Origin of the sequence: Niveispirillum lacus (assembly GCF_002251795.1) — a bacterium.
GTDB classification, from domain to species: Bacteria; Pseudomonadota; Alphaproteobacteria; order Azospirillales; family Azospirillaceae; genus Niveispirillum; species Niveispirillum lacus.
Genome location: NZ_NOXU01000029.1, coordinates 113,011 through 170,681 on the forward strand (window position 1 = coordinate 113,011; position 57,671 = coordinate 170,681).

45 protein-coding genes (2 of these 45 only partly in view) are annotated in these 57,671 nt (G+C 62.1%); 29 read left to right on the top strand and 16 right to left on the bottom strand.

The window, feature by feature from the left end; genetic code table 11:
* The 5 genes from CHU95_RS12050 to CHU95_RS12070 form a co-directional block, all read left to right on the top strand.
* Nucleotides 1–940 carry the 3' portion of a proton-conducting transporter transmembrane domain-containing protein gene (locus CHU95_RS12050; protein ID WP_094456593.1) on the top strand. The gene continues 617 nt to the left of window position 1, outside the view, so only the last 940 of its 1,557 coding nucleotides appear in the window; its start codon lies off the left edge, out of view; its stop codon occupies nucleotides 938–940.
* Nucleotides 937–1,410, top strand: coding sequence for a Na+/H+ antiporter subunit E (locus tag CHU95_RS12055; RefSeq protein ID WP_094456594.1), 474 nt, complete (start codon nucleotides 937–939; stop codon nucleotides 1,408–1,410). Before CHU95_RS12050 ends, CHU95_RS12055 begins: the two co-directional genes overlap by 4 nt.
* The gene (locus CHU95_RS12060) at nucleotides 1,407–1,706 is read left to right on the top strand and encodes an MrpF/PhaF family protein (RefSeq protein ID WP_094456595.1); all 300 of its coding nucleotides are present in this window, start codon (nucleotides 1,407–1,409) and stop codon (nucleotides 1,704–1,706) included. Before CHU95_RS12055 ends, CHU95_RS12060 begins: the two co-directional genes overlap by 4 nt.
* Complete coding sequence (mnhG, locus tag CHU95_RS12065) at nucleotides 1,699–2,058, top strand: monovalent cation/H(+) antiporter subunit G (RefSeq protein ID WP_094456596.1); 360 nt, start codon at nucleotides 1,699–1,701, stop codon at nucleotides 2,056–2,058. Before CHU95_RS12060 ends, mnhG begins: the two co-directional genes overlap by 8 nt.
* A 159-nt stretch (nucleotides 2,059–2,217) precedes the next feature.
* The gene (locus tag CHU95_RS12070) at nucleotides 2,218–3,924 is read left to right on the top strand and encodes a long-chain-fatty-acid--CoA ligase (RefSeq protein WP_094456597.1); all 1,707 of its coding nucleotides are present in this window, start codon (nucleotides 2,218–2,220) and stop codon (nucleotides 3,922–3,924) included.
* Between the two features lie 165 nt (nucleotides 3,925–4,089).
* On the opposite strand, the gene recQ is transcribed toward CHU95_RS12070, so the two are convergent.
* The 3 genes from recQ to CHU95_RS12080 form a co-directional block, all read right to left on the bottom strand.
* A complete protein-coding gene (recQ, locus tag CHU95_RS12075) occupies nucleotides 4,090–5,958 on the bottom strand; it encodes a DNA helicase RecQ (protein ID WP_094456598.1) in 1,869 nt (622 codons plus the stop codon).
* A 397-nt stretch (nucleotides 5,959–6,355) separates the two neighbouring features.
* The gene (locus tag CHU95_RS23055; RefSeq protein ID WP_281255163.1) at nucleotides 6,356–6,487 is read right to left on the bottom strand and encodes a hypothetical protein; all 132 of its coding nucleotides are present in this window, start codon (nucleotides 6,485–6,487) and stop codon (nucleotides 6,356–6,358) included.
* Between the two features lie 76 nt (nucleotides 6,488–6,563).
* Nucleotides 6,564–7,643 (bottom strand): 3-oxoacyl-ACP synthase III family protein, encoded by a 1,080-nt coding sequence (locus tag CHU95_RS12080; protein ID WP_094456599.1) that lies wholly within the window; start codon nucleotides 7,641–7,643, stop codon nucleotides 6,564–6,566.
* A 132-nt stretch (nucleotides 7,644–7,775) separates the two neighbouring features.
* On the opposite strand from CHU95_RS12080, the gene pseG reads away from it, so the two are divergent.
* Nucleotides 7,776–8,819, top strand: coding sequence for a UDP-2,4-diacetamido-2,4,6-trideoxy-beta-L-altropyranose hydrolase (pseG, locus tag CHU95_RS12085; RefSeq protein WP_094456600.1), 1,044 nt, complete (start codon nucleotides 7,776–7,778; stop codon nucleotides 8,817–8,819).
* 58 nt (nucleotides 8,820–8,877) lie between these two features.
* Here the strand turns inward: pseG and CHU95_RS12090 are convergent, their stop codons facing one another.
* Nucleotides 8,878–9,120: an Lrp/AsnC ligand binding domain-containing protein gene (locus CHU95_RS12090; protein WP_094456601.1), complete on the bottom strand. Its 243-nt coding sequence runs from the start codon at nucleotides 9,118–9,120 to the stop codon at nucleotides 8,878–8,880.
* 4 nt (nucleotides 9,121–9,124) lie between these two features.
* Complete coding sequence (locus CHU95_RS12095) at nucleotides 9,125–10,726, bottom strand: DEAD/DEAH box helicase (protein WP_094456602.1); 1,602 nt, start codon at nucleotides 10,724–10,726, stop codon at nucleotides 9,125–9,127.
* A 174-nt stretch (nucleotides 10,727–10,900) separates the two neighbouring features.
* On the opposite strand from CHU95_RS12095, the gene CHU95_RS12100 reads away from it, so the two are divergent.
* Nucleotides 10,901–11,620, top strand: a complete 720-nt coding sequence (locus tag CHU95_RS12100) for an alpha/beta fold hydrolase (RefSeq protein WP_094456603.1) — start codon at nucleotides 10,901–10,903, stop codon at nucleotides 11,618–11,620.
* A 35-nt stretch (nucleotides 11,621–11,655) separates the two neighbouring features.
* Here the strand turns inward: CHU95_RS12100 and CHU95_RS12105 are convergent, their stop codons facing one another.
* The gene (locus CHU95_RS12105) at nucleotides 11,656–13,074 is read right to left on the bottom strand and encodes a M20/M25/M40 family metallo-hydrolase (RefSeq protein WP_094456604.1); all 1,419 of its coding nucleotides are present in this window, start codon (nucleotides 13,072–13,074) and stop codon (nucleotides 11,656–11,658) included.
* A 594-nt stretch (nucleotides 13,075–13,668) separates the two neighbouring features.
* Between CHU95_RS12105 and CHU95_RS12110 the strand changes: the two genes are divergently transcribed.
* Together CHU95_RS12110 and CHU95_RS12115 are read left to right on the top strand one after the other, a co-directional pair.
* Nucleotides 13,669–14,451 carry an SDR family NAD(P)-dependent oxidoreductase gene (locus tag CHU95_RS12110; protein WP_094456605.1) on the top strand — a complete coding sequence of 261 codons (783 nt, stop codon included), beginning with the start codon at nucleotides 13,669–13,671 and terminating at the stop codon, nucleotides 14,449–14,451.
* 56 nt (nucleotides 14,452–14,507) lie between these two features.
* Nucleotides 14,508–15,140, top strand: a complete 633-nt coding sequence (locus CHU95_RS12115) for a LysE family translocator (protein WP_094456606.1) — start codon at nucleotides 14,508–14,510, stop codon at nucleotides 15,138–15,140.
* Nucleotides 15,141–15,178: 38 nt separating this feature from the next.
* On the opposite strand, the gene tssC is transcribed toward CHU95_RS12115, so the two are convergent.
* Nucleotides 15,179–16,453, bottom strand: coding sequence for a type VI secretion system contractile sheath large subunit (tssC, locus tag CHU95_RS12120; protein WP_094456607.1), 1,275 nt, complete (start codon nucleotides 16,451–16,453; stop codon nucleotides 15,179–15,181).
* Between the two features lie 2 nt (nucleotides 16,454–16,455).
* On the opposite strand from tssC, the gene CHU95_RS12125 reads away from it, so the two are divergent.
* Entirely contained in the window at nucleotides 16,456–17,493 is a 1,038-nt protein-coding gene (locus CHU95_RS12125; RefSeq protein ID WP_094456608.1) for a type VI secretion system baseplate subunit TssF, read from the top strand.
* Nucleotides 17,457–18,443, top strand: coding sequence for a type VI secretion system baseplate subunit TssG (gene tssG, locus CHU95_RS12130; RefSeq protein ID WP_094456609.1), 987 nt, complete (start codon nucleotides 17,457–17,459; stop codon nucleotides 18,441–18,443). Before CHU95_RS12125 ends, tssG begins: the two co-directional genes overlap by 37 nt.
* 6 nt (nucleotides 18,444–18,449) lie before the next feature.
* Here tssG and CHU95_RS12135 read toward each other — a convergent pair whose 3' ends face one another.
* On the bottom strand, nucleotides 18,450–19,256 hold the full coding sequence (locus tag CHU95_RS12135) for a hypothetical protein (RefSeq protein ID WP_207762474.1): 807 nt from the start codon (nucleotides 19,254–19,256) through the stop codon (nucleotides 18,450–18,452).
* A 212-nt stretch (nucleotides 19,257–19,468) separates the two neighbouring features.
* Between CHU95_RS12135 and CHU95_RS12140 the strand changes: the two genes are divergently transcribed.
* A complete protein-coding gene (locus CHU95_RS12140) occupies nucleotides 19,469–20,812 on the top strand; it encodes a glutamine synthetase family protein (protein ID WP_094456610.1) in 1,344 nt (447 codons plus the stop codon).
* A 93-nt stretch (nucleotides 20,813–20,905) separates the two neighbouring features.
* On the opposite strand, the gene CHU95_RS12145 is transcribed toward CHU95_RS12140, so the two are convergent.
* The 3 genes from CHU95_RS12145 to CHU95_RS12155 form a co-directional block, all read right to left on the bottom strand.
* Nucleotides 20,906–21,982, bottom strand: coding sequence for a PA0069 family radical SAM protein (locus CHU95_RS12145; protein ID WP_094456611.1), 1,077 nt, complete (start codon nucleotides 21,980–21,982; stop codon nucleotides 20,906–20,908).
* A 140-nt stretch (nucleotides 21,983–22,122) separates the two neighbouring features.
* Nucleotides 22,123–22,440 (bottom strand): flagellar motor switch protein FliN, encoded by a 318-nt coding sequence (gene fliN / locus CHU95_RS12150; protein WP_094456752.1) that lies wholly within the window; start codon nucleotides 22,438–22,440, stop codon nucleotides 22,123–22,125.
* Nucleotides 22,441–22,459: 19 nt separating this feature from the next.
* Complete coding sequence (locus CHU95_RS12155; protein ID WP_245838185.1) at nucleotides 22,460–22,999, bottom strand: mismatch-specific DNA-glycosylase; 540 nt, start codon at nucleotides 22,997–22,999, stop codon at nucleotides 22,460–22,462.
* Between the two features lie 127 nt (nucleotides 23,000–23,126).
* Between CHU95_RS12155 and flgF the strand changes: the two genes are divergently transcribed.
* The 4 genes from flgF to flgH all read left to right on the top strand — a co-directional run bounded on the left by flgF (nucleotide 23,127) and on the right by flgH (nucleotide 26,524).
* Nucleotides 23,127–23,849: a flagellar basal-body rod protein FlgF gene (flgF, locus tag CHU95_RS12160; protein ID WP_094456612.1), complete on the top strand. Its 723-nt coding sequence runs from the start codon at nucleotides 23,127–23,129 to the stop codon at nucleotides 23,847–23,849.
* A 26-nt stretch (nucleotides 23,850–23,875) separates the two neighbouring features.
* On the top strand, nucleotides 23,876–24,661 hold the full coding sequence (flgG, locus tag CHU95_RS12165) for a flagellar basal-body rod protein FlgG (protein ID WP_094456613.1): 786 nt from the start codon (nucleotides 23,876–23,878) through the stop codon (nucleotides 24,659–24,661).
* A 91-nt stretch (nucleotides 24,662–24,752) separates the two neighbouring features.
* Nucleotides 24,753–25,736 (top strand): flagellar basal body P-ring formation chaperone FlgA, encoded by a 984-nt coding sequence (gene flgA, locus CHU95_RS12170; RefSeq protein ID WP_094456614.1) that lies wholly within the window; start codon nucleotides 24,753–24,755, stop codon nucleotides 25,734–25,736.
* A gap of 11 nt (nucleotides 25,737–25,747) precedes the next feature.
* Nucleotides 25,748–26,524 carry a flagellar basal body L-ring protein FlgH gene (flgH, locus tag CHU95_RS12175; RefSeq protein ID WP_094456615.1) on the top strand — a complete coding sequence of 259 codons (777 nt, stop codon included), beginning with the start codon at nucleotides 25,748–25,750 and terminating at the stop codon, nucleotides 26,522–26,524.
* A 120-nt stretch (nucleotides 26,525–26,644) separates the two neighbouring features.
* Here the strand turns inward: flgH and CHU95_RS12180 are convergent, their stop codons facing one another.
* Nucleotides 26,645–27,196, bottom strand: a complete 552-nt coding sequence (locus CHU95_RS12180; protein WP_094456616.1) for an isochorismatase family protein — start codon at nucleotides 27,194–27,196, stop codon at nucleotides 26,645–26,647.
* Between the two features lie 118 nt (nucleotides 27,197–27,314).
* On the opposite strand from CHU95_RS12180, the gene CHU95_RS12185 reads away from it, so the two are divergent.
* From CHU95_RS12185 to CHU95_RS12220, 8 genes are all read left to right on the top strand, one after another.
* Entirely contained in the window at nucleotides 27,315–27,554 is a 240-nt protein-coding gene (locus CHU95_RS12185) for a hypothetical protein (RefSeq protein WP_133065515.1), read from the top strand.
* A 63-nt stretch (nucleotides 27,555–27,617) separates the two neighbouring features.
* The gene (locus tag CHU95_RS12190) at nucleotides 27,618–28,196 is read left to right on the top strand and encodes a glutathione peroxidase (protein ID WP_425435976.1); all 579 of its coding nucleotides are present in this window, start codon (nucleotides 27,618–27,620) and stop codon (nucleotides 28,194–28,196) included.
* 106 nt (nucleotides 28,197–28,302) lie between these two features.
* On the top strand, nucleotides 28,303–29,028 hold the full coding sequence (locus tag CHU95_RS12195; RefSeq protein WP_094456618.1) for a hypothetical protein: 726 nt from the start codon (nucleotides 28,303–28,305) through the stop codon (nucleotides 29,026–29,028).
* Nucleotides 29,029–29,307: 279 nt separating this feature from the next.
* Nucleotides 29,308–30,528 carry a hypothetical protein gene (locus CHU95_RS12200; protein WP_094456619.1) on the top strand — a complete coding sequence of 407 codons (1,221 nt, stop codon included), beginning with the start codon at nucleotides 29,308–29,310 and terminating at the stop codon, nucleotides 30,526–30,528.
* Between the two features lie 71 nt (nucleotides 30,529–30,599).
* Entirely contained in the window at nucleotides 30,600–32,567 is a 1,968-nt protein-coding gene (locus CHU95_RS12205) for a methyl-accepting chemotaxis protein (RefSeq protein WP_094456620.1), read from the top strand.
* A 469-nt stretch (nucleotides 32,568–33,036) separates the two neighbouring features.
* The gene (locus CHU95_RS12210; protein WP_094456621.1) at nucleotides 33,037–34,347 is read left to right on the top strand and encodes a CmpA/NrtA family ABC transporter substrate-binding protein; all 1,311 of its coding nucleotides are present in this window, start codon (nucleotides 33,037–33,039) and stop codon (nucleotides 34,345–34,347) included.
* Between the two features lie 19 nt (nucleotides 34,348–34,366).
* Nucleotides 34,367–35,239 (top strand): nitrate ABC transporter permease, encoded by an 873-nt coding sequence (ntrB, locus tag CHU95_RS12215; RefSeq protein WP_094456622.1) that lies wholly within the window; start codon nucleotides 34,367–34,369, stop codon nucleotides 35,237–35,239.
* 12 nt (nucleotides 35,240–35,251) lie between these two features.
* Nucleotides 35,252–36,049: an ABC transporter ATP-binding protein gene (locus CHU95_RS12220; RefSeq protein WP_094456623.1), complete on the top strand. Its 798-nt coding sequence runs from the start codon at nucleotides 35,252–35,254 to the stop codon at nucleotides 36,047–36,049.
* 99 nt (nucleotides 36,050–36,148) lie between these two features.
* On the opposite strand, the gene CHU95_RS12225 is transcribed toward CHU95_RS12220, so the two are convergent.
* Entirely contained in the window at nucleotides 36,149–37,156 is a 1,008-nt protein-coding gene (locus CHU95_RS12225; protein ID WP_094456624.1) for a CmpA/NrtA family ABC transporter substrate-binding protein, read from the bottom strand.
* Between the two features lie 2 nt (nucleotides 37,157–37,158).
* Nucleotides 37,159–37,746, bottom strand: a complete 588-nt coding sequence (locus CHU95_RS12230) for an ANTAR domain-containing response regulator (protein WP_094456625.1) — start codon at nucleotides 37,744–37,746, stop codon at nucleotides 37,159–37,161.
* 601 nt (nucleotides 37,747–38,347) lie between these two features.
* On the opposite strand from CHU95_RS12230, the gene nirB reads away from it, so the two are divergent.
* The 4 genes from nirB (at nucleotide 38,348) to cysG (ending at nucleotide 45,402) form a co-directional block, all read left to right on the top strand.
* Nucleotides 38,348–40,825, top strand: a complete 2,478-nt coding sequence (gene nirB, locus CHU95_RS12235) for a nitrite reductase large subunit NirB (protein ID WP_094456755.1) — start codon at nucleotides 38,348–38,350, stop codon at nucleotides 40,823–40,825.
* 4 nt (nucleotides 40,826–40,829) lie between these two features.
* The gene (gene nirD / locus CHU95_RS12240; protein WP_094456626.1) at nucleotides 40,830–41,153 is read left to right on the top strand and encodes a nitrite reductase small subunit NirD; all 324 of its coding nucleotides are present in this window, start codon (nucleotides 40,830–40,832) and stop codon (nucleotides 41,151–41,153) included.
* Nucleotides 41,154–41,330: 177 nt separating this feature from the next.
* Nucleotides 41,331–43,976: a nitrate reductase gene (locus CHU95_RS12245; protein ID WP_094456627.1), complete on the top strand. Its 2,646-nt coding sequence runs from the start codon at nucleotides 41,331–41,333 to the stop codon at nucleotides 43,974–43,976.
* A complete protein-coding gene (gene cysG, locus CHU95_RS12250; RefSeq protein ID WP_094456628.1) occupies nucleotides 43,951–45,402 on the top strand; it encodes a siroheme synthase CysG in 1,452 nt (483 codons plus the stop codon). Before CHU95_RS12245 ends, cysG begins: the two co-directional genes overlap by 26 nt.
* Here the strand turns inward: cysG and CHU95_RS12255 are convergent.
* On the bottom strand, nucleotides 45,399–47,789 hold the full coding sequence (locus CHU95_RS12255; protein ID WP_207762475.1) for a glycoside hydrolase family 2 TIM barrel-domain containing protein: 2,391 nt from the start codon (nucleotides 47,787–47,789) through the stop codon (nucleotides 45,399–45,401). The two genes, cysG and CHU95_RS12255, sit on opposite strands and share 4 nt — an antisense overlap.
* A gap of 736 nt (nucleotides 47,790–48,525) precedes the next feature.
* Here CHU95_RS12255 and CHU95_RS12260 point away from each other — a divergent pair.
* Nucleotides 48,526–51,480 carry a TonB-dependent receptor gene (locus CHU95_RS12260; protein ID WP_094456629.1) on the top strand — a complete coding sequence of 985 codons (2,955 nt, stop codon included), beginning with the start codon at nucleotides 48,526–48,528 and terminating at the stop codon, nucleotides 51,478–51,480.
* Between the two features lie 58 nt (nucleotides 51,481–51,538).
* On the opposite strand, the gene CHU95_RS12265 is transcribed toward CHU95_RS12260, so the two are convergent.
* Nucleotides 51,539–57,671, bottom strand: partial view of a tetratricopeptide repeat protein gene (locus tag CHU95_RS12265; protein ID WP_165772137.1) — the 3' portion only. The gene runs 455 nt beyond the window's last position; the window shows 6,133 of its 6,588 coding nt (coding positions 456–6,588); its start codon lies off the right edge, out of view; its stop codon occupies nucleotides 51,539–51,541.

The window sequence follows — 57,671 nt, forward strand, 5'->3', positions numbered from 1 at the left end:
CAGCGCGATTGCCGTGCTGTTCATCATCGCCTTTGGCATGAAGGCGGCATTGTTTCCCTTTTTCTTCTGGTTGCCTGCCACCTATCACACGCCTTCCGTCGCGGTGCAGGCGATCTTTGCTGGTTTGCTGACCAAGGTCGGCGTCTACGCCCTGATGCGTGTCTTCACCTTGATCTTTACTGGCGACAGTGGCTGGACCCACGGCATCCTGATGGTCATGGCCGGTATAACCATGATTGTCGGTGTGCTGGGATCACTGGCGGCGCGCGATTTGAACCGGGCTTGGTCCTGGCAGGTTGTCGCCCATATCGGCAGCATGGTGATGGGCTTGGCCATTGCAACACCGCTGGCCCTGGCAGCAGCGGCCTTCTACATGGTGCATGACATCATCGTGAAGACAAACCTGTTCCTCGGCGCCGGCCTGGTTCGGCGTCTGGCGGGGGGCAGCACCGACTACGCACGTCTGGGCGGCCTGTTCAAGACAGCACCCTGGCTCTGCCTGCTGCTGTTTGTTCCGTTGGGATCCCTGGCCGGTTTCCCGCCGCTTTCAGGGTTCTGGGGCAAGCTGCTGCTGGTTCGGGCGGGGCTGGAGACAGAGCATTATGTCATGGTTGGCCTGCTGCTGGTGACCGGACTATTGACCATCTGGCTGGTCGGTCGTGTCTGGGCGGAAATGGTGTGGAAGGCGCCGGCCGAACCACCGGCAATGGCAATCTCCACCCTGTCCTTCGGCCGCACCTATCTGCTGATCCTGCCCTTGCTGCTGCTGTCGCTGATCACAGTGTCGATTGGTCTGCAACCGGAACGGCTATTGAACCTCGCCGGTCAGGTAGGGCACAGCCTGACGGATACCAGCGCCTATGTGCAGGCCGTGTTGGGCACCACCCCCTCACCCCAGCCCACACTGCTAGGGGCGCTGGAAACGGAGGCCATGCCATGAACCTGCTGGTCGTCAATCTTCTGTTGGCGCTCGCCTGGATGGCGGTCAATGCCTCTTTCAATCTGATGGGCTTTATTGCCGGGTTCATTCTTGGCCACCTGATCTTGTGGCTCGCCCGCCCCTTGTTCCCTGGTGAACGCTATTTCCGCCGGACATGGGGCGGTTGCGCCTACATGCTCTGGCTGGTTAAGGAAATTTTCGTGTCAGCATGGGCCGTTGCCAAAAGTGTTATCGGTGTCGGGGATGCCGTAAAGCCAGCAGTGATCGCCATCCCGTTGGATGCGAAAACTGATTTTGAAATCACCCTGCTTGCCTGCTCGATCACCCTCACACCGGGGACATTGTCCATGGATGTGTCGCCAGATCGGCGGACACTGTACATCCACGCCATGTTCGCTGCTGATCCTGACACTGTGCGGGCGGAAACCAAGGCGGGTATGGAACGCCGTATCCTGGAGATGCTGCGATGACCGTCTTTCTAGAAACATGCCTTGCGGTTTCCGTCGGCTTGGTGGCAATCGCGCTTGTCCTGACCGCAATCCGGGTGCTTCGTGGCCCGACAGAAGGGGACAGGATCGTTGCGATTGACCTGTTCGGCGTGCTGGCCGTAGCCATGATCGCAATCTTTGCCATCTGGTTGGGCGAACAGGTCTTCCTGGATGCCGCAATCGCCTTGGCGCTTGTTGCCTTCTTTGGCACCATTGCCTACGCGCGGTTCGTTGAACACAAAGCCGCTTTGAAAGCCAAGGAGCCGTCCGATGGCTGATCTGATACAAGCCCTGATCGGTATCCTGGCCGTTGGCGGGGCGGTTTTCTGCCTTATTGCCGCCATCGGCGTGGTGCGCCTGCCGGATGCCCTCACCCGGATGCATGCCAGCAGCAAAGCCGGCACCTTAGGCTGCGGCTTGATCTTGCTGTCGGTTGCCCTGTTCTTTCCGGGCATTGATGTGGTGGCGCGTGCGGCGGCGGCGATCCTGTTCCTGCTGCTGACCACCCCGGTCTCTGCCCACATGATCGGCCGCGCCATCTATGCCACGGGCGCCCCTTTATGGAAGGGAACCGGCGTTGATGAGCTCAAGGGAACGCAGGACGACCCGGCGCGGCGGCTGGGGCAATAGCGGCCGCAGCGCCCGTTTCTTCCACCCAGCAAAAAATCCGCATGCCTTCCGTTACGTCACCCGGAATAATCGCTTGAGGTTGCGATTTTGCTCCCGATATTAGGTTTGTAACGGTGCCAGAGGACAGGCACCGAACAGCGCATCAATCGGGAGGAAGACATGGCCCAGGCCGCCATTCAGACGTCAGCACGGGACCCCTTTCTGTGGGAGAAAAGTTATCCTGTCGGCGTTTCGTGGGAAATCGACCTGCCGGCCCAATCGCTGCCCGCCATGCTGGACGGGTCCATTGCGCGCTTTGCCAATAACCCCTGTGTCGATTTCCTGGGCAAGAAATACACCTATGCCCAAATCGGGTCACTGGTGGACCGGTTTGCCGCGGGCCTGCAGAAGATGGGCCTGAAAAAGGGACAGAAGGTCGGGCTGTTCCTACCCAACACGCCTTATTCAGTGATCTGCTTTTTCGGTATCCTGAAGGCTGGCGGTACCGTGGTGAATTACAACCCGCTCTATGCAGAGCGGGAAATCGCCCACATGATCAATGACAGTGAAACCGACTTCATGGTCAGTCTGGACCTGAAGGTCACCTATGACAAGCTGGCCAAGATGTTCGGCCAGACACGGCTGCAAAAGATCATTGTTGTGCCGATGGCCGATATCCTGCCCTTCCCCAAGAACTGGCTGTTCCCGTTGGCCAAGCGGAAGGAAGTGGCGACCATCCCGAATGATGACCGCCATGTCTGGTTCAAGTCGCTGACCGCCAATGATGGGCGTCCCACCCCGGTGACGGTGGATGCGATGAATGACATCGCCGTTCTGCAATACACCGGCGGAACAACAGGCGTGCCCAAGGGCGCGATGCTCACCCATTTCAACATCACGGCCAATACCCGTCAGGCCACAGCCTGGTTCTATGAAGCCGTGGACGGGGAAGAGCGCATGCTGGGTGTGCTGCCCTTCTTCCACGTCTTTGCCATGACCTGCGTGATGAACCTGACCCTGATGAAGGGCGGGGAAATGATTCTGCTGCCCCGGTTCGAGTTGGACCAGGTGATGGAGACCATCGACAAGAAGAAGCCGACGCAGTTCCCCGCTGTTCCCACCATCTACACCGCGATCAATAACCACAAGGATGTGGCAAAGTACGACCTGTCCTCGATCAAGCTGTGCAATTCTGGCGGCGCGCCGCTGCCGGTAGAGGTCAAATCGCAGTTTGAAAAACTGTCCGGTTGCAAGCTGGTGGAGGGGTATGGTCTGTCAGAAAGCTCCCCCATTGCCACCATCAACCCGCCGCATGCCAGCCGCGCCGGGTCCATCGGACTTCCGGTTCCCGGTACCATCATCAAAATCATCAGCCTGGAAGACCGCAAAACGGAAGTACCGCAGGGCGAGCGGGGCGAGATCTGTATTATCGGCCCGCAGGTGATGAAGGGATACTGGAATAAGGAAGAGGCGACACGGGAGACCCTGGATGGCGGCATGCTGCATACCGGGGATGTCGGCTATTTCGACGAGGACGGGTACATCTTTATCGTCGACCGCATCAAGGACATGATCCTGGCTGGCGGCTACAATGTCTATCCGCGCAATGTCGAAGAGGCGATTTACCAGCATCCCAGCGTCGCCGAATGCATTGTGCTGGGCGTGCCCGACCCCTACCGGGGTCAGACGGTTAAGGCCTACATCAAAAAACGCGATGGATGTGAGTTGACCAAAGAAGACATGAAGGCCTTCCTGGAAGATAAGCTGTCGACCATCGAACAGCCCAAACTCTATGAATTCCGGGACGAACTGCCCAAGACCATGATCGGCAAACTGTCGCGCAAGGCGTTGCTGGACGAGCTGGAAGCACAGAAAAAGGCAGGGTGACACCCCTGCGCCGACGCTGCGATAATCAGGGCCGCCCGCCACGGGGCGGCCCTCTTTTCTTGCGGGGTGCGCGCAGGAAGGCTCTGACCACCCGATCTTGAACGGGTTACGCTCGCCGGAAGTGGGACCACAGGTCAGGGCGCGGGCTGGCACCCTCGACCTGACCTACGAATGGGTCAAAATCACATCCAGGAAATAGTCCCCGTAGCGTTCCAGCTTGCGGGCGCCCACGCCCTGCAACGTGCCCAGCTCGTCCAGATCGGTCGGCTTCTCCTTCACCATCTCCATCAATGTCGCATCATGGAAGATGACATAGGGCGGAACCCCCTGTTCGCGCGCCAGTTCCAGGCGCAGCGCCTTCAGCGCGTGCCACAGCGTGTCATCGGCAGGTGACAGGTCGGCGGCCGAGGTGCGTGGCTTGGACACGCCGCCACTGCCCGACCAGGATACCTTGCCCTTGCCTTTGGCCTCTGCCGCCGGATCACGGCGCAGGCGCACCATCTCCTGGCCTTTCAGGACGGCCGTGGCCGTCTCCGTCAGGATCAGGCCGCCATGGCCTTCCGGATCAGCACAGAGCAGGCCGTTGGCGACCAGTTGCCGGAAAACGCTGTGCCATTCCTGTTTGCCCAGTTCGGTGCCACAGCCAAAGGTCTTCAGCTTATCATGGCCCTTTTCGGTCACCTTGTCGGTGGCCACCCCACGCAGCACATCAACCAGATGACCCACGCCAAATCGCTGGCCGGTGCGGTATACGGCGGACAGGGCCTTCTGCGCCACCACCGTCCCATCATAGGTTTCCACTGGCTGGAAGCAGGTGTCACATTTGCCGCAAGGTTTGGGATAGTCCTCATCAAAATAGGTCAGGAGCGTCTGCCGCCGGCAGCGTGCCGTCTCACAGAATCCCAACAACGCTTCCAGCTTCTGCCGTTCGGTGCGTTTGAAGGCGGGGGGACTGTCAGAACCCTCCACCATCATCCGCATCTGGACCACATCGGCAAAGCCGTAGAGCATCAGGGCTTCCGCTGGCAAACCGTCGCGCCCTGCCCGGCCGGTTTCCTGATAATAGGCTTCCAGTGAACGCGGTGGGTCCATATGGACCACGAACCGCACATTGGGTTTATCAATGCCCATACCGAAGGCGACGGTAGCCACCATCACAACGCCTTCGCCCTTGATGAACCGGTCCTGATTGGCCTGCCGCGTTGCCGGGTCCAGCCCTGCATGGTAAGGCAGTGCGTCGACGCCCTGTTCGGCCAAGTATTGCGCAATGGCGTCTACCTTGCCGCGCGACAGGCAATAGACGACACCCGCATCCTCGGGTCGGCGGCGCAGGAAATCCAGGAGTTGCCGGCGTTCCTGATCCTTGGGCAGGATACGATAGGTGATGTTGGGCCGATCAAAACTGGCCAGAAACAGGCGTGCGTCACTTAAACCCAGGCGGGCCGCGATATCGGTGCGGGTCTGTGCGTCGGCGGTTGCCGTCAGGGCGACCCGCGGCACATCCGGGAACTTCTCATGCAGAATGGAGAGCTGGAGATATTCGGGACGGAAATCATGACCCCACTGGCTGACGCAATGTGCTTCGTCCAGCGCGAACAGCGCAATGCGTGACCGTTCCAGCAGGTCCAGGAAACGCTGTGTCACCAACCGTTCGGGCGCCACGTAGAGCAGGTCCAGATCGCCCCGCTCACAGGCCCGTTCCACCTCCATCGCCTCCCGCCAGTCGAGGGTGGAGTTGAGATAGGCAGCCCGCACGCCCAATTGCCGTAGCGCATCCACCTGATCGCGCATCAGAGCAATCAGCGGGGAAACAACGATACCCACGCCTGGCCGGACCAAGGCTGGGATCTGATAACAAAGTGATTTGCCCCCGCCCGTCGGCATCAGCACCAGGGCATCGCCCCCGGCCACAACATGTTCAACAATGTCGGCCTGCATGCCGCGGAATGCCGGATACCCCCAGACCCTGCGCAACATAGCCTGCGCCGCGTCGCGCGGCGAAAGGGCAAGAGTATCGGCAAGGGCGTCGGGCATGTCGCTACGGCTTGGGGGTTACGGCCGGGTCAGGCCACCAGATCGTGTGGGCGCAGACAGGTTTACGGCACCGGGCGCACCGGGTCCAGCGGTTTGCTGCGCGCTCGGGCCAGCGGAAGGGGCGACAAAGCGGACCTTGCATGGTACAATGCGTCATTGTCGCCTGAAATGCGTCCGCACAGAACAGCACCGCCGGTCGGCGTAAATCTGTATGCGCCTCCGAATGCAAAATTCTGTTTCACACTGTTGCGCGGGCGCGCGCAAAAAACCCAGCGTTTACCAGGGGCGAACGCGTGGAACACTGTTTTTTGGTTGCATGATGTTGCACGGGACCGGAGTTGCGGTCCCCACAACTCCGAATGCCCCTGTCGGCGGCCCCGGTGGGGGGCCGCTTTAATCAATGATGACCGTGGCCGCCATGATGGCCATGACCGTGCCCGCCATCGCCTTCCGGCGCCTTGATAGCGGAAATGCACAGGGCTGCCAGAACACTGGCGGCCAGGAACAGGCCGATACCGACGAAGCTCATGTCACATACTCCAGACTGAATGCCGCGCGCACCCTAACGGCGGGACAGCCGACGCGCAAGCGGCCAAGGGGACACATCACACATCCATAATGGGATAATCATCGGGTAATTCAGCCACTGTCGGGGCCGGAATCGGGCCGATATCGGCCAGGATGGTGCCCCATGACCATCCCACGCCAAACCCGGCCAACAGCAGTTTCCGGCGCCCACTTTCCAGTTCCCCGCCCAGGCGGGAACATAGCGCCAGCGGCACCGAGGCGCTGCTGGTATTGCCATATTTTTCCATGTCGATAACGTATTTCGCCGGATCGCAGCCGATCTTCTTGCGGATATGGTCCAGCATCATCTTGTTGGCCTGGTGTGGAACCACATAATCCAGGTCGTCCACGCTGACGCCCGCATCAACCATCGCCGCCTTCAGCAGGCCCGGCACCGCCCGCAGGGTAAAAGTGAACACCTCCGCCCCGTTCAGGTGCAGGCGGGCGTCACGGTAAAGCCGCGTCATCTCCGCCTCCGACCGGGGCGGATCAGTGGGGATCAGGCAGTCCCGCTTGCCGCCGGCCTTCACAAAAATATGCTTGGCCCCGGCACCGTCGGTGCCCAGGCTGACATGGATAGGGGCAGCATTAGGGTCAATCTCCAACGCCGTGGCCGACCCTGCATCCCCGAACAACGGCAGGGTCGCCTTGTCCTCCGGGTGCAGCCAGCGGCTGGAATTATCGCCGCACAGGACGAGGGCGCGTTGCGCACTGCCACTCAGCAACCGGGCCGCCATCCAGGTGCCATAGACAAAACCTGAACAGCCCAAGGTGACGTCGAAACAGGCGGCAGATGTCGGAAGCCCCAAATGGCGTTGCAGCACCGCCGCCGTGACCGGCAGAACATAATCGGCATCCTGACTGACAAAAATCAGGACATCGACCGTTGAAGGGTCCCACCCCAATTGTTGCAGCAGACCTTCGGCCGCCGCCCGGCACAAATCGGACGCACAGTAAGGACGTGGCAGGATTCGGCGTTCATAGACACCGATGCCGGCATGCAGTTTGCGCGCTTCCTCTTCGGTAAAAATGCCGGGGTCCTCGACAAAGGAATGGCGCTGCTGCGGCACCACGGCCCGCACGCCGACGATCCGCACCCCTTCGATGGTGGCCTTCATAGCGTCCCTGTCCTGACCATCCCGTCCTGTCGCCACTAGAGCATAAAGCGGGGGCCTGATCCAAGCTGGACGGAAGCAGGGAGTGGGTGATAGGGCTTAAAGCCCCTGCCACCCGCTGCGGAAGCCGTCTTGATGTCGGAAGCGATCCGGGTCCTGATCCGCGCCGATGCCAGCCCCGCCAAAGGGACCGGCCATATCATGCGCTGTCTGGCCCTGGCGGAGGCGCTCAGCGACCGGGGCGTTGTACCCCACTTCGCCACCCGGGAAATCACCGGGTCGCTGCTGGAACGGTTGATCGAGGCGGGGTATGGCCACCACACCCTCGCCGACGACAGCCCCGCTGCACTGCTGGGTCTGGCAACATCAGTGCAGGCGGTGGGGCTGGTTGTGGACAGTTACTGGTTAACCGCTGCATGGCGGGCGGCGGTGCGCCCAGGTTTTCGCGCCGTGCTGGCCCTGGATGATCTCGGCGATCGAGCGCTGCATGCCGACCTGGTCTGGAACCCGGCACCGGGCGCCGACGCCCTGGCCTATGCCCGACTGGCGCCGGACGCGTCACTGCTGGCCGGCGAGCCCTATCTCCTGCTGCGGCGGGAGATCAGGCAGGCGGCCCAAGCACCCAATAGACCCCTGGCCGAACGGCAAAGCATCCTGCTCACCTTCGGCGGGTCCGATCCGACTGGCCTGACGGTGCCGGTCGTGAAACGGTTGGCACCGGCCCTGCCGCCTGGCATCGGGTTGGATGTGGTGGCGGGGGGCAGCAACAACGCCTTGGGGTGCATCCGTGCTGCCTGTGCCCGGTTCCCCGACCAGGTCCGGTTGCATGTAGACAGCCGGGAGATGGGCCTTCTCATGTCGGAATGCGGCCTGTGCCTGACCGCCGGTGGCGGGACGGTTGCGGAACTGGCAGCCTTGGCTGTGCCGTCGCTGCTGGCTATCGTGGCAGATAACCAAGCACCGGCCGCGCTGGACGCCCGCGCCCGCCAATGGGCTGCCGTGGTAGAGGCGCGCGGTGACCGGGCCGCTGCCGCCGAGATGATCAGTACAAAGGCCCTGGACCTGTGGTCCGACCTTCCGGCCCGAATAGAACTCTCACGCCGCATCGCCGCCGGCGGCATTGATGGCCAAGGTGCGGCGCGGGTTGCGGCGGCGCTGTTGGATAAGCTGGGCTCCTGAATAAAAAAGGGCGGACCGTTGCCGGACCACCCTTTCAAAAGACCAACCTTGAAAAGCCTCAGGTAAACGCCTTGAAGGTGATGATGGTGAACGTGTCCTTCACCCCTTCCAGGGTCTGGATCTGACCAGTCACAAAATGACCGATATCTTCGCCATCAGCGAGGAAACATTTCATCATCAGGTCGTACTGTCCGGACACAGAATGGACTTCCGAGACTTCCGGCACGCTCTGTACAGCAAGATCGGCCACATCATAGGCGCGACCGAGCTCACATTTGACCTGAACAAAAATGGTCTGCATGAGGTCAGGCCTCCACACCGTCGACCGTCTCGATCTCAACGGCGCTCACTTTGGGCGGACGGGCAGCGCGCAGGATGAAGGCCGGCACATCATCACCAAAACCGACCACGGGCGGGCCACGATCGTCATCCTCGTCCCGACGGGGGCGACGGTCACGACGGTCGTCGCGGTCCCGGCGATACTCATCACGGCGATGTTCGTCACGGCGGAACTCGCCCCGCCCTTCAGGACGGGTATCCTGACGAGGCTCGGACCGGTCGCGGTTACGATCATGGCGCGGCTCATGCCGTTCCCGCTTGTGTTGATGAGCCTCAATCGCGGCTTCCGCCGCTTCCGGCTCCACATGCACGTGCGCGGGGCGTTCAACACGGGGGGCGCGCTCAGTGCGCTCACCCCGGTCGCGGCCAGACCGGCGCGGTTCGTCCTTCTTGGGTGCACCACGGCCACGGCGACGCGGATCGGCATCGAACGACAGTTCAGCCGTCTCGATTCCCTCGATCGTGAAGCGCGCGATTTCTTTACCGATCAGTTTCTCGATCGCCTGCACCAACTTGCCGTCTTCCGGCGTGGCAATGGTAAAGGCGCGACCCAATTTACCCGCCCGCCCTGTCCGGCCGATGCGATGAACATAATCTTCGGAATGGTGCGGCGTGTCGAAATTGAACACGTGGCTGACATCGGAAATGTCGATGCCGCGTGCGGCCACGTCCGAACAGACCAGCAGATCGATACTGCCGGCCTTGAATGCTTCCAGCGTCTCTGTGCGCTTAGACTGCACCATGTCGCCATGCAGGGCGCCGGCGTTGAAGCCATGCTTGACCAGCGATCCATGGACGACGGCGATGTCCTTCTTGCGATTGCAGAAGATGAACGCATTCTTTACGTCGTCGGTCGCGATCAGGCGGCGCAAAGCCTCGCGCTTGTCCTGTTCATTTACGACAAGCAGGTGCTGGGCGACAGTGGTGGCCGTGCTGGCCGGTGCACTGACGGTCACTTCCTCTGGCGTGGTGAGGAACTTGTCTGCCAGACGCTTAATCTCCGGCGGCATGGTCGCGCTGAAGAACAAGGTCTGGCGCTTGCGCGGCAGCAAGCTGACGATACGTTCAATGTCAGGGATGAAGCCCATGTCGAGCATACGATCCGCTTCATCAATGACCAAAACCTTGATGTCGGTCAGCAGGATGTTGCCACGATCAAACAGGTCCATCATCCGGCCCGGCGTGGCGATCAGGACATCAACGCCCCGTTCCAGCTTTTTGATTTGATCACCAAAGCTTTCACCGCCGATCAGCAGCGCCATGTTCAGCTTGTGGTACTTGCCATACAGCTCGAAATTTTCAGCCACCTGGGCGGCCAATTCACGCGTCGGCTCCAGAATCAGGGACCGGGGCATGCGGGCCTTGGCGCGGCCACGCCCGAGGATCTCGATCATGGGAAGGGTAAATGACGCAGTTTTACCCGTACCGGTCTGGGCGCAGCCCAGCACATCCCGGCCCTGCAGGACCCACGGGATGGCTTTTTCCTGGATCGGCGTCGGCGTCGTGTAGCCGACTTCTTCAACAGCGCGAAGGACTTCGGACCCGAGTCCAAGTTCCGAGAACAGCATTAGGCCTTCATCATTCTGGAGGCGACGTCGAACACAAACACCGTGACGTCGGCGGCGATAATCGATCGACCGCTGGCAACCCTGCATCCCCGGCATTTGGCGATCAGGGACACGATAGATTACGGTCGCGCCTTCGATAACAATTTCGGCCTTTGAGAGCAAGGATTTCGGGCGATGACACCCCCCACGCCGCACGCAAGGCAGCCCCTCCTTCTGCTGCCGGGCCTTTTGTGCGACCGAGCGCTGTGGGCGCACCAGATCGCACAATTGTCGGATATCGCGGATATCCAGGTACCGGACCTGACCGGCCATGAACGTATTGGGGACCTAGCCGACTCCGTGCTGGATAGCGCTCCGGCGCGTTTCGCCTTGGCCGGCCTGTCCATGGGCGGCTATGTGGCGTTCGAGATCATGCGGCGGGCACCGGAGCGTGTGACAAGATTGTGCCTGGTCGATACATCCGCCAGGCCTGACACGGCCGAGCAGCGACAGCGGCGGGAAGCCATGCTGAAACTGGCCCGGATCGGCAAATTCCGAGGCATGTCGCCACGGCTTTTGTCCACGCAGGTTCATCCCAACCATGTGGCGGTGCCGGAAATTGGCGGTGTGGTGCTGGCCATGACCGAGCGTGTGGGGCGCGATGCCTTCTGTCGCCAACAGGCGGCCATCCTGTCGCGCCCCGACAGCCGACCCGATTTAGGCGGCATCGTCGTGCCCACCCTGGTTGTCGTGGGTGCCGATGACGCCCAGACACCGCCGGACCGGTCACAGGAGATCGCGGCGGCCATCCGGGGAGCACAGCTTCATATTCTGCCACATTGTGGCCATCTGGCGCCACTGGAACAACCAGTGATGGTAACGGCGCGGATGCGTGAGTGGCTAAACCGGGACTGAGGGCAGCGGAAACGGACCGCCACCCTCAGCGGAGATCATTTCGCCTTTTTTTCAAGCGGGCCGAAGGCGACAGGCGACTCTGCGGCCAACCAAGCGAAGCTGGCATAAGCGGCGACGGCTTGGTCCAGCTTCTTCGGATCGACCTTATCCAGCGTGTCATCGGCGGTGTGGTGGTAGTCAAAATAGTCGGTACCATCCAGACCCAGGCCGGCTGTTGGCACCCCTTCGGCCGCCATCGGGCCGATATCAGGCCCGCCCCCGCTGGGGCCACGCCCTGGAACAATACCCAGGGGAGAGAGAACCCGGCCGATGGCGTCGATCACCGGTTTGGCTTCTGGCCGAACCGCTGCATTGAAAGTGATGACAGGACCGGCACCAAAGTCCGCTTCCGTCCCGACCTGGTGTTTGGGCAAGAAGGCAGCGTGCTGCTTGGCATAGGCAATCGCCCCGACCAATCCAACCTCTTCAGCACCAAAAAGGACGAACCGAATGGTGCGCCGTGGTGCTTGAGGCATAGACTTCATGATTTTTGCACTGGCCAGGACGATACCAACACCCGCGCCATCATCCAGCGCCCCAGTACCCAGATCCCAACTGTCAAGATGGGCGCCGACCACCACGATCTCATCTGGAAGTTCCCTTCCCTTGATCTCCGCAATGATGTTGGCATCTGAAAGGGGCCCCATCGACTGGCTGGACAGGACCAGTTTGACACTGACCGGTTGGCCCAAGGCCAGCACGCGGCTCAACTGGTCAGCATCGGGGTTCGATAAGGCGCCAGCCGGTATAGCCGCCACCCCGTCAGCGTAGCGGGTGATGCCCGTGTGCGGAAACCGGTGGCTGTCGGTGCCTATTGAGCGGATGAGCAGGGCCACCGCACCCTTGCGCGCAGCAGCCTCCGGCCCCTTACCCCGCACGCCGACGGCCTCGCCGTAACCGCCGCCATCCTGAAGCCGGGTCATCTTCTTGTCGACGAAGGCAATCTTGCCCTTCAGGCTTCCCTCGGGTGCTGCCTCCAGGTCCTCCAGCGTATCGAAACGAACCACCGGGGCTGTAATACCCTCTGGCGGTGTCGTCACACTATGTCCAAGGGCGGAAACATGCAGATGATGGGCCACGGGGCTGATGATCGTGGCCGACTCCACGCCACGTTCCCAACCATCCACCGAGAAAGCCTCTGCCCGAATGTTGGACAGACCCAATTCTTTGAACCGGGCCAGCGCCCAGTCATGGCTGGCCCTGGCCGCAGGCGATCCAGCAAGGCGAGGGCCAACCCGAACGGTGAGCGATTCAACAAAGTCGAATGCACCAGACCCCGCCAGTGCCTTGGCCTGGATCTCCTTGGCGGCCTTCACCGCTTCGGCGGGCAAAGGACCGCTATCAGCGGCGATTGCCGCGCTGCTGAAGGCCAGCGACGCCAGACCGGCAGCCAGCAACAAACCGAAAGGCTTCAAGGCGACAGCTCCTTCAACAAACGCCGGGACATTTTCCCCCGTGATAGACAAAGGGTAACCCAGCGGTCGCGTGGAGGCACAATGGATTTGTCACGGGAACAATCGCCGCTGCGCAGCAACATTTCATGATGCAGTGACCTTCTGGATAGGGGGACCGCACCCCCCACAAAAATGCTTGACGCCCATGCGTGAAGGGCGCACCATCAAATCGTAACAAAGATACGGAGGCTGGTCTTGAAGGTCAAATCGCCCCGTACGCAGTGGGCGGCCAAATAATTCAGGCGATCAACTGCGTTCCGTAGCATGGGAGGGTGTGTAGAAACATGATCCCACCGCAGCAAAATTTTGCGATCACTTGAAATATCGCAGCAACCATCCCGGAACCATGTTTTGACATAGGTCCTTGTGGTTTCGGTCGTGAAGAGACCCCCGTGGGCGCATCCAGCCACGGGGGTTTTCTTTTGTCCAGCCGCCGCCGCCGCGAACATCGGGCTTTGGCTGGACCTCTAATATGGCTATTCAGACTGTGGCAACGGCCAACGGCCAACGGCCGAAAAAGCCAACAATGAGAGCCAGACCGGACGGAAACAGAATATGCAATTGAACAACGACATCGCCGCAATTGTCACAGGTGCTGCCTCGGGCCTGGGGGAAGCCACAGCGCGCGCGCTGGCGGCTACGGGTGTCCGGGTCGCTCTGTTCGACCTGAATGCGGAACGGGGTCTGCAAATAGCCAATGAGATCGGTGGCCGTTTCGTGGCGGTCGATGTAACCAGCGACGAGAGCGTCGAACAAGCGTTTGCCACCGCACGCGCCGCCCATGGCCAGGAAAGAATCCTGGTGAATTGTGCCGGCATTGTAGCCGGGGCTAAAACCGTTGGGCGTAATCGGGAGACCGGGGCAATCACCGGCCATTCGCTATCGCTGTTTGAGAAAATCATACAGGTAAACCTGATCGGCACGTTCCGCTGCATTGTCATGGCGGCCACCGGAATGGCCAGCGCCACACCGCTTGACGATGGCGAACGCGGCGTGATCATCAACACTGCCTCTGTGGCCGCCACCGATGGCCAGATGGGGCAGGCGGCCTATACGGCATCAAAAGCCGGTATCCTTGGCATCAGCCTGCCCGTCGCGCGGGACCTGGCCGCTGAGGGTATCCGTATCAACGCCATCCTGCCGGGCATCATGGAGACGCCGATGATGGCCGGTATGGCCGAGAATGTCCGAGCCGGCCTGTCGGCATCGGTCCCCTTCCCCAAGCGCCTGGGCCGGCCGTCAGAATATGCCAGCCTGGCCCTCGAAATATGCCGCAATGCCTATCTGAACGGTGAAAGCTTCCGATTGGATGGTGCCATCCGCTTGGCGCCCCGCTAAACGGTTTGGGGTGGTCTTTGGATCACCCCGTTCCCGACTGTTTACGGGTTGCGGCCATGCTGTTTGACGTCGATCTTCTTGCAGCCTTCAGTCTGACAGCCTTGCTGTTAGCCTATGCACCAGGTCCGGACAATATCTTTGTACTGACCCAAGCCGCACTGAAGGGCCCCTGGAAAGGTGTGATGGTCACCTTGGGCCTATGCACGGGACTGATCGTGCACACGACGGGCGTTGCGCTTGGAGTTGCTGTTGTGTTTCAGACCTCCCCAACGGCGTTCACGCTGCTGGCGGTTGTCGGTGCGCTGTACCTGCTGTATCTGGCCTGGGGCGCTTGGCGGGCAGCGCCGGAAACCCTCACCGACCCGACGATGGATGACCGGGGAGAATGGGGCCGACTTTACCTGCGCGGCATCATCATGAATGTCACCAATCCCAAGGTGGCGATCTTTTTCCTCGCCTTTCTGCCGCAATTCACCGCGCCAGAACGCGGAAACCTGGCGATGCAGTTATTCATTTTGGGGACGGTCTTCATGCTTTGCGCGCTGCTAGCGTTCTCCAGTATCGCCTTCGCCGCCGGCAGCATCCGTCCCTGGCTACGCACTTCCAATCGGGGACAAATACTGCTGAACCGGGTCGCTGCCCTGGTTTTTGTTGGACTGGCCTTGACGCTGTTGACTGCCCAGCAGTGAACGGTCTGGGGGCGGGGCTTGCCCCCAGACCGGCGCGATCATTTGCGGGTGTCCAGGGTGCCGGACAGCGACAGCGTGAAGTATGCCCCTTGATATTTGTAATGCGGTGTCACGCTCATCTGGACCCGAAACCAACCGGGTTCCCCTTCGACGTCGGTCACCTGGATCATGGACTTACGCAGTGGTCGCTTGGCAACAATGTCGGGCTTCGGGTTATCCTGATCAGCGACATACTGCATTAACCACTTTTTCAGTTCCGTCTCCAGAACAGTGCGGTCAGTGACCTTGCCGATGGATTCCCGTTGTATGACCTTGATGTAGTGGGCCAGGCGGTTGATGATCAGCATGTAGGGCAGTTGGGTGGATAGCCTGTAATTAAATTCCGCCTGCTTTCCCTCTTCGGAAATACCGAAGAATTTGGGCTTCTGTACCGACTGGGCCGAAAAGAAAACCGCATTGTCGCTGTCCTTGCGCATGACCAGCGAAATGAACCCTGCCTCGGCTAACTCCACCTCACGCCGTTCCGACAACAGGATTTCTGTAGGCACCATGTTGCGGTGCCGCCCCCCCTGCTCGTAGGTGTGCAACGGCAGATTATCAACGGTGCCCCCTGCCCTGGGACCGATAACATTGGAGCACCAGCCGGACTTGGCAAAACTGTCGGTCATACGGGCGGCAAAGGCGAAAGCCGTGTTGCCCCACAGGTAGTCTTCACTGGTGCCAGCCGCCGCTTCAACACAGTTAAAAGCCTTGACTGGTGTTGTGTCCGGGCCATACGGCAGGCGCAGCATAAAACGAGGCGCCGTCAGCGCGACATAGCGGGCATCCTCGCTGTCGCGGAACGCGTTCCATTTATCATACTGGGGGCCGGACATAATGTCCTTCACGTCCTGCTTGTGCTCCAGCTCGGTATAGGACTTCAAACCGAACATCTGTGGCGCAGTAGCCGCGATGAATGGAGCGTGGGACACGGCGGCAATCCGGGCTACATCCTGCAACAGCTTGATATCATTGGCCTTGTGCGTGAAATCAAAGTTGCCAATGATTGCACCATAGGGCTTGCCACCCAGGGTGCCCAGATCGGCACTGTAGACGCGGCGATACAATGTCGATTTGGTGAATTCCGGCGCATCGTCGAAATCATCCGCCAATTCCTGCTTCGTGGCGTTCAGGATTTCAACGCTGATATTCTGACGAAAATCTGTTCGATCGACCAGGAATTTCAGGCTGCGCCAGGCGGACTCCAGGGACTGGAAATCCTGATGACGCAGTATTTCAGCTGCTGCTGGAATATCTAAGCTTTCCTGACAAATTCATGTTTGCGCAGATCAACGGTCTGCGGGGCGCGTTCTCCGGCACTGACACGGAGTTGTGCTTTGTCCTGGATGCCGATGAAATCCCTGGCGGAACGGTTGAGACATTACGGGAAGCCGCGGGCGACCTGTTGCGTTTGGGCTGCGTGCCAGCCATCAACCAGTTCAAAATGGATCTTGAGCCGCTACGCCTGACGCAGCGCGTAACCCGTTATCCGCTTATCCCCGATACACGGCGTCCCCTGGCCTATGAGGTACACGCGGTTGGTGATGTCACGCTGGTTATGCGACAGAACCAAGTCCTGCGCCAGCAGGTTGCCCCGCTTTATGCGCAGCATCAGCACACCGGCGCCGGCTGCCATGCACTATACTGGCATCATAGCGTGGAAGCCGCCCCTGACGGTGCGCAGGAAAGCCTTTTGTCCTTATCCGATCCGGCGGGGACGCTCCTGGATTTCGGTGACGGGGTTGTGAACATCCAGGCCCTCTGCGGCAACCGCGATCTGGCCTCTCGCCTCACCTCGCTCTCCTTTACACTCGCCCGCGATCCGAGCCGCGTCGGCGAGGTGCATGCTCTGCGTCGCCCAGCGCGGGCGTTACGCCCGGCGACCGCCGGCCGCAGCCATTGGCAACTGATCTCCCAGCTTTCCTTCAACCGCCTCAGTCTTACCCAGGGGGGAGAGGCCGGCCTGCGTGGCCTGCTCTCTGTGCATAATCTCGCCAGTCCGGAAAAGGATGCCGTCCTGTTCAAAGAGGTGCAGCAGCAGATCGACAGCCTGCAAACCCTAACCGTTAGCCCGAGCCTGTACCGGGTAGGTACCGCCGACCGCTGCGCCTGGTGTATGGGCAGCGACGTGACCCTGACCTTCGACGAAAGCGATGCCACTGGCAGCCGGTACCTGTTCGCCGCCGTTCTGGAGCGGTTTTTGGCCCTGCAGGCGGCGGCCAATAGCTTCACCACCGTGACAGCCCTTTCCCAGCAACGTAAAAACAGGATCGCACGATGGCAACCCAGGGCGGGCATACGCGCACTGATTTGACACGCTTGCTGCGAGACACGCCGCAATCATTCGAACTGGACCAGCTTTTCCGCCTCTGGCATCTCAGCGGAGAGGGTGATCTGACCTTGCCCGCCATGCGGGGACTTGGCTTCGCCTTAGGTGATGCCATGGGCACCAGCATCGAGGGGGAAGGATCAGGCATGCCGGCCATGGTGGCTTTTGCTATCACCGGCCCAGCCGGTCTTCTACCCCGTCATCTGACGGCGCGTTTGGCACTGGAAGCCCGTGCAGGCGATACGGCACTCGCCGATTTTCTGGACATGATGTCATCGCGCTTTACGACACTGGCCCATCTGGGCTGGCGCCGCAGTGACCCCGCCGCCCTGCGCGAGCAGGATGAGGGGGCGGCATTGGCCCCGCTTCTGGCGCTGGCCGGGATGGGTACAGAGGGGTTCCCGGCCTTGGTGACACAGGGTGCAGCCGGGATTGATGCTGATGGCATCGCCTATTTTGCCGCCATCCTGGGCGCGCAGCCACGATCAGCCGATGGTTTGGCCCGGCTGCTGTCGGGTGTGCTCTGCCTGCCGGTGGAACTGGTGCAGTTTCATGGGGGGTGGCTGACCCTGCCATCGGAAAGCCTCGCGCGGCTGGGGGGAAGCCGGCCCTTGTCACAGGGTCCCGCCCTTGGGCAAAGACGCTGGGAAGTCCAGTCCCGATTGGCCATTATCATTGGCCCCGTGGCGCCGGAATGGATCAGCCGGACCATGCTGGCCGGGGATGAGAGCACCCCACTTGAATGGCTGCGCCGCTTGACCCGCCTCTATCTTGGATCGGGCTTTTCGGTTGATCTCCGTATCCGTGTGCGGACCGAGGCAATCCCGGAAGTGACCGACCCGCCGACCCCGCGCCGCCTGGGTCTGGATAGCTGGATGGGACGCCCCAAGCACACGGGGCAGGTGGAGGATTGCCGCTTTCATTGGCAGATCTGAAGTATATCAGTCCTCTACAACCTGCCGGCCCGCATCCAAGCGCAGGACAAGGTCGGCGCGGCCCGGCATTTCCGCCAGGATGTGCCGGGTCAGCCTTTCATAAAACTGGACGAAAGCTGCCACCTGTCTGTCTGTCATCGTCTGATCGGCAGGATTGCCTGTCGCGCGCAACCGGGCCCGCAGCGTTTCTTCTTGCTGGCAACGCCAGTCACGAACGACGGCAAAATCCGGGGCTGCCAACAGGATCAAGCCATCCAGGCGGGCGAACAGGCGCTGGTAGTCCCCAGCCAGCCGGCCATTGACATATCGCCGCCAGCGCCCATCCGGGTCCTGCACCCGCTCCAACTCATTAACGGGATGGTGGAGGGCGGCGTTATCCTGCGGCACCGCCCCAACGCACCAGCCTTCCAGCAGCAGCAGATCAACGGGGCCGTCGACAATAACGCCGACAGCGTCGCGATCATCGACAGACTTGTCGAACCGGGGAAGCACGGTTGGACCCGGTCGGGCCACATTGTCCAGGACGGACAGGCCCAAGGCCACGTCATGGGTACCGGGCACCCCACGGATGGCCAGCAGCGGATGGATATCGCGCGCCAACCTTTGGCGCGCCGCCTTGGTCAGATAAAGATCATCGAGCGACAGCACCGCCGCGCGCACCCCCGTCACCCGTAACCGTGCCGCCAGACTGTCGGACAAGGTCGATTTGCCGCTGCCCTGGGCCCCGCACAGGCCCATGATGAGGGGGCGCTTTGCCGTTGCCGACAGTCGACAGCGCACAAATGCCTCCACCCGGTCCACAGAGGTCAACACACATTGTTCCTTTCAACCACCGCCACAAAACAGACCGTCGCACGCCCAAAGATGCGGTATCAAGCCTTGCCTGCCCCCCCTTTTCTCTGCCTATACTGACGTATCCGAAACAACGTGGAGGGCTGCGGGCGTAGCACCATTTCCCAGCCCCGAATGCCGGGCCGGTTCCGGCTGCGACGGGTGCATCTGGGCCGCCAACCCGCGGCGTCATCATGAGTCCATTGGAAGATTTTATCCGTTCGCGGAACATCACCGAAGTTGAATGTCTGGTGCCCGACATGGCCGGCATCGCACGCGGCAAGATCGTGCCCGCCGAGAAATTCCTGCGGATTCTGCGGGATCGCGGTCTGCGGCTGCCGGAATCGATCTTTATCCAGACTGTTACGGGCGAATATCCGGAAGATGAGGATGTGACCAGTGTGGAGAATTGGGACGTCTATATGACACCCGATCCCGGCACCATCCGCGTTGTGCCCTGGTACAATGAACCTACGGCCCAGGTTATCTGCGATTGTTTTTATGCCGACGGGTCGACGGTAGACATCTCCCCGCGGTCGGTTCTGAAGCGTGTTCTGTCCTTGTATGACGAAAGGGGCTGGAAGCCCATCGTGGCGCCGGAACTGGAGTTTTTCCTGGTCGCTGTCAACAAGGACCCAGACTATCCGCTGGTTCCGCCCGTCGGCCGGTCGGGCCGGCAGGAAAGCGGCCGGCAGGCCTATGGCATCGACGCCGTTAATGAATTTGATCCAATCTTCGAAGATGTCTACGATTTCTGCGAAAAGCAGGAGATCGATGTCGACACGATGAGCCATGAGGCCGGTGCTGCCCAGATTGAGATCAACTTTAATCATGGCGAAGCGCTGGAACTGGCCGATCAGGTCTTTTTGTTCAAGCGCACCGTTCGTGAAGCGGCGATCCGGCATCAGGTCTATGCCACCTTCATGGCCAAGCCCATGCAGAATGAGCCGGGCAGCGCCATGCATGTTCACCAGTCGTTGGTCGATGCCAAGACGGGCGTGAACCTGTTCGCCAATCCTGATGGCACTGACACAGCGCTGTTCTTGAGCTTCATCGCAGGGCTGCAGAAGTTCCTGCCCTATGCGATGCCGCTGCTGGCGCCCAATGTGAATTCGTACCGACGGCTGGTACAGGGATCGGACGCGCCGATCAATGTGCACTGGGGCCGCGACAACCGCACCACCGGCTTTCGGGTGCCCGTCAGCCCGCCGGAAGCACGGCGTGTCGAAAACCGCGTGGCCGGGGCGGATGCCAATCCTTATCTGGCGCTGGCAGCGTCGCTGGCCTGCGGCTATATCGGCATGATCCAGGAACTGGAACCGTCCGATCCGGTCAAAGGTTCCGCCCACCGTCTGGCCTTCTCCCTGCCCCGCCACCAGGGCGACGCGCTGAACAAGTTCAACGCCTGCAAGCCGTTGAAGGAAGTGCTGGGCGAACGGTTCATCTCGGCCGTCAGCGCCGTGAAGCAGGCGGAGTATGACGCGTATCAGCGCGTGATCAGCAGTTGGGAGCGGGAAAACCTGTTGCTGAACGTCTGATCTGCCTATCATTCGGAGCCGGCTGAACACCGGCTCCGAATTTGTGCAACAGAGTGAAACAGAAAAACGGGTCATGTTGCACGAGGACCCGCTTCAGAACAGGCTTAACTGCCGGACCGGTGCGTCGGGCACCCGGAATTTCGAGCAGTCCATGTCCCAACGACGGCGGTCCAGGCCGAGCCGTTTGGTTGCCAGGTGAAAGCGGCTGCGCAGCAGATCGGCATAAGCGCCCGTGCCCTTCATCCGGGTACCGAAATCTGACCGATACAGCGCCCCATCGCGCGACTGCCGGATCAAGGAGAGCACCCGGTCGGCCCGGTCGGGATAATGGGTGCGCAACCATTCCTCAAACAGCGCGGCGATCTCTAGCGGCAGACGCAGCAGGATATAGCTGGCGGAAACTGCCCCCGCCCCTGCCGCCGCCTCCAGGATGGCTTCCATTTCATGGTCGTTGAGCGCCGGGATCATCGGACTGGTCAGCACAGCCACCGGCACGCCCGCATCGGACAGCGCCCGCACCGCAGCCAGCCGTTTGGCCGGGGTGCAGGCGCGTGGTTCCATCGCACGCGCCAAGTCCCGATCCAAACTGGTGATGGAGATCGCCACCTGCGCCAGCCCGTCAGCCGCCATCGTTGCGAGAAGGTCCAGGTCACGCAAGACGCTGGCCGATTTAGTGATGATGCTGACCGGCTGGTTGAAGGTACGGCAGACTTCCAGCACCGCGCGTGTGATCCCCTCCTCCCGCTCGATCGGTTGATAGGGATCGGTGTTTGCACCCAGAGCCAATGGTTTGCAGATGTACGAACGGGAGCGCAGTTCCTTCGCCAGCAGGGCGGCAGCATCGCGCTTGGCAAAAAGCTGGGTCTCAAAATCCAGACCGGGAGACAGGCCCAGATAGGCGTGGCTGGGCCGTGCGAAACAATAAACACATCCATGTTCACAGCCCCGGTACGGATTGACCGAGATTTCAAAGGGCACATCCGGACTGTCATTGCGGCTGATGATGCTGCGCGCCGCGTCGGCCATGACAATGGTCCGCAGTTTCGCCGGCAGCCCACCATCGGCGCCCCAGCCATCGTCATCCCGGACCCGGCTTTCCCGTTCATAGCGGGAGGTCAGATTGCTGATCGCGGCGCGCCCCCGCGTCGGCTGGCACGACAAAGGGTCCATGAAATTCGCCCGCCTGAATGGAACATATCGTGAACATAACAGACAAGCAGAGGCGTGCAAAGGATTTTGCATGTGGATCGATGAGGTTGGCAGCGTGGCGCCCCTACCGTGGCCCCAACCCTCAATACTGACTGCTGATTTCAGTTATTGATGCGGGCAAATTCGCGGAAGGTGACAGCGATCTTGTCTTCGACAATCGTCACTTCTCCCCGCGCCACCATACGGCCGGACACCACGATGTCGGACAGGTCGTCGATCTTACGGTCCAGTTCCACGATAGCGCCACGGCCCAGTTTCAGCAGGTCACGCACACGGATCGTGGAGGTGCCCAACACCACACTCATTTCCACCTCCGTATCATAGACGGCGGAAATCTCCTGCTGTTCGGGTAGGGCACGAACGGAACCAGCGCCGGCCATTTCGCCAAACATGGCATCGATATCGTCCTGATCGGGCATGTCCCCCACCCTGGAAAGATCAATCACGCCCCAACCCTATCACGGGTGCCGGTCTTCGTGCAGCGACAAAGGCGGCTGCTTCCTGCCAAGGGGCCAAGGAAAAGCTGCCACGTGCCTGACCGGACGGTGAGGGCAGTACAAACAGGGCGATGCCCTCCCAGTCCAGGGGATGCCGTCCCCAGGGCAGATGCGCCCGCGGGCCGAGAAACAGGCGGGCACCATTCTTGCTGGTAAAGGCGATGGCCGCCGGCCGATGGGCGCGCATTTTGGCCTGAAAGCCGGGAATGTCGAAGCCTGCTGGTGTCAGATCAACATCATTGCCAATTTCCACCTTGTTAAGATCGGTCAGACCCAGGCCCAGTTCATTCACACGACGAAAGTCTGCCGCGCGCCAGCCCGGTGGCACGAGACCAACCTTGACCAAGGTCGGCCAGAAGGCATTACCGGGGTTGGCATAATAGGCACCCTTGGCTGCGGAAACGCGGGATGGTGCCGTGCCGCAGAAAACGAGCTGGAGGCCGGGGGCCAGAATGTCAGGCAGGATCATGATAGTCGGCATTATTTGCCGCCCCCCGCCGCAGCGCAAGAGAGAATGGCAGAAATCCGCCATTTCCGCACAGTTGGCACACCCTTTGCTTTCTATTCTGGCAAGCAACGGCCACCGGCCAGCATGAGGAATTCGAGCGATGGAAAATTCACTCTACATCACCCTGTCCCGCCAGGAAGTTCTGCGCCGGCAGTTGGAAGTGGTGTCGAACAACATCGCAAACATGAACACCACCGGTTTCAAGTCGCAGCGCATGCTGTTCCTGGAATATCTGGAGCGTCCCGATCGTCAAGGCGACCGGATGAGCTTCGTTCAGGATTTCGGCCTGCAGCGCAATGTCGATGCCGGTCCGCTGACCGTCACCAATAACGAGCTGGATGTCGCTTTGCGTGGTGATGGCTATTTCGCTGTCGAAACGTTGACTGGCACCCGTTACACCCGTGGCGGCGCCTTCCAGTTGAACAGCAACCGCGAGATCGTCGACCATTCCGGCCTGCCGGTTCTGGACACCAACAACCAGCGCATCACCGTCCCGGCTGATGCCACCCAGATCCACATTGCCGGCGACGGCACGGTGGCCACCGAGGCAGGTCCCCTGGGGCAGTTGAAGGTTGTGACCTTCGCGGACCAACAGCGGATGATGGAACTTGGCGGTGGCCTGTACGAAGCCAACCAGGAAGAAATTGCCGTCGAGCAGCCGCAGATCACCCAGGGTGCCATCGAAGGCAGCAATGTCCAGAGCGTGGTGGAAATGACCCAGATGATCGACGTGCTGCGCACCTACCAGAGTGTTCAGCGAATGATTGACAGCGAGCATGAGCGCATCCGCGGCGCCATCACCAAGCTCGGTCGCGTTCAGTAATCCCGCCAGCAAGAAGGATCGGAACCATGCGTAGCCTCTCCATCGGCGCCACCGGCATGCTGGCCCAGCAGCTCAACGTCGAAACCATCTCCAACAATATCGCCAACATGACGACGACCGGTTACAAGCGTCAGCGGGCCGAATTCCAGGACCTGCTGTACCAGAACCAGCGTCGCGTCGGCTCCACCTCCTCTGACGCCGGCACCATCGTCCCGTCGGGTATCCAGGTTGGCCTGGGTGTTAAGGCCGCCGCGATCTACCGGATCAACGAGCAGGGCAATATCAACCCGACCGGCAACACCCTGGACCTGGCCATCAACGGTCAGGGTTACTTCCAGATCCAGCTTCCCAATGGTGAAACCGCCTATACCCGCGCCGGCTCACTTCAATTGAACGCCGAAGGCACGCTGGTTACCGCCGATGGGTATCAGGTGCTGCCCGGCATCGTGGTGCCGCAGAATACGGTCGATATCACGGTGAACCCGAACGGCGAAGTCCTGGCCAAGATCGATGGCCAGACCGTGCCGCAGAATGTCGGGCAGATCCAGTTGGCTGCCTTCCCCAACAATGCCGGCCTGGAAGCCATCGGTGATAATTTGCTGCTGGAAACCCCGGCTTCGGGCCAGGCCATTGCCGGCAACCCTGGCGCTCCCGGCTTTGGCCGCGTGATGCAGGGGGCGGTTGAAACCTCCAACGTCAACATTGTGGCCGAGATCACCCAGTTGATCACCGCCCAGCGTGCCTATGAAATGAATTCCCGCGTCATCTCCACCACGGACCAGATGATGCAGTCGGTCAGCCAGCTCCGCTAACCGCCGCTTTTGAGAATGGTTGAAACCAGCACCGGCAGTTCTGTGCCGGTGACAGGACAAATTTGCCTAGCCCGTCCCCGGAGTGCCCGCCATGAACCGCTTCGCCGCCCTGCTGATCGCCGCCACGTTGCTGAGCACCGCCCATGCCGATGCCGCCACGCTGAAGCCGGCCGCCACGGTCACCGATGGGCAGATTCTGCTGGGTGACCTGTTCGACGGTCTGCCGGGCGATCAGGCCATGCGGCCGGTAATGCCAGCCCCCGCACCCGGTCGCCGCGCCAACCTGGATGCCCCTACCCTGTCACGCATCGCCGCCAGCAATGGCGTCGAGTGGCGCGCGACGGGCGGGGGAGACCGGATTGTGGTGGAACGCGCCGCCGTCCAGGTGGGCAATGATGTGATCGCTGACGGTCTGCGTCAGGCATTGCAAGAGGCGGGGATCGGCGATGGCGCCGATGTACTGATGGATAACCGCACCCTGACCTTCTTCCTGCCGGCCGGCAATGACGCCACCGTGCGCGTGGAAAATCTTGCCTATGATGCCCAGCGTGGCCGCGTGACAGCGGAAATCATTGCCCCCGCAACCGGTCCGGAGGCGGTTCGCCATACGGTGGGTGCGCGCGTGGTGGATATGGTGGAACTTCCGGTCCTGGCACGCCGCATGGGCCAAGGCGAGGTGGTTGGCGAGGCGGACATCACCTGGATCAAGTTGCCTCGTGACCGGCTGCAGGCGGGTGCTGTTGTCGAAGCCTCTGAAATGATTGGAAAATCCTTGCGTCGGGCTATTGCACCCAACCAGGCGGTGAATGCCCGCGACGTGCGGGACCCGGTGGTGGTGGGTAAGGGGCAAGCCGTCACCATCCTGCTCCAGACCGAGGTGATGACCCTGACCGCGTCGGGAAAAGCCCTGACCGACGGCGCCCAGGGTGAGTTGGTACGGATTGTGAATACGTCCTCCAACAGAGTGATCGAAGCTGTGGTGGCCGGCCCCAATCTGGTGGCTGTCCGTCCCTCAGGCCAGATCCCCACCCCTGTCAGCCACGTGTCGGGCGCGTCCAAGAAGGCGGCCCGGTAAGGAGAACCGAGATGTCCACGCGTTTCCTGTCCGCCCCCACCCTGCGCCGTTCTGCCCGCACCACCCTGATCCTGTCGCTGGCCGTACTGCCGCTGACCGGCTGTGTCACGGACAAGCTGGCGGCCGTCGGCAAGACCCCGGCCCTATCCGGCATCGACGACCCCTCCCGCGATCCCAACTATCGTCCCGTGCGGCTGCCGATGCCGGATGCGCCGGTTCAAGAACGGCAGGCCAATTCCCTCTGGCGGTCAGGTGCGCGCGCCTTCTTCAAGGATCAACGCGCAGCCCGGGTCGGTGACATCATGACGGTCACCATTCAGATCAATGACCGCGCCCAGATGCAGAACAATACCAGCCGCACACGCGATGGCAGTGACAGCATCGGCATCCCGAACCTGTTCGGCCTGGAAGCCAGCACCACCAACATCCTGCCCAACAGTGTGGACCCGACCAACCTAGTCAGCACCAACGGCACCACCAGCAGCGCCGGTACCGGCCAGATCCAGCGTCAGGAACAGATCAACCTGCAGGTGGCGGCTCTGATCGTGCAGGTATTGCCCAATGGCAATATGGTGGTGAACGGCAAGCAGGAAGTCCGCGTCAATAACGAGGTGCGCGAATTGACCCTGACCGGCATCATCCGGCCGGAAGACATCACGTCAGCCAACACCATCTCTTATGAAAAGATTGCCGAAGCCCGGATCTCCTATGGCGGGCGTGGCAACCTGACCGATGTGCAGACCCCGCGTTGGGGCCAGCAGGTGCTGGAAGCCATCAGCCCGTTCTGAGGCCATGGTCGGCGCGATCTGACAGGCAACCGCCACCGGAGATACTGTTCGGTGGCGGTACCCGTTTGTCAGAACTGCCCCTGGCGGTCAGGTATTGCCCCGTCGCCTGCCAGTGGGGTTTTATTTGATCAGGCGCAGCACTTCCCTGAATTCAGGCCGGTCATAGCGTTCCAGCCACTCAAACAGAACCATCTCTACGGTTACCAGTTCAACCCCATGGGCCCGCAGACGGTCGAAGGCTGCCTCACGGCTTGCGGCCTGCCGCGAACCGGTGGCGTCCATGACCACGGCGACCCGCAGCCCCAGAGCCCGCAGGCCCAGGGCTGTCTGCAGCACACAGACATGCGCCTCCGTCCCGGCCAGAACCAGGGTGCCACCACCGGCCGCCCAGGCCAGAAAATCCGCCTCGCGCGCCGCAGAAAAATGTACTTTGCCGAAGCGCAGCGGGATCAGGGCCGCCAGCGACGCGGTGGTCGGGCCAATCCCAGCCGGGTTCTGTTCTGTCGCCGCAACAGGGATGGCCAGGCGCTGGGCCGCATGCACCAGCTTTTCGCACATCGTCACCACTTGTTCGGCCCCCGCAATGGCCGCCAGCAGACGATCCTGCACATCGATGATGACCAGACGGCTGTCTGCGGTCAGCAGCCACTCGGGCGGGGCAGTATCGGTCATCACATTTCTCCTGTCGGCTGCCATGCTGCCCACTCTGTGCGGCGGATCACTTCGGGGCAAGGGAACGGTGGTGAATAGTCGGTGTCAGCACAGTCATGACACGATGATGGAGGCGGCGATGCGCCGCAGAGGCTTCAGTCTGTTCCTGTTCCCATTATTGCTGACCACAGCCTGTAGCGGGCCGGAAATCTCCAGCCCCCCCCTGCAGATCAGCGAGGAACACCCGCATTTCGCCAATTGCGCCAGCTATATCCAGGCTGCCATGCCCGGTGCAGGCACCGAGGCCCGGCGCGCGGGGGCCCTGGAAAAGTGTCTGGAGAATAATCGGGGTGGGCGTCAGGTGGCAACGCGACTTTGATCACTGGACGCGCCCCCTGCCCGTACTACATTCTAGCCGTAGGTTTCCTTTTGAAGGTGCATCATGGGTAACAGGGCGTTGTTCACGGGCCGGCGGGCCTTCCTGGCACTGGCCGGCGGGCTGGTAATGATGGCGGGAGTGATGGGCATGACCGGTACAGCGCAGGCGGCCAGCGCCTATGATTACAGTTTCACTGCCATCGAAGGCGGCCCGTTGAAGCTGGACCAATATCGCGGCAAGGCCGTAATGGTCGTCAATACCGCCTCCATGTGTGGCTATACCCCGCAATATAAGGGCCTGCAGGCGCTGTGGGAAAAGTACAAGGACAAGGGCCTGGTGATTCTGGGCGTGCCGTCGAACGATTTCGGCGGGCAGGAACCCGGATCGGCCCAGGAGATCAAAGAATTCTGTGAGGTCAACTTCGCCATCGACTTCCCCATGACCACGAAGGAGCCGGTGAAAGGCGCCAATGCCCACCCGCTTTACAAGTGGATGGCCGAACAGAAGGGGGAGCCGAAGTGGAATTTCCACAAGTACCTGATCGGGCCCGACGGCAAACTGATCGGGGCCTTTGGATCGAAAGTCACGCCGGACTCCGCCGAACTGGCGGCAGCCATTGAGAAGGCGCTTCCAAAGGGCTGAAACCAGGGGCTTGGGCTTGTAATTCGCTTACAGGCTGGGTAGGGTCGCACCCGGTGGCCGCCGCCGGGTCGGTCCTCCCCATCCCTTTGATTCGCCTTGTGAAGACATGAGCTACGGCCTTTACGATCATCACCGCCGCTACCGCCGTCGCGTCTGGGCCCGTGTGGGCAAGGCTGCGCTCTGGTTGATCCTGCTGGGTGGTGTGGCCGGCTTCTCCTATCTGGTGGGTGTCGAACAGCTCAAATCACGCGAAGGTTCCATGCAGGAGGAACTGGCAGCGATGATCGCGGCCAAGGACAAGGCGGAACGCCGCGCCCAGCAATTGCAACAGATTGCCCAGACCCAGGAAGTGCGCGCCAACGAGCTGGAAATCCGGCTGCAGCGCGAAGTGCCGGGAGGGGAACTGGCCAAACTCACCGAACTGATGGCCCGTAAGCTGGCCGAGGGTGTCAATCCCGAACGCATGGCTTTTGTGATCGAGCAGACCAGCAACCCGCGTTCCTGCGTACGGCCGGAAACCAAGCGGTTTGTACTACCCACGCCCATTTACAAGGGGGCTAACACCCAGGTTGCCTTTGCCGATGGCACCATCATCGTGACGGGCGAAGGCGTGCCCGCGCGAAATGAAGGGGGCAACCCCGAGGCTTGGTACGACCCGACCAAGCCCGTGAAGATTCGCTTCACCGATGCCGCCGGTAAGGTCCAGGAAACCGAAGGTGTGCTGCCGCTGACCCACAAGCTGATCACCGCCGACAAGGAAGTGCGGCTGACAGTTGGTGCCGGCGCGCGATCCTTTGTCGAGGTGACGGGCGAAATCTGCCGTTTTCCCTGATGGGGGACGGACGTCCGCAGCCTGTGTGACGCCCAATCGCGCACCTTCAATGCTGCACTGCCATAAAATTGGGCGGCGTCTCCTCCCTTTTTATCTGTCATTGAGGGAAACAGCGCTTCGCAATTGCGGCATGATACTTGCTGTTTATCAAGCGGGCATGAGGCCAACGGCGGTCTCCCCTTCATAGGGCCGGCATCTCCGGTCCCCCGGACAATGGCGTCTGAACACCTGGGAAAATCCTGGGCTGTTTAGGCGCCTTTTTTTATTGTGGAGCCTCAAATGACGCTGCCGAAAAATGCGCGCGCTCTGTCCTTGATCCTGGCCCTTCCCGTTCTGGCACAGCCGGCACTGGCCAGCGACGCCGCCAGCCTGTTGAAGGATGGCAAGTTCATTCTGGATTTCCGCTACCGGCTGGAAGATGTCGACCAGGCGGGCTTAGCGCAGGACGCCCACGCCCAGACTGCCCGCGCCCGTACCGGCTTTCAGACGGGCAAGATCAATGGTTTTTCCTTACTGGCCGAGGCGGAAACCATCGCCCATGTCAGCAGCGCCTTTAATGACGGGCTGAACGGGAAGACCCGTCGCCCCCTGGTGGCAGACCCGGAGGGCATGGAACTGAACCGCCTGCAGGTAGACTATACCGGCATCGCCAAGACGGCCATCACACTGGGCCGCCAGCGCCTGAACCTGGACAATCAGCGCTTCATCGGTGCTGTCGGCTTTCGTCAGAATGAGCAGACACTGGATGCCCTCAAAATCAGCACCCAAGCCATCAATAAGCTCGACCTGACCTATGCCTATGTGGCGCAAGTCAACCGCGTGTTCGGCCATAAAAGCCCGCAGGGTGAATTTGAGGGCGACAGCCACCTGCTCAATGCCGGCCTGACCCTGTCACCCGCCGCGAAGATCACCGGCTATGCCTATCTTCTGGACCTGGAGGAACAGCCGCTTCTGTCCACCGCCACCTATGGCGGTCGGGTGGCTGGCAAATACACGCTGGACAAGGTCACCCTGACCTACGCCGCCGACTATGCCCGGCAGTCCGATTATCAGACCAATCCCCGCAACCTGTCCCTGGATTATCTCGGTCTGGAACTGACCGCCACCTATGGCGGCCTGTCATTTGGTGGCGGCTATGAAAGCCTGGAGGGCGACGGGGTGCGCGGCTTTGCGACACCGCTGGCGACCTTGCACCGGTTCCAGGGCTACGCCGACGTCTTCCTGACCACGCCAGCCAACGGCATCAATGATGCCTATGGACGTGTCGGTTACGAAACGAAACTGGCAGCCGGCCCCATTACAGGCCTCTCCGCCGCCCTGTGGTACCATGATTTCGAAGCCGAAAGGATCGATCGATCCTTTGGCAGCGAGATCGATGTGGAGGCGGCCGTGAAGCTGGGGCCCAAGGTGACGGTCAGCGCCAAATATGCCGACTATAACGGCGATGGCGCTTTCCCCGACCGCCAGAAATTCTGGCTGGCCTTTGACTATTCCTACTGAGCCTGCCGACCCCGGAGGGCGGTCTTTTGCCGCCCTCCGTCCGATATCCGACCGTTTCGAAGGATCATGCCATGACGATCCCGACCTTTCCCCGCCTGAAGGCAGTGCGGTTCCTGCTGTCAGCACGCGCACAGCGCCTGGACCGGCTGAAGCGTTTAGCCCGGCTCTGTGCCCTGGTCACCGGCCTCAGCGGGTTGGTGCATGCGTTGCAGCGGGAACGGGGGACCACGTCGCTGCATCTGGGGGCCGATGGCGGCATGATGCCCGATCTGTCGGCGCGCCGGACGGAGACCGATCAGGCGCTGGACCGGGTACGGGCGGAACTGGGGGCCATCGATCCTCTGGGCTGGGAAGGATCGCTAACCAGTTGCATTGCCTTCAGTCGCCGCGCCCTGGCGGGCCTGCCCGATCTGCGGTCACAGGTTGACACCGGCGGGATCGATCTGCGGGCTGCCACGCTGGCCTATTCGGCGTTGATTGAGGCACTGATGGCAGTGGTGACCGCCGTGGCCGGTCTCAGCGCCGATAACGCCCTGGCGCGGGCGCTGACGGCCTTGCTGAACTTCATGCGGGCCAAGGAATTTTCCGGACAGGAACGGGCGGTCGCCGCTGCCGCCCTGACGGCCGGCCAGTTCGATGCGACCCGTTTCCGACGCATGGCGCAGCTTGAGGCGGCGCAGACACAGGCACTGGACCTGTTTGCCACCCATGCCAACGATGCCCAACGGGCATTTCTGTCGGCGCAGCTTCAAGGGCCGGAATGTGAGCAGGTGCTGTGCCTGCGGATGCAGTTGCGGGAAACCGGCCCCAATCACCCCCTGACCGGTATCACCGCCCCAGCCTGGTTCGCAGCCGCCACGGGCCGCATCAACCGTCTGAAACAGGTGGAAGACCGCTTGATTGCCGATCTGGAGGCCCTGTGTGCCGATCGGATCGCAGGGGCACAAATGGAATTGTCGGCACCATTGCGGGAGGCCTCCCTGCATCTGCGCCTGTTCGCCTGGGTCCTGCGCCGCCGTCTGCGCCGGGCGGGTGACTGGTCGGAACAGGTCGCTGACGCCATGGTTACGCTGGACACTGACCATCTGCCACCCTGGCTGTCGCAGGCCCTGGCAAAGGTGACGGACGGTATCGACCCGGACCTGTCCCCCGCTGCCCAGCAGCAGCGTGAACGGCAATGGGCAGAGGCCAGTCGTGAGGCGCTGGAGGCTGTGATTGACCGGTTCAGCCATCAGCATGAACAGGCACTGGCGATCATGGCGGCCCATGCCGGCGGCATCCAGGGCGATGCGAGGTCCATGGCCGATCTGGCCGGCCTCAACGCCCGTCATTCCCTGACCATGGCCAGCGCCAGTTCGCAGACACGCGGCGGGGTCGAAGCGGTGGCGCAGGCTGCCGGCTCCCTGTCCCTTTCCATCCGCGATATCAACAGCCAAGCAGCCCAGGCATTGACCGTCTCTGCCGATGCCGTGGCAGAAGCACGGCAAACTCACCGCGCCGTAGAAGGGCTGACCGATGCCGCCCGCAATATCGGGCGCATCGTGGAAATCATCGGGGAAATCTCTGGACAGACCAACCTTCTGGCATTGAATGCCACCATTGAGGCAGCGCGTGCCGGCGAGGCGGGCAAGGGATTTGCGGTGGTGGCAGGCGAGGTGAAAAGCCTGGCCAGCCAGACCGGTCGCGCCACCGACGAGATCGGGCACAGGATTGAAGAGATGCAGGCCGCCACCGGTGCGGCTGTCACCGCTATCGGTGCAACAGCGGCTAAAATAGAAGCCATCGCCGCCCTTGTCGCGGGGATTGAGGCCGCTCTCATGCGACAGCGTCAGGATACTGAACGCATTGAAGAAAATATGCGCAGTGTTGCCGAGAGCGCCACTGACATCGACAATGTCGTGGAAGGTGTGGCGCAAGGGGCCGACCATATTGGTCGCATGACCGGCAATGCCCTATCAGCCACGGGCGAACTGTCGCGTCTGGTGGAAAGCCTGCGCGAAGGGCTGAACGGCTTCGTGACACGGGTACGGGCCGCGTAAAGACGCAAGGATCGGCGGTGAACCGGGGCGGCAGGTGAGGGCCGCCCCTTTTTTTTAGTCCGCCCAAAATTTCATCAAACCTCGCATATGCACAAATCCGCGCCATGGCCGCCTGCAACTTGGGCGTTTTCAGGGCATCGCGGGGAGGCAGCACATCACACCCGATGCAAATCAATCCACCAAAGGATTGATAAACAACAATTATCCGATTGATTTTCGTGCCGGCGGCACTTGGCACAATTCTCGCTAATACGTCCTCGCACTCGCGGCATGAAGGTGACGATGCCTTTTCTCCCGACCGGTAACGGTCAGGGGCCGCGGTGCCGAAATTGCGGTTCCGACGCTGGGATCGCCTGGAGCAATGGCGCTCCGATGACACGCACGGGCCTTTCCTGCCCCTGGATGTCGTCGGAGCGCCTTTTTTATTTTCAGCCTGGCCGCATGGCCGGAAACAGGGAGCCCGCGTATCATGAGCCAGACCGACAAATCTTCCGCCGGCCTGACCCGCCGTTCGCTTCTGACCCAGACCGCGAAGGCCGCTGGGGCAGCCGCTATCCTGACGGCAGCCCGCAGCGCCCTACCAGCCGGCGGCGCCTGGGCCGCGGCAGCACCCGAAGTGACGGGCGCCACGCTTGGCTTCATCGCCCTGACCGACAGCGCGCCGTTGATCGTGGCCAAGGTGAAGGGGCTGTTTGCCAAATATGGCATGCCCGACGTCAATGTCGTGAAACAGGCCAGTTGGGGCACCACCCGCGACAATCTGGAACTGGGATCGGCGGCTGGCGGCATTGACGGTGCCCATATCCTGACGCCCATGCCTTACCTGATGACCACTGGCAAGGTGACCAAGAACAACCAGCCGCTGCCGATGGCCATTCTGGCGCGGCTCAACACCAACGGGCAGGCCATTTCCGTGGGTGCCCGTTACAAGGACCTGGGCATCACAACCAAGGCCAAAGGCCTGAAGGAAGCCTTCGCCAAGCAGAAGGCCGAGGGCAAGGATGTCAAATGCGCCGTCACCTTCCCCGGTGGCACGCATGATCTGTGGATGCGTTACTGGCTGGCATCCAACGGCATCGACCCAGACAAGGACGTCTCCACCATTGTGGTGCCACCGCCGCAAATGGTGGCCAATATGAAGGTCGACACGATGGAAGCCTTCTGTGTGGGCGAACCCTGGAATGCCCAGTTGGTGAACCAGGGCATCGGCTTTACGGCGCTGACGACCGGGGAACTGTGGCATGACCATCCGGAAAAGAGCCTCGGCATGCGCGCCGACTGGGTGGAGAAAAATCCCAATGCCGCCAAGGCCCTGCTCGCCGCCGTGATCGAGGCCCAGATCTGGTGCGACAAGCCCGAGAACAAGGCGGAGATGTGCCAGATCGTTTCCGGCCGTGAATGGTTCAAGGTGCCGGTCGAGGATATTCTGGGCCGCGCCACGGGCACCATTGATTACGGTGACGGGCGTATTGTGAAGAACAGCCCGGAGATCATGAAATTCTGGTCCGATCATGCCTCCTACCCGTTCCAGAGCCACGATCTCTGGTTCCTGACAGAGGATCAGCGCTGGGGCTACCTGCCGGCTGATCTGGACACCAAGGGTCTGATCGGTAAGGTCAACCGCCAGGATCTGTGGCGGGAAGCGGCCAAAGTAGCCGGTGCTACGGACCTGCCCACCGACACCTCACGCGGTATCGAAAAATTCTTCGATGGCCGCGCATTCGATCCCGCCAACCCGGCGGCCTATCTCGCGTCGCACGACATCAAGCGTATTGCCTGAGTTGAGGGAGGAAAACAACATGTCGACGATCAGCGAGAATAGTGCCGTCGGTCGTGTGCAGGGGGGTGGCGGGCTTTCTGCCCTGGCCGCCACCCTGCACACGACCCTGGACCGGGCGCGTTCCAAACTGTTTGATCTTTTGCCCCTGATTGTGGCGCTGGTCACGCTGCTGGGGATCTGGGAACTGGCCTGCCGGGGAGCAGGCTCTTCCCTGCCGCCGCCCTCCCGCGTGGTCAGTGAGACCTGGGAACTGATCATCAATCCGTTCTTCGATAATGGGGGTGTGGACAAGGGTCTGTTCTGGCACTTGGCGGCCAGCCTGGAGCGGGTCGCCATCGGCTTTACGCTGTCGGCCATCACCGGCATCGCGCTGGGCGTGCTGATCGGCCAATCCAGCCTGGCCTATCGTGGGCTGGACCCGATTTTCCAGGTGCTGCGCACGGTACCGCCGCTGGCCTGGCTGCCCATTTCCCTGGCTGCCTTCCGACAGGCGGACCCGTCGGCGATCTTTGTGATCTTCATCACGTCGATCTGGCCCATCATCCTGAACACCGCCGTTGGCGTACGGCAAATCCCGCAAGATTACCGTAACGTGGCCCGTGTCCTGCGCCTGTCGCCGCTGGAGTTTTTCTTCCGCATCATGCTGCCTTCCTCCGTGCCGTTTATTTTCACCGGCCTGAAGATCGGCATCGGCCTGTCCTGGCTGGCCATTGTGGCGGCTGAAATGCTGATCGGTGGGGTGGGTATCGGCTTTTTCATCTGGGATGCCTGGAACAGTTCGCTGATGAGCGAGATCATCCTGGCGCTGGTCTATGTCGGGTTGGTCGGCTTCATCCTCGACCGTGTCATCACGGTCATCGGCAACCGCGTCGCGGGTCGCAAGGTCGGATAAGGAGAGCATGCCATGACCCATCCCTATCTCTCGCTGGAAAATGTCGGCATGGATTTCACGGTAGCCGGGCGCACCTTCCATGCCGTCACCGATGTCAATCTCGGTATCGACCGGGGACAGTTCGTCTCCATCATCGGCCATTCTGGTTGCGGAAAATCCACCTTGCTGAACATTGTGGCGGGGCTGACGCGCTGCACAACCGGCGGGGTCATTCTGGATGGGCAGGAGGTCAACAGCCCCGGCCCCGACCGGGCTGTGGTGTTCCAGAACCATTCACTGCTGCCGTGGCTGACCGCGTACCAGAATGTGCGGCTGGCCGTGGACAAGGTGTTCGGCGCCAGCAAAAGCGCCAGTGAGCGCCATGACTGGACCTTGCATAATCTGCGGCTGGTCCATATGGACCATGCCGTGGACAAGCGCCCGGACGAGTTGTCAGGTGGCATGAAACAACGCGTTGGCATTGCCCGTGCCCTTTCCATGGAACCGAAGGTCCTGCTGATGGATGAGCCGTTCGGGGCGCTGGATGCTCTGACCCGCGCCCATCTTCAGGACACGGTGATGGAGATTCAGGCCCGGCTGAACAGCACGGTGATCATGATCACCCATGATGTGGACGAGGCTGTGCTGCTCTCCGACCGGATCGTGATGATGACCAACGGGCCGTCGGCCACCATTGGTGAGGTCCTGACCGTCGACCTGCCCCGTCCGCGCCGCCGGCTGGACCTGTCCGACGATGCACGGTATGTCGGCTACCGGGCCAGCGTGCTGCGGTTCCTGTACGAAAGGCACGCCAAGCCCGAAGCCGCATAAATCAACACCAGCCGATGAAAGGGGGGGAAGGGATCACGGTTCCCTTCCCCCCCTTTTTTGTCATCTGCGCCGGGGCCACAAACGGCGATCAGCCGGCGATCAGCCCATGGCCTCCTGATAAAGGTCGGGACGCCACACGGCATTTGCCAGCCGGATACGATCGGCGTCTGACAGGTCCAACTGTCCGGCAGCGGCCATTTCCGATAACAGCCGCAGCGCATCCGCCCGGTCAGGACGGTTGCGGTCCGGCGCAGGAATGGCGCCTTGCAAGGTCAGTTCGATCAGGTCGGCAGCAAGGCCGACATACTGAGCCTCTGCCAGCAGCCGAGCCAGTTCCGCGCGGTTTGCGGGATCGCAGCTCCAGTCAGCAGCCTTCACGACCGCACGGATCAGCGCTGCGACCTGGGCCGGATGCTCCTCTGCCCAATCGGCACGCAGGCCAAGCACCTTCTCCAACCCATCAGGACGGATATCGGCCTTAGTCACCACAACCTTGCCAATGCCGCGTTGCACGGCCCGCTGGTTCCACGGTTCACCCGCGCAATAGCCGTCGATCCAGCCCGCCGCCAGACTTTCCACCATACGCGGCGGGGCGATCACGCCAATATTCACTTCCGACCGGCCATCGACACCGCCATCAGCGAGCCATTTCAGCAGCTCGTAATGGTGGCAGGAGAAATGGAAGACGGTCACGAAGGAGAGAAGTGGCTTGCCTGCGGCACGGTCGGCATCAATGATCGGGCGCAGAGCACGCGCCCGAAGAGCCGGCGGCCCCGCCATAACTTCCGGCGCCACCAGAACCATGCGTTCATACAGGTCAAGCGACACGGTCACAGCATTGTTGCCCAAGCCCAACGATACAGGCACCCGCAAAGCCGTGGCCGGAACGCCGGCAATCCCCTGATGGATGGCCAGGGCCAGTGGCGCCAGGATATGGGCGCCATCCACCCGCCCGAAGGCCAACCTGTCACGCAGCGCCGCCCAGGAAGGTGCGCGTTCAACCACCAGATCAATGCCTTCCGCCGCAGCAAAGCCCTTTTCCGCCGCAACGACCGGAATGGCGCAATCCACCAGGGGCGCGAAGCCCAGCTTGACGATCTCGACCATTCTCAAATCTCCATCTCGAAGGCGGTGATCACGCTCTGCGCGATGTCGGATAGTTTGCGGTTCTGTTTCATGGCAGTGCGCCGCATGAGGTTGTAAGCATCCTCCTCCGGCAGGCCGCGATGCTTCATCAAAAGCCCCTTGGCCTTCTCCACCTGTTTGCGATCCTGCAATTTGGATTGCGCCTCGTCCCGTTCGCGACGCAGCCGGTCAAAGGCGTTGAAGCGGGTGATGGCCGTTTCCACGATGGGCTTGATCCGGTCCTGGCGCAGCCCATCGACGACATAGGCGCTGACCCCGGCCTCAATCGCGGCATGGATCATCTGGCTGTCGCTTTGATCCACGAACATGGCGATGGGCCGCTGCACCACACGGCTGACCTGGAACATCTGTTCCAACGTATCGCGGTCGGGATTTTCCAGATCGATGATGATCACATCCGGCGCCAACGCCTGGATGCGGGCCAGGAGATTGACGGAGGGGCCGATCGTACTGACCCTTACCCAGCCGGATTCCACCAACCCCCGTTCCACCACGGCAGCGCGGTCGGGATTGCCGTCAATGATCAGGATGTTGGGCTCTGGATTGGCCATACCGTCACCCCGCCATGGCGCAGACAGCCAGCGTCGGGTGTGTGTATTGGACCATTGGGGACGAAACCATCGCTGTGCTGCCCTGTCATATGCGGGCCGCCTGCCGGGGATCGGTCGGCGGCCCATAGTCGCGGCGGGGACGCACCCCAGCCCGGCCTGGTCGTCCGCCGTTGGACGATCGAATGTCCCAACCGCGGGACAGGTATCGTTCAGCAATGGTTGTGCCAGCGCAGGCAGGCGCGGGATTCCGGGCCTTTGCACAATCCAGCGGTTTCACAACTGCACAAAAAAGCATCATCGCTTGCATGCTGCCTGAATTTGCAGCAAGGCGACGGCCCGGCAGATCGACCGTACGGTCCCAGAATCCAGCGATTTCAACAAGTTGCTGCCTTGGCACGCCATTCGCAAAAGAAACAGCGGCGCAAGGCGATGTGGCGTTGCGACGGCCCTTCCCAACGGGGGGGCAGATAGAGGGGTCCAAGGCCGGGCCCCACCGGATAATGGCGTCCGAACGTGTAATTGTCCCCTGATGGGGGACGAAGCACGGTCGGGCGCCTTTTTTATTGCGCATTTTTTGCGCAAGCGATGGATGGAGCCAGACATGACCCCCCTCTCCGCCTCCCCGGCCACCACCGCCTCACGCCCCCGGCTGGTCGTGATCGGCAATGGCATGGCCGGCATCCGCGCCGTAGAAGAGCTGCTGGAACGCGCCCCCGATCTTTACGACATTACCGTGTTCGGCGCCGAACCGCGCGTGAACTATAACCGCATCATGCTGTCGCCCCTGTTGTCGGGGGAAAAGAGTTTCGATCAGATCGTGATCAACGATCTGGACTGGTATCTGATCAACCAGATCAAGCTGCATGCCGGCGACCCGGTGGAGCAGATTGACCGCGACGACCAGGTCGTCATCACCAAATCTGGCCTGTCCGTCCCCTATGACCGGCTGCTGATCGCCACCGGTTCCATGCCCATCGTCATCCCCATTCCGGGCGCCCGGCTGCCGGGCGTTGTAACTTTTCGCGATGTGGATGATGTCGACACCATGCTCAGTGCCAGTGCCAAGGGCGGACATGCCGTCGTGATTGGCGGCGGTCTGCTGGGTCTGGAAGCCGCCGTGGGCCTGAAGGCGCGCGGGATGGAGGTCACTGTCCTGCATCTGGCAGGCCACCTGATGGAACGGCAGTTGGATGCATCCGCCGGGCATCTGCTGGCTAAGGAGCTGGAGCGTCGGGGCCTGACGGTCCTGACCAGTGCCGATACTGCCGCTATCCAGGGTGACACCCATGTCACGGGCGTGGCGCTGAAGGATGGGCGGGAATTGAAGGCCGATCTTGTGGTGATGGCCGTCGGTATCCGGCCCGACACGCGGCTGGCGGCGGCGGCAGGTTTGGAGGTCGGGCGCGGCATCCTGGTCGATGATCATATGGTGACCAACGATCCCGCCATCAGTGCCGTCGGTGAATGCGTGCAGCATCGCGGAGCCTGCTACGGGCTGGTGCAGCCCCTGTTCGAGATGGCCAAGGTCCTGGCTGACCATCTGGCCGGCAAACAGGCGGCGGGCTATCCCGGCTCCGTCACATCGACCAAGCTGAAAGTGACCGGCGTCGACGTGTTCTCCGCCGGTGATTTCAGCGGCGGGCCGGGCACGGAAGACATCGTGTTCCGCGATGCCGGTCGCGGCGTCTATAAGCGCATCGTGTTGCAGGATGGCCGCATCAAGGGGGCCGTCCTGTATGGCGATACCGCCGATGGGGCCTGGTATTTCCAGCTTTTGAAGGCAGGCGAAGATGTGTCGGGTCTGCGCGACACCTTGATCTTTGGGCAGGGATTTGCGGCCAAGGAAGGCGGTGCTGCAAACCCTACCGCCGCCGTTGCGGCGCTGCCTGATACGGCGGAAATCTGCGGCTGCAACGGCGTCTGCAAGGGCACCATCGTCAAGGCCATCACCGAGAAGGGCCTGACCAGCCTGGATCAGGTCAAGGCGACCACCAAGGCATCGGCATCCTGCGGGTCCTGCACCGGTCTGGTCGAAGGGCTGTTGGCGCATGCCCTGGGTGGGGAGTATGAGGCGGCCGGCGTCAAGCCGATCTGCAAATGCAGCGACCATGACCATGACACGATCCGCCGCCTGATCCGGGTTCAGAACCTGAAGTCGATCCCTGCCGTCATGCAGGCCCTGGAGTGGAAGACGCCCGACGGCTGCCACACTTGCCGCCCGGCGCTGAATTATTACCTGTTGGCCACCTGGCCCGGTGAGTATGTCGATCACGGCGCCAGCCGGTTCGTGAACGAGCGGGTTCACGCCAACATTCAGAAGGACGGCACCTATTCGGTGGTCCCACGCATGTGGGGCGGGCTGACCAACGCCAAGGAACTGCGCGCCATCGCCGATGTGGTCGACAAGTTTGACATCCCCACCGTTAAGGTCACGGGCGGACAGCGCATCGACCTTCTGGGTGTGAAGAAAGAGGATCTGCCTGCCGTCTGGTCCGACCTGAATGCCGCCGGCATGGTGTCGGGCCATGCCTATGGCAAGGCGCTGCGCACGGTAAAGACCTGTGTCGGATCGGAATGGTGCCGCTTCGGTACACAGAAATCCATGGAGGTCGGGGTCAATCTGGAAAGGATGACCTGGGGCTCCTGGACGCCGCACAAGTTCAAGATGGCCGTGTCCGGCTGTCCGCGGAACTGTGCGGAGGCCACCATCAAGGATTTCGGCGTCATCGCCACCGATGGCGGCTTCGACCTGCTGGTCGGCGGCAATGGTGGCATCAAGCTGCGCGGCACCGACCTTCTGACCAAGGTCACGACCGAAGAAGAGGTGCAGGAATATTGCGGCGCCTTCATGCAGCTTTACCGCGAAGAGGCGCATTACCTGGAGCGCACAGCCCCCTGGATCGAACGGGTGGGCCTGGATTTCGTCAAGGCCCGCGTGGTGGATGATGCCGAAAACCGCCGTGCCCTGCATGCCCGCTTCCTGGCCAGCCAGCGCCATGCGCAGGTCGATCCCTGGGCCGAACGGGCACCTGGCGCCCCCGCTGCCCGTGATTTCCAAACGCTTGCCACCGTGGAGTAAGGCCATGCACCGCCCGCTTGAATGGAAGGATATCGGCCCGCTGACGGACATTCCCGTCCAGGGCGCGCGCCGCGTGGACCATCGGGAAGGCCGCATCGCGGTCTTCCGCACCATCGATGATCAGGTCTTCGCCCTGCGTGATGAATGCCCGCACAAAAAGGGACCGCTGTCGGAAGGCATCGTGCATGGCCATGCCGTGACCTGCCCGCTGCATAACTGGGTCATTGATCTGGCCACAGGCTTTGCCAAGGGCCCAGACGAAGGCTGCACGGGGCGTATCCCCGCACGGCTGGTCGATGGGCGGGTGGAGCTGGGGTTGGTGGCTTAGTTCCCCTTCATTTCCTTTTTATCGCCTCCCCGGCGAAGGCCGGGGCCCAGGGGCCAAAAGCCCGACCGCTCCTCCTCTTCGACGACGCAAACCCGGCCGTAGTGCTGGTGGCCCCTGGGCCCCGGCCTTCGCCGGGGAGGCGAAAAGCGCAGTGAGAGGGGATAACCGGAGTACCCCATGTCCACCACCGACATCCGTACCACCTGCCCCTATTGCGGCGTTGGCTGCGGGCTGATTGTCAGCCGGGCGCGGGATGGCTGGGTGGTGGGCGGCGATCCCGATCACCCGGCCAATCAGGGCCGCCTCTGTTCGAAAGGTGCCGCCCTGATCGACACCGTTACGGCGGAAGCATCAGGCGATGTCCGTCTGCTGTATCCGGAAGTGGCGGGGCAGCGGGTCAGTTGGGACAAGGCCATTGCCGAGGTGGCGGGGCGGCTGTCGGAGACCCTGGCCGAACATGGCCCTGACGCCATCGCCTTTTATGTCTCCGGCCAGTTGCTAACGGAGGATTATTATGTGGCCAACAAGCTGCTGAAGGGTTTCATCGGCAGCCCCCATATCGACACCAATTCCCGGCTCTGCATGGCCTCCACCGTGGCCGGGCATAAACGCGCCTTCGGGGCGGATGTGGTGCCGGGCTGTTATGAGGATCTGGAGATTGCCGATCTGGTGATCCTGGTCGGTTCCAACCTCGCCTGGTGTCACCCCGTACTGGCCCAGCGGTTGCGCAGCGCCAAGCGCGACCGGGGTACCCGCGTTGTCCTGATCGACCCGCGTGGCACCGCGAGTTCCGACCTGGCCGACCTGCATCTGGCCCTGAATCCTGGCAGCGACGTGGCCCTGTTCAATGGCTTGCTGGCGCATCTGGATCAGGCTGGGGCCATCGACCGCGATTATGTCCGGCATCATGTCACGGGGCTTGAGCCGGCGCTCGAGGCCGCGCGGGAGGATGCGGGCGATGTGGCGGCCACCTGTGGCCTGGACCCGGCCGATGTTGCCACCTTCTATGACTGGTTCACCAACACCCCGCGCACCGTCACCGTCTTCAGCCAGGGGGTGAACCAGTCTTCGCGCGGAACCGACAAGGTGAACGCCATCATCAATTGCCATCTGGCCACAGGCCGGGTGGGCAAGCCGGGTTCCAGCCCCTTCTCCGTGACAGGACAACCCAATGCCATGGGCGGGCGGGAGGTGGGCGGGCTGGCCAACCAGTTGGCGGCCCACATGAACCCCGATGACCCGGCGGATGTGGATCGGTTGCGCCGGTTCTGGAACGCCCCGGCGCTGAAGGGCGGCCAGGGTCTGAAGGCTGTGGACATGTTCCGCGCCATCCGCGAAGGCCGCATCAAGGCCCTGTGGATCATGGCCACCAACCCGGCGGTCAGCCTGCCCGAGGCGGACCTGGTACGGGAGGCCCTGCGCCTCTGCCCCACGGTCATCGTTTCCGACATTGTCGGCACTACCGACAGCCTGGATTACGCCCATATCCGCCTGCCCGCATTGGGCTGGGGCGAAAAGGACGGCACTGTCACCAATTCCGAACGCCGCATTTCCCGTCAGCGCCCCTTCCGCGAGGCGCCGGGAGAGGCCAAGGCCGATTGGTGGATCATGGCCAAGGTTGCCGCCGCCATGGGTCACGGCCCGGCCTTCGCCTGGCGCACGCCAGGCGAGGTTTTCCGGGAACATGCGGTCCTTTCCGGCTTTGAGAATGATGGGCTGCGCGCCTTCGACATCGCCGCCTGGGGCCGCAAGCGCGAGGCCGATTATGCCGCCATGCAACCCTTCCAATGGCCCATGCCCGCGGGGGCCAAGCGTGGGACAGAGCGGATGTATGACGATGGCCGTTTCACCCATGGCAATGGCCGTGCCCGTATGTGCCCTGTGCGCCACATCCCGCCGGTCGAACGCGCCTCCCTGCGCTTCCCTCTGATCGCCAATACCGGACGGTATCGCGACCAATGGCACACGATGACGCGCACGGGCCTGTCGGCGCGGCTGTCGGCCCACCGGCCTGAACCGCTGCTGGAAATCCACCCGACCGACGCGCAGGCCGCCGACCTTCTGGATGGCGACCTGGGCCGGGTGATCAGTTTGCAGGGCGAGGCGGTCTTGCGTGTGGCGATCACCGAGGCGCAGCGCCCCGGTCAGGTTTTCATCCCCATGCACTGGTCCGACACGCTGTCGGCCAAGGGGGCCATCGGTCGCTTGATCGCGCCCCACACCGACCCGGTGTCAGGACAGCCGGAAAGCAAGCATATCCCCGTGCGGGTGGAACGGTTCGTCACCGCCTGGGCCGGCCTGTTCTTCACCACACGCCCTCACGACCTGTCCGCCATTCCCTATTGGGTGCGTCAGGAGGTGGGCACCTGCCGGATTTATGAACTGGCTGGCGATGCGCCCCCCGTCCTGTCCGGCCTGACGGATTGCGAGATTCTGGACTTCACCGACCCCGCAAGGGACATCACGCGCCGCGCCTGGGTGAAGGAAGGCAAGCTGATCGCAGCCCTGTTCCTGGCCCCAGAACGGCCGGATATTTCACGCGACTGGCTGTCCAGCCTGTTCGCCAAGTCCACCCTGACACCACTGGACCGCGCCCGCCTTCTGGCGGGTCGTGCGCCGGAAACAGAGGCAATGGATGATGGCCCCCTCGTCTGCTCCTGCCATGGGGTGGGTCGCACCAAGATTACCGTCGCTGTGCGTTCACGCCCAGCCTGTTCGGTTGCGGATATCGGCAACCTGACGGGGGCTGGGACTGGCTGCGGTTCCTGCCTTCCCGAGATCAAGGAGATTCTGCGCCATGCTGCACCTGTCGTCGCGGCCTGATCCGGCAAGCCCCATGCCCTCGTTCCCCATCTTCCTGGATCTGCGGGGGCGGCCCGTATTGGTGGCCGGTGGCGGCGATGCGGCAGCGTCCAAGGCCCGCCTGCTGGCCCGCGCTGGGGCTGATATCCTGCTGCTGGCCGCCACAGTGGGCGAAGAGATGCTTGACTTGCTGGAAAGCGGGGTGATCCAGCGACGGGAGACGGAATTCCGGCCGGAACTTCTGGACGGGGTGGTCATCGCCATAGACGGATCGGGTGATCCCGACCTGACCGACCGTATCCGCTGTGCTGCCTTTACCCGCAATGTGCTGGTCAATGTCGTGGATGTGCCAGAACAGTGCGATTTCACGGTGCCGGCCATTCTGGACCGGTCGCCGGTGGTGGTGGCCGTGTCGACGAGTGGCGGTGCCCCGGCTCTGTCTCGCAACATCCGGCAGCGATTGGAAGCGGCGATCCCTGCTGGTTACGCCAGCTTGGCGCGGGCCGCACAGCGGGCACGAGCCAGTGTGCGCCAGTCCCTGTCCATCCCCCGCGACCGGCAACGTTTCTGGGATCGCGTCCTGTCCGGCGATCTGGCCGACCGACTGATGGCGATGGACGAGGACAGGGCGGTCGAAGAGATCGTGGCCAGCCTATCGCGCTTCATCGCCGGCGGACGGGATGAGGGCGGGTCGGTCACGCTCGTCGGGGCTGGCCCCGGTGATCCAGGCCTGCTGACGGTCAGCGCAGCCCGCGCCATCGGGTCCGCCGATATCATCCTGCATGATGCGCTGGTGCCCGACAGCATCCTGGCCCTGGCACGGCGGGAAACGCGACTGGTATCGGTGGGCAAGCGCGCGGGCTGTCGCTCTGTCCCGCAGGAATTCACCAACCGCCTGATGGCCACCTGCGCCAGGAAGGGCCTGCGCGTGGTGCGGCTGAAGGGTGGAGACCCGTTCATCTTTGGCCGCGCAGGCGAAGAAGCGGAGTTCCTGCGCGGTCATGGCGTGGCCGTAACGGTGATCCCCGGCATCACGGCAGCCATGGGGGCAGCGGCACAGCTAGGCCTGCCGCTGACCCATCGTGGTGTGGCGCGGTCGATGCGCGTCGTGACGGCCCATTGCCGCACATCAGGAGAAACCGACGCCATCGACTGGACCAAACTGGCCGATCCCGGCACGACACTGGCGTTGTACATGGGCCGCGACCGGCTGGGTGATATCGCCGATAGTCTGATCAAGGCAGGCCTGCCGCCGGACACGCCCGCCGCCCTGATCGCCAATGCCTGTCGCCCGGATGCAGAGGTGAGGTTCGCCCCCATCGCCGCCCTACCCGGCGCCCCGGCCTTGACCAACCCGGCAGCGCCATCGCTGATCCTCGTGGGGGATGCGGTGGCGCTTGCACCGGGCTGGGCCATGGACAAAATGGTGCAGGTCAGTGCAGCCTAGAGGGATGATGGACCCGCCGTGATCGTGGCTGTGGCGGGTTTCAATCCGTCTCCAGTCACGGTCACCTTGATCTTACCCTGGGTTTCCGATGCCCGCACCATCACCAGCGCCCGCCCGTTCCAGGCCTGACGCCGAGCGGCACTGAAGGGGGTGTGGTCGGTGGGCGAGCCATTATCGAAGGCCGCCAGCACGCCCGGCCCGTCCACGGTTACCGACAATGCATGGGCAGCGTCGGGGACGCGGATACCCTTGGCATCCACCACTTCAACCCGAATGAACCCAACATGGTCGAAGCCGGGCGTCAAACGGGACTGCTCGGCCACCAGCTTGACCGACATGGCGGGACCCGCAGTGCGCAATTCATGTTCCGCCACCTTGCGCCCGCCTGTGTCATAACCAACGGCGCGCAGGCTGCCCGGCGCAAACGGCACGTCAAAACGGATAGCACTGTCATCGGCATTACGCGGCTTGCGGCCCAGCGAGCTGCCATTCAAGAACAGTTCGACCGTCGGCGTATTGGCCACCACCTCCACCTTCTCCAACTGTCCCGTCTGCTGCGCTGGGGTCCAGTCTTCCAGCACACCGGGTCCCTTGGGCTGCGGCATGGCAACGCCCACCATGGTGGGCAGTTCGGATGTGTCGACCTGTTCCGTCACCCGCCGGCCCAACCGGACCACCGGTGTTTCAGACCACCAGGAGGCCCGTTCCCACCCGATCGGCTTCACCATGTCGGTGCGGTCCACCAAACCGGACGGATTGGAAATGAAGGGCCACCCGGCGCGGTCCGCCTCCCCGAGGTAATCGGCACCCGTCCACAAGAACATGCCGGCATAGGGCGCATAATCACGCACGGCCAGCCAAGATGCCCGGTTCTTGGAATTCTCCGTACCGATGATCAGGCGCGATGGCTTGTCCTGATGCGCCTGGATCAGTTCCCTTTCGCGGTAGTTCTGCCCCACGACATCGAGAAGATCGGCCAGACCGTTCTTGTAGTCGCCCGTGGTGTTGGGCCGGAACAAGGCCATGGTCACGGGGCGCGTCGGGTCCTCCGCATGGAAAATGGCCTTCAGCCGTTCGATGATCGACTTCGCGACCACGGGATAGGGCGTATCGTGAATTTCATTGCCGATGGACCAGATGGCCACGGAAGGATGGTTTCGATCCCGCTTCACAAAGTCGCGTGCGTCCAATGATGACCAGTCGGTGAAGAACAGATGGTAATCTTGCGGGTTCTTCGCCACCGTCCACATATCGAACGCTTCATTCATGACCACGAGGCCCAAGCGGTCGCACAGGTCCAGGAATTCCGGACCAAACGGGTGATGGGCCGTGCGTATCGCATTGACGCCCAATGCCATCATCCCGCGCAGCCTGCGTTCATAGAAGGACAGCGGCACCGCCATGCCAAAGGCGCCGCCATCGGCATGGATGGCCACACCCTTCAGCTTCACATTGCGGCCATTAATCCAAAAGCCGCTATCGGCCTTAAACACCATCTCCCGCACACCAAAATGCGCGCTGTCGGTTTCCAAGATACTCCCATCATCGCCGATGATCTGAAGTTGCGCCTTGTAGAGGTTGCCCTGACCGATGTCCCAGCGGACGGGGTCGGTAATGCGGGCTTGCGCCGACAGTTTCATGGCCCGCCCGGCCGGCAGGGTCACCGTGTCGCCCTGGCTCGTCGAAACATGCTTGCCATCCGGTCCGGTTATGGTGACACGCAGATGCGCCTGCCGGTCGGTCTTACCGCGATTGATGATGGCGCTTTCCACCCCCACATCGGCGGATGTCTCTGTAATCGCCGATGTTGATACGCGCGTGCCCCAGCCATCGACATGCACATCACCGGTCAAAAGCAGCCGAACATGGCGATAAATGCCGCCACCGGCATACCAGCGTGATGCCGGCTGATGCGACGTGTCAGCCCGAACGGCTATGACGTTCTCACGATCAAAATTCAGATGGTCGGTGATCTCATACCGGACGCTGGAATAGCCGTTGGGTCGGTGCCCGACATGCCTGCCATTGATCCAGACGCCGCCGCGTTCCATGACGCCGTCAAGTTCGATGAAGACCCGCTTGCCACGGTCTTCCGCAGGAAGAGTGAAACTTTTGCGATACCAGGCGACACCGGTTGGCAGGAACCCACCCGACCCCGTCGCCGGGGCATGACGATCAAAGGGACCAGCGATGGCCCAATCGTGCGGCAGGTCCACCTGTACCCAGTCCGCCGCCGCACCCTCGCGGCTTTCGGCCCCGGCGATATCGCCCTTGGCAAAGGTCCATCCGGCATTGAAGTTCCGCCATTCACCAGCACCAGCGCTGGCCGAGCCCAACACCATGGCCAGAATCAGGGCCATCACCGACCCACGCAAACCCTTGTGCATATTCCTGTCCCCTTATATCGGCCGCCCATTCCTTGTCGGCCTTGTTTTTCAGCAGGATCGCCCCGCGAGAGCGGGCCCGGCAGTACCGGCGGGAGCAGGCCCGCGTCACGCAGCCATCAACTGCCCCTTGACATCTCATAATATATGACATTACATCGCACAATATGAGACATTAGGATTAATCATATTTTATCGAGGTCGGTCGATCGGGTGTGGGCTTGCAGAGAATGCTGGTAATCCGTGCGGTGACCAGCCGGTAGCGGTGATATCAGTAAATATTATTCTACGGCATTATAAATAATATTTAGATTTAAGTTCCCATATATTGAAATTATCCAGCCATTGATGTGTAAAATACTGGGATCATATTTGGTGCATGATCTATTAATTTTTTCTTTACATCGCGATTATTAATCATACTAATGAGATCAGAAACAAACAAAGCCGGTCACTAAGCGTCCCGTCTGGACGGACACCGGTGTCAAAAATCGAGGGAGACGGGAAAATGACCAGTCAGGACAAGCCCGCCAGCCATGAGAGACCGGGCATTTACGGACAGGATCAGGCAGGCCGCCACACCTGGCGCCAGCATTCCTGATCCCGGTGCCCCGGCCCAGGCTGGGTTTGAAAGATGCCGTCCATCCGACGCGCATGTGGAGCGGAAGCCAAAAGAACAATCCAGACAAGGTTCCAGCACAAGGAACCGCGTGAAGGAACTTTCATAGGGAAAATGGAAATGATCAAGAACGCGACCTTTACGACCCGGCGCCTGGAAGCGTCATTGCTGGCTCTGGGTATCGCCCTTTCGGCGGCTCTGCCTGTTGCCGCACAGTCCACGCCCGCACCGACATCGGGCGGTGACGCGCTGGAAGAGATCATCGTCACCGGTTTCCGGGCCTCGCTGAACAGCGCACTGAACCTGAAGCGCAACGAAGCGGCGGCAGTTGACGCTATCGTGGCCGAAGATATCGGTAAGTTCCCGGACAGCAACCTGGCCGAAAGCATGCAGCGCGTGCCCGGCGTTGCCCTGGCGCGCGGTGATGGCGGCGAGGGCCGCAACATCTCCGTCCGCGGCTTGGGCGCAGGCTTCACCCGCGTGCGCATCAATGGCATGGAAGGCACCTCGCAGACCGGTTCGTCCGACATCTATGGTGCCGGCAATGCGGGCCGCTCTTTCGATTTCAACGTCTTCTCGACCGAAATTTTCTCTGCCCTTTCCGTTCGCAAGACCCCGTCGGCCGATGTTGAAGAAGGATCGCTGGGCGCGACGGTGGATCTGGATGCGCCCAAGCCGTTCGATTTTCGTCAGGACAGCGTCATCACCGCCACGGCCAAGGGCGTCTATAACGGTGTTTCAAAGAAGGTGGACCCGCGCGGATCGGTGCTGGTCTCGCAGAAATTCGGTGACGAAGGGCAGTTTGGCGTCCTCGGCTCGCTCTCATATCAGCAGCGCAACATCCGCGAAGTTGGCTATTCCGCCGTGGACCTTCTGTCGGCCAATGCCAACGGCCTGTTCTGCGCGCCGATCGGTGTGACCCCTGTCTATCCTGCCGTCTCGGCGGCGAAGGGTACGACAGACACAATGTGTTCCACCAACAACCCTCGCACCGGCACGCTGACAGCCTGGAATACGATCCAGGCCCTGCGCCGCGCCGACCTGCCCAACACACCGGGTTCCGGGGCCTTTATCCCGCGCCTGCCGCGTTACCTGAACTCCACCCAGGACCAGGAACGTATTGGCGCCAGCCTGACGCTTCAGTATCAGCCCGATGAAAATACCGACATCTCCATCGATACACTTTATTCCCGTTTTGATGTGACACGCCGCGACAACTATATCGCCAATATCTCCTTCGCGCGCTCCATCACCAATAACGGCCAGCCGATGGTATCGGTTCGCGATATTCAGTTCGATCAGAACGGATCGCTGGTCTATGGTCTGTTTGACGGTGTCGATGTCCGGTCCGAAGGGCTGGTTGACCACTTTGTCTCCAGCTTCAAGCAGGCCAACCTGGATTTCGAACATCGCTTCAGTGATGCGTTCGAGGTTTCCGGTCTGGTCGGTTTCAACCGGTCGGAACTGGACGGCAAGCGCCGTTTCCAGACTTTCATGGACGCGATTGATACCGACAATTTCTCCATCGATTTCCGCGATGGCGGCACCACGCCCAAGCTGGGCTTCGGCTTTGATGTCTCCAACCCCGCCAACTTTACCTATGCCCCGCCCCAGGCAGACGGCACGGTGACGGGCGGGTTCAGTCCGCAGGGCCGTCCGCTTTTGCAGCGCACCGACAACCTGACCACAGAGCTGAATTTCGCCTGGACGGTCGCCGACGGTTTCACGCTGAAGACCGGCGGCCAGTTCCGCGAAAGCGATTATAACGTCACTTCTGTACGTGAATACCCCGCCGACATGGCCGTCCGCGCCCTGCCCGCTGGCACCAGCCTGTCCTCACTGACCCGCACGATCAATGGGCTGGATGGGCTGTGGGGTGACAACGCGCCGAAGAGCTGGGCCGCGATTGACGCTGCCAAGTTTGCCGATCTGTTTAATACCGGTGCCATCCGCACCTGCGACTACACCTGTGGTGGCGTCAACAGCCGGGTGCGCGAGCGGGTGAAGAGCGCCTATCTGATGGGCACCTTCGACCTTTACGAGGCGGTCGATCTGCCGGTGCGCGGTGATGCTGGTGTGCGCTATGTCAAGACGGACATGCTGGCGTCGGGTTATATCGCTGTGGCACCGCCGGCGGGCACCACCTCTCCCACCAATCTGATCGGCCGCTTCTCCGAAGCCGAGAACAGCTACGATGACTGGCTGCCGTCGGCCAATGTCGTGTACGAGGCCAGCGAAAATCTGCTGCTGCGCCTGTCCGGTGCCAAGGTTCTGGCACGTCCGGAGCTGGGGGTTCTGACCCCGACCAGCGGTGTCAACCCTGTCACCCGCATCGGCAATGTCAACAACCCGTTCCTGGACCCGATCCGCGCCAATACGTTCGACGTGGCCGCCGAATGGTATTTCCGCCCCGGCTCCCTGCTCTCGGTCGCCTATTTCTACAAGGACATCAAGAGCTTCATTCAGTCGGTCAGCTCTCAGGTGCCGTTCAGCGATCTGGGACTGCCTGACGCGCTGCTGGCAGGGTCCAACACAGTCGCCAGCGAAATCTTCACCGTCTCGCGTCCCTTCAACACGCCGGGCGGCCCGTTGAAGGGTTTTGAAATCAACGCCCAGGTTCCCTTCACTTTCCTGGATGGCGTGTGGGCCAATTTCGGTGTGTTGGCCAACTACACCCGCGTCACCTCCAAGATCAATTACATCCTGGCATCCGCCGGGGGTGTCCCGACGGTGACGACAACCGCGGATCTGATCGGCCTGTCGAAGAACACGATGTCGGGCACGCTGTATTATGAAGATGACGAGTTCTCGATCCGCACCACGGCCAACTATCGTGACCGTTTCATCCGGGGCATCCCGGCCTCTCCGGGCAGCGACCTGCAGGGCAATTCGCCCACACTCTATGTTGATGCCGCTGCTTCCTACAATCTCACGCCGGAAATCAAGCTGATCCTGGAAGCCCAGAACCTGACCGATGAACAGAACCGTCTGTACACGGACAGTAAGCGCCAGGACACGCTGTTTGAAACCCGTATCGGTCGTACCGTTACGGCCGGTGTGAACGTCCGGTTCTGATCATTCCGTTAAACAATGAGGCGTCGCCGGTCCCGCAAGGCCGGCGACGTTTTCTATTTCATGGCGCACGGAGGCCGGCCAGCAACAGCGCCAGACCGCCCAGGGCAGCCGACATGCCCTGTCCCTGGTCCGGCAGATACATGGTGGGGAACCAGGGCCGCACGGGAGTGCCCAACCGTGTCCAATCGGGCGGGCCCAAACGCCAGACCGGCACCCCTAAGGCCCCGGCCATTTCACCAACAGCGGTGGGGGCGGTAATCACCAGATCCAAGGCCGCGATCAGGGCCGCCTGCCCTTCCAGGTCATCATCCAGGTCCAAATCAGCAAAGTGATGAAGGTCGAATGTGGCCTTATCCCAGGCCTCCAGCCGGTCGCCCCGTTGCAAACTGATCAGTTGCACGTCCGGTAGATGAGCCAGTGACGTCAGATCGGCCAGGGGGAAGTAGTTCTCCTGGCGGTCGGCATTCATCAGCGCGGAACGCCAGCAGACGCCAATTTTCAACCCAGAGCCCAGCGCCGCCAGCCGATCCCGCCAGTCCACCAGCAGGTCTTCGCGGGGGAGCAAATAAGGGGCCGGCATCTGATCGCCCAAACAGCGCCAAAGATTGGAAGCCACATCACCTGCGGCAATGCCATAATCAGCGTCCGTCGGGTTTTTGGTTGGAGGCCGCACTGTGGCGGCCGGAAACGCCCGCGCGAACAGCGTAACCAGACGCGGATCCACCTCCATTATCAGATGGGCCCCACGGTCGATCAGGGCCGGATAGAGGGCTGCGAACATCAACTGATCGCCCAGCCCCTGTTCGCCCCAGACCAGCAAGCGTTTACCCGGTAACTCCTGCCCCTGCCAGACCGGCAGTGACAATTGGCGGCCGCGGATGGAAGGTGTTGCCCGGAAACGGGCACCATAACCCAACCAGCCGCTGTTCAGACGCCCCGCCGCAAGATCAAATCGGCCAAGGTTGTAGCAGGCGCTGGCCAGACCCGGCGCCAGATCAAGGGCGTGGACAAAATGGCGCCGTGCTTCTGCGCGCCGACCGGCCGCCTCGGCCACCCGGCCCAGGCTGTTCCACGCTTCCGCCTGCTGCGGGTCCAGGGCAAGGGCGGCGCGCAGTTCAGCTTCCGCTGCTTGCATGTCGCCCATCTGCCGCAAGGCATCCCCCAGGCCGGCCTGGGTTGTCGCCTGCGCTCCGCCCAGAACAAGGGCTTGGCGAAAGGCCACGACAGCTTGATCCGGTTTGTCGTTGTCCTTCAAGGCCACAGCCAGATTGGCATGCGCGATCGCAAAACGGCCATCAAAGGCGATCGCCCGTTGATGGGCCTTGATGGCTTCAGCCAGCCGGCCTTGCATCCGCAGCGCGTTGCCCAGATTGGTCCAGGTCACCGGATCGACCGGCCGTTGCGCGAGGGCGCGGCGATAAGCGGTTTCCGCCTGGACAGGCCGGTCCAATTCCTGGCGCAGGTTCCCCAGATTGACCCAGGCGGGGGTGTAATCCGGAGCTGCGGCAACGGCTCGCTCCATGAAGGATTCCGCCTGATCGGCATGGCCTGTCTGCTGCAAGGCCAGTCCCAACAGATGCAACGCCTCCGGTGGCTCACCGCCGCGGCGGATCAGGGCGCGGTAAAACGGGATGGCGCTGGATGGGTCTCCCTCCCGCTGACGCTCAATTCCACGCTGCAGCCAGCCAGACGGGTCACCATCCGGTTCCTGTGCCCTCAGGGCCGACAGGGCCCTGACGACCATCGGCACCTGCTGGGCCGGGCGTGTGCCCACGGGAACGGAGAAAACCCGCATCGCGGCGAACCAGGGCCGAATGGCCGTCCCCAGGCGGGTCCAATCCGCCTCGCCCGACACCCGCCAGACGGGAACACCCAGGGCACCGGCCATCTCCCCCACGGCCGTCGCGACAGAAATCACCAGATCAAGCCCGGCCGTCAGTGCCAGTGCCGTCTCCAGATCATCCCGCAGGTCAACACCATCCCACCGATGCACGCGGACGTCATGCGCTGTTTCCAGCGCCGTGATTTCTGCCTGGCCACCATCATATTGCAGGGAGACGACTTGGACGCCCGGTAACTGCAAAAGCGGCAGCCAGTCCTTCAGCTCTGTGTAAAACGCATCGCGGTCGGCCGTCCGCAAGTGGCTGCGCCAGCACAGGCCAACCCGCAGTCCGGGTGGCAGCGCCGCCAACCGATCGCGCCAAAGCGCCGATCGGTCTGGCAGCGCGTGGAGGATGGCAGACCCCGTCCATTCGGCAAGATCGGGGGCCAGGAACTGCGGCAGGCTGCCGGCCGCGACCTGACAATCCGCTGCCACCGCCGTGCCCTCGGCAACAACCGTAGCGAAGGGCAACGCGCGGGCAAAAATCGGAACCAGACGCGGTTCCGCCCATAGGGTGATGCGGCCGTTCAGGCCAGCCAGCCGGGCGTAATGTGTGGCGAACATAATCTCATCGCCCAACCCTTGTTCCCGCCAGACCAGCAGATGACGTCCGGCCAAATTCTGTCCGTCCCAGGCGGGAATGCCAGGAAGGTGGCCGCGGACAACCTCCCCACTGTCGAAACGCGCCTCATGCCCAGACCAGCCGGCAGCGAAATCCCCCTGCGACAGGGCCAGCAACCCGTCATTATAAAGCGCGCGTGCATATCCCGGTCGAATGGAAAGGGCCTGCGCCAACCCCTGGCGTGCGGCCTGCCGGTCACCGGTTGCCGCCCTGACCATAGCCAGGTTAACCGCCGCTTCGGCATAGTGCGGGTCGATGGCCAGGGCCCGCTCCTGACAGGCCACGGCCTCTGCCACCTCTCCCATCGCTGACAGACACAGACCCAGATCGCTCCATGCCTCGGGCATAGTGGCAGACAGGTTCAAAGCGTGGCGATGGCTCTCCGCCGCTTCGCGATAGCGTCCCAGATGGCGCAGCACCACGCCCAGATTGACCAGGGCGCGTGGATAGGCCGGCCGCAGGCCCAGGGCCCGACGGTGGGATTTCTCCGCCGCCGCATATCGACGCAATTCCACCTGGGTGGCGCCCAGATTGGTCCAGGCCTCTGCGTAATCGGCACGCCGGGCCAGCGCCTCACGGAAGGCCCGTTCCGCGTCCCCGAACAGGCCCAAGGTTTTCAGGATACTGCCACGGGTATTGTGAAAGACGGCAAAGTCGGGGTCGAGGGCCAAGGCCCGGTCCACCAGCGGCAGCGCCTCAGCCGGTCGCCCTGTCTGTAACAACACCTGCGCCAAAAGATGCTGGGCATCCACGGCGTCCGGGGTGGCGACCAGGATGGCACGATAACCGGCCTCCGCCCCAATCAGGTCACCCGCCTGATGCTGCTGAAGAACAAGTTCCAGAGGCGGGGGTGCGGTTGTAGGTGGGGTCAATGCGGCCACCGTTGCACTTACGATCTCCGCCAGGGTACGCCGCATGATCGGCAGGGTATCGCGGACTGACGGCGACTGGAACAACCGCATGGTCGGAAACCAGGGTTTGACCGCCGTCCCCACCCCGCTCCAGTCTGGCGCGATCTGAAAACGCCAGACAGGGACACCCAATGCCCCGGCAATTTCTCCGATGGCTGTTGGCGCCGTAATCACCAGATCAAGTCCGGCAACCAAGGCAGCCACGGTTTCCAGATCATCGGTCAAATCCAGGTCAGAAAAATCATGCAGATGCAGGCCATGCCGGGCCGCCAGTTCCGCAATCTCCGCCGCGGCACCGTCATATTGCAGGCTGATCGGCACGATGCCGGGCAGGGTCAGAAGCGGCAATAACTCGGTCAAGCGCAGATAGACAAAGGCGCGATCCCCGCTGGTATCACGCGAGCGCCAGCAGAAACCCACGCGCAAGCCTGGTGGCAGACTGGACAGACGCTGAGACAGGGCCGTCACCCGCACCGGGTCGGGCACCATCCAAGGGGTCTGGTCGCGGAACGTGGCAATATGGGGGCGCAGCACCGCCGGCAGGTTGCCCATGGGGCAGTGGAAATCCGCATCACAGGGATCATCACTTTCCGGGCGCGCGATGACACCGGGAAAGGATCGGGTGATCAATCCCGTCAGACGCCGATCACATTCCACCACGATCTCGGCACCCGCAGCCTTGACGTCACCAATCAGGCTGAGAAACAAGATTTCGTCGCCGATCCCCTGTTCGCGCCAGACCAGCAATCGTCGGCCGGCCAGGTTCTCCCCCTGCCATTGCGGGAGGGTGAAGTGCCGGTCCGGTGTCACCTGACCTGACGCGAAACGGGCACGATAGTCAGCCCACCCGCCAACCAGATCACCGAAACCCAAACGCAGATGCGCCCGGTTAGCGCGCGCCAACACGTTGTCAGGGTCGGTGTCCAGCACCTGATCCAACAGCGCCAGCGCCTCTTGCGACCGGCCCTGGATGACGCGGATGCGCGACATGTCAATCAGGACCGGGGCATAACCGGGTTCAAGCGTCAGTGCGCGGGCCAGGGCCGCCTCCGCACCTGCAACATCGTGTGACCGGAACAATGCATAGCCCAGACCGGCCCAGACCTCGACCCGGTTCGGGTCAATCGCCTGCGCCTTGCGCAGGGCCGCCACGGCCTCTGCGAACCGATGACGGCTGCGCAGGGCCGTGGCCATGTTCACCCAGCCGGAGAGCAGTGTCGGATCGGCTGTAACCGCTGCCTGGTGTGACAGAATCGCCGCTTCGTCCTTGTTCTTCGCCTGCCAGACCAGCCCCAGGGCATCATGAGCATGGGCCATGCCGGGTTGGCGGGCCAGCACGCCGTTCAGGATCATTTCCGCACGATCAAGATTGCCTTGTTCGATCAGGCAAAGGGCAAGATTGACGCTGGTGACTGCATGGTGCGGGCGGATTGCCAAGGCCTGATCATAGCGCGCACAGGCGTCATCAAACCGGCCCAAGGTACGCAGGATCCCGGCAAGCCGTGACAGAAGGGTCGCGTCATCGGGGCGTAACTGGGCCGCCTGTTCCAGAAAACCCACCGCCTCGGCCGACCGTCCGGCACGGGCAAGCTGTAACCCCTCGGCGTGGAGTTGGTCGAATTGCAAGCGGTCCGCAGCAGCCACCGGCACTGGCCGCAGGCGGTCAAGGTCGCGGGCCATCTCCGCCAGCACCGCTGCCCAAGGCCGCGGACCCACATCGGTGTAACAACGCATGGTGGCATACCAGGGTCGCAATGCGACCCCAAGCCGGGTCCAGTCGTCATCATTGCCGATCCGCCAGACCGGCGTACCCAGGGCCCCGGCCAGTTCCGAGACCGATGTTGCTGCACTGATCACCAGATCCAGCGCACCGATCAGGGCCGCGACACCGTCAATATCATCACGCAGGTCAATGGCCGGGCGATAAAGGCTGAGGCCCGCCGGCAGACCCGACGCCAGTTCAGCGGCCGTTTCGGGCCGGTCCAGATCATATTGCAGCGGCACCCAGCGGATACCAGGCAGGGCAAACAAGGGCGCAAAATCGGCCAAGTCTGGGTAAAAACCCGTCCGGTCGCCCGTCAACCGGCCACTGCGCCAGCAGAAACCGACTGTCAGCGCAGGCCCGTCAGCGGTCAGCAACCCACGCCAGGTTTCCAATTTGTCCGGAGCGGCCCGCAACCAGGCATTGCCCGTAAAACGGGAAAGACCGGGCCGGGCCAGCCGCGGGAGTGTGCCGGCCGCAATCTGCAGGTCGGCCATGGCGGTGCTGCCGGCCGGTGCCACCGTCAGGTGCGGAAAAGACCGAGCAAACAAGCGCAGCAGACGCGGTTCACATTCCACTGTGACGGGTCCGTCGAGACCCTTCAGGTCGGGGAAGATGCTGGAAAACAAGATTTCATCGCCAAGCCCCTGTTCGGGCCAAATCAGGAGATGGCGCCCTTCCAGCATCTGACCCTGCCAGAATGGCAGGTCGAGCTCGCGCGTCCGTTGCCGCTGCCGGGCGCGAAACCGTTCTTCATAGTCCGTCCAGCCTTGGGTCAACCGGCCCTGCGCCAGATGGTCAAGCGACAGGTTAAACCGGGCCACCGGCTGTGCCGGGTCCAGGTCAACCGCCCGGCGGAACTGGTCAACCGCGCCCGGATCACTGCGCCGCCGCAACAGAGTGCCGAGATTGGCATAGGCGACGGCAAGATCGGGGCGGTGGCGCAGGGCTGTGCGCTGACATTCCTCTGCTTCTGCAAACCGGCCGAGTTCCAGGAGTGCGACCCCCAGATTG

Excerpts from the sequence above, each read along its gene's own strand:
- CHU95_RS12110 (WP_094456605.1), top strand. The coding sequence starts at position 13,669 with ATGCAATTGAACAACGACATCGCCGCAATTGTCACAGGTGCTGCCTCG.
- CHU95_RS12230 (WP_094456625.1), bottom strand. The coding sequence starts at position 37,746 with ATGGCCAATCCAGAGCCCAACATCCTGATCATTGACGGCAATCCCGAC.
- CHU95_RS12195 (WP_094456618.1), top strand. The coding sequence starts at position 28,303 with ATGAGCTACGGCCTTTACGATCATCACCGCCGCTACCGCCGTCGCGTC.
- CHU95_RS12220 (WP_094456623.1), top strand. The coding sequence starts at position 35,252 with ATGACCCATCCCTATCTCTCGCTGGAAAATGTCGGCATGGATTTCACG.
- cysG (WP_094456628.1), top strand. The coding sequence starts at position 43,951 with ATGCTGCACCTGTCGTCGCGGCCTGATCCGGCAAGCCCCATGCCCTCG.
- CHU95_RS12190 (WP_425435976.1), top strand. The coding sequence starts at position 27,618 with ATGGGTAACAGGGCGTTGTTCACGGGCCGGCGGGCCTTCCTGGCACTG.
- CHU95_RS12145 (WP_094456611.1), bottom strand. The coding sequence starts at position 21,982 with ATGGACCCTTTGTCGTGCCAGCCGACGCGGGGGCGCGCCGCGATCAGC.
- CHU95_RS12180 (WP_094456616.1), bottom strand. The coding sequence starts at position 27,196 with ATGACCGATACTGCCCCGCCCGAGTGGCTGCTGACCGCAGACAGCCGT.
- CHU95_RS12245 (WP_094456627.1), top strand. The coding sequence starts at position 41,331 with ATGTCCACCACCGACATCCGTACCACCTGCCCCTATTGCGGCGTTGGC.
- nirD (WP_094456626.1), top strand. The coding sequence starts at position 40,830 with ATGCACCGCCCGCTTGAATGGAAGGATATCGGCCCGCTGACGGACATT.
- pseG (WP_094456600.1), top strand. The coding sequence starts at position 7,776 with ATGTCGGAAGCGATCCGGGTCCTGATCCGCGCCGATGCCAGCCCCGCC.
- CHU95_RS12225 (WP_094456624.1), bottom strand. The coding sequence starts at position 37,156 with ATGGTCGAGATCGTCAAGCTGGGCTTCGCGCCCCTGGTGGATTGCGCC.
- tssG (WP_094456609.1), top strand. The coding sequence starts at position 17,457 with ATGGCAACCCAGGGCGGGCATACGCGCACTGATTTGACACGCTTGCTG.
- flgA (WP_094456614.1), top strand. The coding sequence starts at position 24,753 with ATGAACCGCTTCGCCGCCCTGCTGATCGCCGCCACGTTGCTGAGCACC.
- CHU95_RS12185 (WP_133065515.1), top strand. The coding sequence starts at position 27,315 with ATGCGCCGCAGAGGCTTCAGTCTGTTCCTGTTCCCATTATTGCTGACC.
- fliN (WP_094456752.1), bottom strand. The coding sequence starts at position 22,440 with ATGCCCGATCAGGACGATATCGATGCCATGTTTGGCGAAATGGCCGGC.
- CHU95_RS12115 (WP_094456606.1), top strand. The coding sequence starts at position 14,508 with ATGCTGTTTGACGTCGATCTTCTTGCAGCCTTCAGTCTGACAGCCTTG.
- CHU95_RS12205 (WP_094456620.1), top strand. The coding sequence starts at position 30,600 with ATGACGATCCCGACCTTTCCCCGCCTGAAGGCAGTGCGGTTCCTGCTG.
- mnhG (WP_094456596.1), top strand. The coding sequence starts at position 1,699 with ATGGCTGATCTGATACAAGCCCTGATCGGTATCCTGGCCGTTGGCGGG.
- CHU95_RS12155 (WP_245838185.1), bottom strand. The coding sequence starts at position 22,999 with ATGCCGACTATCATGATCCTGCCTGACATTCTGGCCCCCGGCCTCCAG.
- ntrB (WP_094456622.1), top strand. The coding sequence starts at position 34,367 with ATGTCGACGATCAGCGAGAATAGTGCCGTCGGTCGTGTGCAGGGGGGT.
- recQ (WP_094456598.1), bottom strand. The coding sequence starts at position 5,958 with ATGCCCGACGCCCTTGCCGATACTCTTGCCCTTTCGCCGCGCGACGCG.
- CHU95_RS12095 (WP_094456602.1), bottom strand. The coding sequence starts at position 10,726 with ATGCTGTTCTCGGAACTTGGACTCGGGTCCGAAGTCCTTCGCGCTGTT.
- CHU95_RS12140 (WP_094456610.1), top strand. The coding sequence starts at position 19,469 with ATGAGTCCATTGGAAGATTTTATCCGTTCGCGGAACATCACCGAAGTT.
- CHU95_RS12100 (WP_094456603.1), top strand. The coding sequence starts at position 10,901 with ATGACACCCCCCACGCCGCACGCAAGGCAGCCCCTCCTTCTGCTGCCG.
- CHU95_RS12200 (WP_094456619.1), top strand. The coding sequence starts at position 29,308 with ATGACGCTGCCGAAAAATGCGCGCGCTCTGTCCTTGATCCTGGCCCTT.
- CHU95_RS12125 (WP_094456608.1), top strand. The coding sequence starts at position 16,456 with ATGTTTGCGCAGATCAACGGTCTGCGGGGCGCGTTCTCCGGCACTGAC.
- CHU95_RS12080 (WP_094456599.1), bottom strand. The coding sequence starts at position 7,643 with ATGAAGGCCACCATCGAAGGGGTGCGGATCGTCGGCGTGCGGGCCGTG.
- nirB (WP_094456755.1), top strand. The coding sequence starts at position 38,348 with ATGACCCCCCTCTCCGCCTCCCCGGCCACCACCGCCTCACGCCCCCGG.
- CHU95_RS12210 (WP_094456621.1), top strand. The coding sequence starts at position 33,037 with ATGAGCCAGACCGACAAATCTTCCGCCGGCCTGACCCGCCGTTCGCTT.
- CHU95_RS12055 (WP_094456594.1), top strand. The coding sequence starts at position 937 with ATGAACCTGCTGGTCGTCAATCTTCTGTTGGCGCTCGCCTGGATGGCG.
- CHU95_RS12060 (WP_094456595.1), top strand. The coding sequence starts at position 1,407 with ATGACCGTCTTTCTAGAAACATGCCTTGCGGTTTCCGTCGGCTTGGTG.
- flgG (WP_094456613.1), top strand. The coding sequence starts at position 23,876 with ATGCGTAGCCTCTCCATCGGCGCCACCGGCATGCTGGCCCAGCAGCTC.
- CHU95_RS23055 (WP_281255163.1), bottom strand. The coding sequence starts at position 6,487 with ATGAGCTTCGTCGGTATCGGCCTGTTCCTGGCCGCCAGTGTTCTGGCA.
- CHU95_RS12255 (WP_207762475.1), bottom strand. The coding sequence starts at position 47,789 with ATGCACAAGGGTTTGCGTGGGTCGGTGATGGCCCTGATTCTGGCCATG.
- flgH (WP_094456615.1), top strand. The coding sequence starts at position 25,748 with ATGTCCACGCGTTTCCTGTCCGCCCCCACCCTGCGCCGTTCTGCCCGC.
- flgF (WP_094456612.1), top strand. The coding sequence starts at position 23,127 with ATGGAAAATTCACTCTACATCACCCTGTCCCGCCAGGAAGTTCTGCGC.
- CHU95_RS12070 (WP_094456597.1), top strand. The coding sequence starts at position 2,218 with ATGGCCCAGGCCGCCATTCAGACGTCAGCACGGGACCCCTTTCTGTGG.
- CHU95_RS12090 (WP_094456601.1), bottom strand. The coding sequence starts at position 9,120 with ATGCAGACCATTTTTGTTCAGGTCAAATGTGAGCTCGGTCGCGCCTAT.
- CHU95_RS12260 (WP_094456629.1), top strand. The coding sequence starts at position 48,526 with ATGATCAAGAACGCGACCTTTACGACCCGGCGCCTGGAAGCGTCATTG.